The 55,243-nt window shown below is 63.8% G+C and carries 57 protein-coding genes and 2 tRNA genes (2 of these 59 only partly in view); 21 read left to right on the top strand and 38 right to left on the bottom strand.

Annotated features, from left to right (window positions below):
- The 11 genes from era to rpoE all read right to left on the bottom strand — a co-directional run.
- Positions 1-3, bottom strand: the 5' end (the start) of a protein-coding gene (gene era / locus JMJ54_RS06750) for a GTPase Era (RefSeq protein WP_203537180.1). The gene continues 933 nt to the left of window position 1, outside the view; only the first 3 of its 936 coding nucleotides appear in the window; its start codon is at positions 1-3; the stop codon falls past the left edge of the window.
- A gap of 34 nt (positions 4-37) precedes the next feature.
- Positions 38-739: a ribonuclease III gene (rnc, locus tag JMJ54_RS06745; protein WP_203537487.1), complete on the bottom strand. Its 702-nt coding sequence runs from the start codon at positions 737-739 to the stop codon at positions 38-40.
- A gap of 7 nt (positions 740-746) precedes the next feature.
- Positions 747-1,109, bottom strand: coding sequence for a DUF4845 domain-containing protein (locus JMJ54_RS06740; protein WP_203537179.1), 363 nt, complete (start codon positions 1,107-1,109; stop codon positions 747-749).
- Between the two features lie 35 nt (positions 1,110-1,144).
- Positions 1,145-2,098 (bottom strand): signal peptidase I, encoded by a 954-nt coding sequence (gene lepB, locus JMJ54_RS06735; RefSeq protein ID WP_203537178.1) that lies wholly within the window; start codon positions 2,096-2,098, stop codon positions 1,145-1,147.
- A 21-nt stretch (positions 2,099-2,119) separates the two neighbouring features.
- Positions 2,120-3,913 carry a translation elongation factor 4 gene (gene lepA / locus JMJ54_RS06730; protein WP_203537177.1) on the bottom strand — a complete coding sequence of 598 codons (1,794 nt, stop codon included), beginning with the start codon at positions 3,911-3,913 and terminating at the stop codon, positions 2,120-2,122.
- Positions 3,914-3,976: 63 nt separating this feature from the next.
- Positions 3,977-4,225, bottom strand: coding sequence for a glutaredoxin family protein (locus tag JMJ54_RS06725; RefSeq protein WP_203537176.1), 249 nt, complete (start codon positions 4,223-4,225; stop codon positions 3,977-3,979).
- Positions 4,222-5,649: a DegQ family serine endoprotease gene (locus JMJ54_RS06720; RefSeq protein ID WP_238999929.1), complete on the bottom strand. Its 1,428-nt coding sequence runs from the start codon at positions 5,647-5,649 to the stop codon at positions 4,222-4,224. The genes JMJ54_RS06725 and JMJ54_RS06720 overlap by 4 nt, the downstream gene beginning before the upstream one ends.
- Before the next feature lie 56 nt (positions 5,650-5,705).
- A complete protein-coding gene (locus tag JMJ54_RS06715) occupies positions 5,706-6,167 on the bottom strand; it encodes a SoxR reducing system RseC family protein (RefSeq protein WP_203537175.1) in 462 nt (153 codons plus the stop codon).
- An 11-nt stretch (positions 6,168-6,178) separates the two neighbouring features.
- Positions 6,179-7,168 carry a MucB/RseB C-terminal domain-containing protein gene (locus JMJ54_RS06710; RefSeq protein WP_203537174.1) on the bottom strand — a complete coding sequence of 330 codons (990 nt, stop codon included), beginning with the start codon at positions 7,166-7,168 and terminating at the stop codon, positions 6,179-6,181.
- A 6-nt stretch (positions 7,169-7,174) separates the two neighbouring features.
- Entirely contained in the window at positions 7,175-7,699 is a 525-nt protein-coding gene (locus JMJ54_RS06705; protein WP_203537173.1) for a sigma-E factor negative regulatory protein, read from the bottom strand.
- 20 nt (positions 7,700-7,719) lie between these two features.
- Complete coding sequence (gene rpoE / locus JMJ54_RS06700; RefSeq protein WP_229797425.1) at positions 7,720-8,331, bottom strand: RNA polymerase sigma factor RpoE; 612 nt, start codon at positions 8,329-8,331, stop codon at positions 7,720-7,722.
- A gap of 197 nt (positions 8,332-8,528) precedes the next feature.
- On the opposite strand from rpoE, the gene nadB reads away from it, so the two are divergent.
- Together nadB and JMJ54_RS06690 are read left to right on the top strand one after the other, a co-directional pair.
- Complete coding sequence (gene nadB / locus JMJ54_RS06695) at positions 8,529-10,115, top strand: L-aspartate oxidase (RefSeq protein ID WP_203537172.1); 1,587 nt, start codon at positions 8,529-8,531, stop codon at positions 10,113-10,115.
- Complete coding sequence (locus JMJ54_RS06690) at positions 10,115-11,278, top strand: AAA family ATPase (RefSeq protein WP_203537171.1); 1,164 nt, start codon at positions 10,115-10,117, stop codon at positions 11,276-11,278. The genes nadB and JMJ54_RS06690 overlap by 1 nt, the downstream gene beginning before the upstream one ends.
- 60 nt (positions 11,279-11,338) lie before the next feature.
- On the opposite strand, the gene JMJ54_RS06685 is transcribed toward JMJ54_RS06690, so the two are convergent.
- The 4 genes from JMJ54_RS06685 to hutW all read right to left on the bottom strand — a co-directional run bounded on the left by JMJ54_RS06685 (position 11,339) and on the right by hutW (position 14,424).
- Complete coding sequence (locus JMJ54_RS06685; protein WP_203537170.1) at positions 11,339-11,740, bottom strand: hypothetical protein; 402 nt, start codon at positions 11,738-11,740, stop codon at positions 11,339-11,341.
- A 168-nt stretch (positions 11,741-11,908) separates the two neighbouring features.
- Positions 11,909-12,541, bottom strand: coding sequence for an SDR family oxidoreductase (locus tag JMJ54_RS06680; RefSeq protein ID WP_203537169.1), 633 nt, complete (start codon positions 12,539-12,541; stop codon positions 11,909-11,911).
- On the bottom strand, positions 12,529-13,065 hold the full coding sequence (gene hutX, locus JMJ54_RS06675; RefSeq protein ID WP_203537168.1) for a heme utilization cystosolic carrier protein HutX: 537 nt from the start codon (positions 13,063-13,065) through the stop codon (positions 12,529-12,531). The genes JMJ54_RS06680 and hutX overlap by 13 nt, the downstream gene beginning before the upstream one ends.
- A gap of 18 nt (positions 13,066-13,083) precedes the next feature.
- A complete protein-coding gene (gene hutW, locus JMJ54_RS06670) occupies positions 13,084-14,424 on the bottom strand; it encodes a heme anaerobic degradation radical SAM methyltransferase ChuW/HutW (protein WP_203537167.1) in 1,341 nt (446 codons plus the stop codon).
- Positions 14,425-14,580: 156 nt separating this feature from the next.
- Between hutW and hemP the strand changes: the two genes are divergently transcribed.
- The 6 genes from hemP (at position 14,581) to JMJ54_RS06640 (ending at position 21,049) form a co-directional block, all read left to right on the top strand.
- Positions 14,581-14,742 carry a hemin uptake protein HemP gene (hemP, locus tag JMJ54_RS06665; protein WP_203537166.1) on the top strand — a complete coding sequence of 54 codons (162 nt, stop codon included), beginning with the start codon at positions 14,581-14,583 and terminating at the stop codon, positions 14,740-14,742.
- A 135-nt stretch (positions 14,743-14,877) separates the two neighbouring features.
- On the top strand, positions 14,878-17,097 hold the full coding sequence (locus JMJ54_RS06660; protein ID WP_203537165.1) for a TonB-dependent hemoglobin/transferrin/lactoferrin family receptor: 2,220 nt from the start codon (positions 14,878-14,880) through the stop codon (positions 17,095-17,097).
- Positions 17,098-17,202: 105 nt separating this feature from the next.
- Complete coding sequence (locus tag JMJ54_RS06655) at positions 17,203-18,243, top strand: hemin-degrading factor (protein WP_203537164.1); 1,041 nt, start codon at positions 17,203-17,205, stop codon at positions 18,241-18,243.
- 10 nt (positions 18,244-18,253) lie between these two features.
- Positions 18,254-19,090: a heme/hemin ABC transporter substrate-binding protein gene (locus tag JMJ54_RS06650; RefSeq protein ID WP_203537163.1), complete on the top strand. Its 837-nt coding sequence runs from the start codon at positions 18,254-18,256 to the stop codon at positions 19,088-19,090.
- 169 nt (positions 19,091-19,259) lie between these two features.
- A complete protein-coding gene (locus JMJ54_RS06645) occupies positions 19,260-20,264 on the top strand; it encodes a FecCD family ABC transporter permease (protein ID WP_238999928.1) in 1,005 nt (334 codons plus the stop codon).
- Positions 20,264-21,049, top strand: a complete 786-nt coding sequence (locus tag JMJ54_RS06640; protein WP_203537161.1) for a heme ABC transporter ATP-binding protein — start codon at positions 20,264-20,266, stop codon at positions 21,047-21,049. The genes JMJ54_RS06645 and JMJ54_RS06640 overlap by 1 nt, the downstream gene beginning before the upstream one ends.
- Here JMJ54_RS06640 and JMJ54_RS06635 read toward each other — a convergent pair.
- On the bottom strand, positions 21,046-21,456 hold the full coding sequence (locus JMJ54_RS06635) for a hypothetical protein (protein ID WP_203537160.1): 411 nt from the start codon (positions 21,454-21,456) through the stop codon (positions 21,046-21,048). The genes JMJ54_RS06640 and JMJ54_RS06635 overlap by 4 nt on opposite strands.
- 84 nt (positions 21,457-21,540) lie before the next feature.
- Here JMJ54_RS06635 and JMJ54_RS06630 point away from each other — a divergent pair, with 84 nt between their 5' ends.
- The gene (locus JMJ54_RS06630; RefSeq protein WP_203537159.1) at positions 21,541-21,894 is read left to right on the top strand and encodes a bleomycin resistance protein; all 354 of its coding nucleotides are present in this window, start codon (positions 21,541-21,543) and stop codon (positions 21,892-21,894) included.
- Here the strand turns inward: JMJ54_RS06630 and dmeF are convergent.
- Positions 21,891-22,820, bottom strand: a complete 930-nt coding sequence (dmeF, locus tag JMJ54_RS06625; RefSeq protein WP_203537158.1) for a CDF family Co(II)/Ni(II) efflux transporter DmeF — start codon at positions 22,818-22,820, stop codon at positions 21,891-21,893. The two genes, JMJ54_RS06630 and dmeF, sit on opposite strands and share 4 nt — an antisense overlap.
- Before the next feature lie 65 nt (positions 22,821-22,885).
- Here dmeF and JMJ54_RS06620 point away from each other — a divergent pair, with 65 nt between their 5' ends.
- The gene (locus JMJ54_RS06620; protein ID WP_203537157.1) at positions 22,886-23,161 is read left to right on the top strand and encodes a metal/formaldehyde-sensitive transcriptional repressor; all 276 of its coding nucleotides are present in this window, start codon (positions 22,886-22,888) and stop codon (positions 23,159-23,161) included.
- Between the two features lie 3 nt (positions 23,162-23,164).
- Here JMJ54_RS06620 and JMJ54_RS06615 read toward each other — a convergent pair whose 3' ends face one another.
- From JMJ54_RS06615 to JMJ54_RS06595, 5 genes are all read right to left on the bottom strand, one after another.
- Positions 23,165-23,458, bottom strand: a complete 294-nt coding sequence (locus tag JMJ54_RS06615) for a copper-binding protein (protein ID WP_203537156.1) — start codon at positions 23,456-23,458, stop codon at positions 23,165-23,167.
- Between the two features lie 221 nt (positions 23,459-23,679).
- On the bottom strand, positions 23,680-24,150 hold the full coding sequence (locus tag JMJ54_RS06610; protein WP_203537155.1) for a cupredoxin domain-containing protein: 471 nt from the start codon (positions 24,148-24,150) through the stop codon (positions 23,680-23,682).
- Positions 24,151-24,174: 24 nt separating this feature from the next.
- The gene (locus tag JMJ54_RS06605; RefSeq protein WP_203537154.1) at positions 24,175-25,581 is read right to left on the bottom strand and encodes a multicopper oxidase domain-containing protein; all 1,407 of its coding nucleotides are present in this window, start codon (positions 25,579-25,581) and stop codon (positions 24,175-24,177) included.
- Positions 25,582-25,601: 20 nt separating this feature from the next.
- Complete coding sequence (locus JMJ54_RS06600) at positions 25,602-27,020, bottom strand: TolC family protein (RefSeq protein WP_203537153.1); 1,419 nt, start codon at positions 27,018-27,020, stop codon at positions 25,602-25,604.
- The gene (locus JMJ54_RS06595) at positions 27,017-27,256 is read right to left on the bottom strand and encodes a hypothetical protein (RefSeq protein WP_203537152.1); all 240 of its coding nucleotides are present in this window, start codon (positions 27,254-27,256) and stop codon (positions 27,017-27,019) included. Before JMJ54_RS06595 ends, JMJ54_RS06600 begins: the two co-directional genes overlap by 4 nt.
- A 144-nt stretch (positions 27,257-27,400) precedes the next feature.
- On the opposite strand from JMJ54_RS06595, the gene JMJ54_RS06590 reads away from it, so the two are divergent.
- Positions 27,401-28,081, top strand: coding sequence for a heavy metal response regulator transcription factor (locus JMJ54_RS06590; RefSeq protein ID WP_189458948.1), 681 nt, complete (start codon positions 27,401-27,403; stop codon positions 28,079-28,081).
- Entirely contained in the window at positions 28,078-29,430 is a 1,353-nt protein-coding gene (locus tag JMJ54_RS06585) for a heavy metal sensor histidine kinase (RefSeq protein ID WP_203537151.1), read from the top strand. The genes JMJ54_RS06590 and JMJ54_RS06585 overlap by 4 nt, the downstream gene beginning before the upstream one ends.
- A gap of 13 nt (positions 29,431-29,443) precedes the next feature.
- On the opposite strand, the gene JMJ54_RS06580 is transcribed toward JMJ54_RS06585, so the two are convergent.
- On the bottom strand, positions 29,444-30,001 hold the full coding sequence (locus JMJ54_RS06580; RefSeq protein WP_203537150.1) for a hypothetical protein: 558 nt from the start codon (positions 29,999-30,001) through the stop codon (positions 29,444-29,446).
- A 516-nt stretch (positions 30,002-30,517) separates the two neighbouring features.
- On the opposite strand from JMJ54_RS06580, the gene JMJ54_RS19525 reads away from it, so the two are divergent.
- Together JMJ54_RS19525 and JMJ54_RS06570 are read left to right on the top strand one after the other, a co-directional pair.
- Positions 30,518-31,096, top strand: a complete 579-nt coding sequence (locus JMJ54_RS19525) for a serine acetyltransferase (protein WP_203537149.1) — start codon at positions 30,518-30,520, stop codon at positions 31,094-31,096.
- A 479-nt stretch (positions 31,097-31,575) separates the two neighbouring features.
- Entirely contained in the window at positions 31,576-31,944 is a 369-nt protein-coding gene (locus JMJ54_RS06570; RefSeq protein WP_203537148.1) for an SMI1/KNR4 family protein, read from the top strand.
- A gap of 131 nt (positions 31,945-32,075) precedes the next feature.
- Here JMJ54_RS06570 and JMJ54_RS06565 read toward each other — a convergent pair whose 3' ends face one another.
- From JMJ54_RS06565 to rnr, 8 genes are all read right to left on the bottom strand, one after another.
- Positions 32,076-35,222 carry an efflux RND transporter permease subunit gene (locus JMJ54_RS06565; protein WP_203537147.1) on the bottom strand — a complete coding sequence of 1,049 codons (3,147 nt, stop codon included), beginning with the start codon at positions 35,220-35,222 and terminating at the stop codon, positions 32,076-32,078.
- The gene (locus tag JMJ54_RS06560; RefSeq protein ID WP_203537146.1) at positions 35,219-36,706 is read right to left on the bottom strand and encodes an efflux RND transporter periplasmic adaptor subunit; all 1,488 of its coding nucleotides are present in this window, start codon (positions 36,704-36,706) and stop codon (positions 35,219-35,221) included. The genes JMJ54_RS06565 and JMJ54_RS06560 overlap by 4 nt, the downstream gene beginning before the upstream one ends.
- Positions 36,706-37,911 carry a TolC family protein gene (locus tag JMJ54_RS06555; RefSeq protein ID WP_203537145.1) on the bottom strand — a complete coding sequence of 402 codons (1,206 nt, stop codon included), beginning with the start codon at positions 37,909-37,911 and terminating at the stop codon, positions 36,706-36,708. The genes JMJ54_RS06560 and JMJ54_RS06555 overlap by 1 nt, the downstream gene beginning before the upstream one ends.
- A gap of 135 nt (positions 37,912-38,046) precedes the next feature.
- On the bottom strand, positions 38,047-38,424 hold the full coding sequence (locus tag JMJ54_RS06550; RefSeq protein WP_203537144.1) for a hypothetical protein: 378 nt from the start codon (positions 38,422-38,424) through the stop codon (positions 38,047-38,049).
- 72 nt (positions 38,425-38,496) lie between these two features.
- A complete protein-coding gene (locus tag JMJ54_RS06545) occupies positions 38,497-38,931 on the bottom strand; it encodes a protein YgfX (protein WP_203537143.1) in 435 nt (144 codons plus the stop codon).
- Complete coding sequence (locus JMJ54_RS06540) at positions 38,928-39,638, bottom strand: SIMPL domain-containing protein (RefSeq protein ID WP_203537142.1); 711 nt, start codon at positions 39,636-39,638, stop codon at positions 38,928-38,930. Before JMJ54_RS06540 ends, JMJ54_RS06545 begins: the two co-directional genes overlap by 4 nt.
- Positions 39,639-39,709: 71 nt before the next feature.
- The gene (locus JMJ54_RS06535) at positions 39,710-40,069 is read right to left on the bottom strand and encodes a hypothetical protein (protein ID WP_203537141.1); all 360 of its coding nucleotides are present in this window, start codon (positions 40,067-40,069) and stop codon (positions 39,710-39,712) included.
- A 107-nt stretch (positions 40,070-40,176) separates the two neighbouring features.
- On the bottom strand, positions 40,177-43,179 hold the full coding sequence (gene rnr / locus JMJ54_RS06530; RefSeq protein ID WP_203537140.1) for a ribonuclease R: 3,003 nt from the start codon (positions 43,177-43,179) through the stop codon (positions 40,177-40,179).
- Positions 43,180-43,242: 63 nt separating this feature from the next.
- On the opposite strand from rnr, the gene JMJ54_RS06525 reads away from it, so the two are divergent.
- Together JMJ54_RS06525 and JMJ54_RS06520 are read left to right on the top strand one after the other, a co-directional pair.
- Positions 43,243-43,329, top strand: a tRNA-Leu gene (locus tag JMJ54_RS06525).
- A gap of 39 nt (positions 43,330-43,368) precedes the next feature.
- Positions 43,369-43,455, top strand: a tRNA-Leu gene (locus JMJ54_RS06520).
- A 213-nt stretch (positions 43,456-43,668) separates the two neighbouring features.
- On the opposite strand, the gene JMJ54_RS06515 is transcribed toward JMJ54_RS06520, so the two are convergent.
- On the bottom strand, positions 43,669-44,874 hold the full coding sequence (locus JMJ54_RS06515) for an MFS transporter (protein WP_203537139.1): 1,206 nt from the start codon (positions 44,872-44,874) through the stop codon (positions 43,669-43,671).
- A gap of 100 nt (positions 44,875-44,974) precedes the next feature.
- On the opposite strand from JMJ54_RS06515, the gene JMJ54_RS06510 reads away from it, so the two are divergent.
- Complete coding sequence (locus JMJ54_RS06510) at positions 44,975-45,811, top strand: AraC family transcriptional regulator (protein ID WP_203537138.1); 837 nt, start codon at positions 44,975-44,977, stop codon at positions 45,809-45,811.
- Between the two features lie 39 nt (positions 45,812-45,850).
- Here the strand turns inward: JMJ54_RS06510 and JMJ54_RS06505 are convergent, their stop codons facing one another.
- Together JMJ54_RS06505 and ybaK are read right to left on the bottom strand one after the other, a co-directional pair.
- On the bottom strand, positions 45,851-46,402 hold the full coding sequence (locus tag JMJ54_RS06505; RefSeq protein ID WP_203537137.1) for a cob(I)yrinic acid a,c-diamide adenosyltransferase: 552 nt from the start codon (positions 46,400-46,402) through the stop codon (positions 45,851-45,853).
- Between the two features lie 47 nt (positions 46,403-46,449).
- On the bottom strand, positions 46,450-46,947 hold the full coding sequence (ybaK, locus tag JMJ54_RS06500) for a Cys-tRNA(Pro) deacylase (protein WP_203537136.1): 498 nt from the start codon (positions 46,945-46,947) through the stop codon (positions 46,450-46,452).
- A 91-nt stretch (positions 46,948-47,038) separates the two neighbouring features.
- Between ybaK and JMJ54_RS06495 the strand changes: the two genes are divergently transcribed.
- Both JMJ54_RS06495 and JMJ54_RS06490 read left to right on the top strand, forming a co-directional pair.
- Entirely contained in the window at positions 47,039-48,490 is a 1,452-nt protein-coding gene (locus tag JMJ54_RS06495; protein WP_203537135.1) for a protein adenylyltransferase SelO, read from the top strand.
- Between the two features lie 137 nt (positions 48,491-48,627).
- Entirely contained in the window at positions 48,628-50,106 is a 1,479-nt protein-coding gene (locus JMJ54_RS06490; RefSeq protein ID WP_203537134.1) for an inorganic phosphate transporter, read from the top strand.
- A gap of 50 nt (positions 50,107-50,156) precedes the next feature.
- Here JMJ54_RS06490 and JMJ54_RS06485 read toward each other — a convergent pair whose 3' ends face one another.
- The 4 genes from JMJ54_RS06485 to JMJ54_RS06470 form a co-directional block, all read right to left on the bottom strand.
- On the bottom strand, positions 50,157-50,840 hold the full coding sequence (locus JMJ54_RS06485) for an amino acid ABC transporter permease (RefSeq protein WP_203537480.1): 684 nt from the start codon (positions 50,838-50,840) through the stop codon (positions 50,157-50,159).
- Entirely contained in the window at positions 50,840-51,535 is a 696-nt protein-coding gene (locus tag JMJ54_RS06480) for an amino acid ABC transporter permease (RefSeq protein ID WP_203537133.1), read from the bottom strand. The genes JMJ54_RS06485 and JMJ54_RS06480 overlap by 1 nt, the downstream gene beginning before the upstream one ends.
- Positions 51,536-51,616: 81 nt before the next feature.
- On the bottom strand, positions 51,617-52,423 hold the full coding sequence (locus JMJ54_RS06475; protein ID WP_238999927.1) for an ABC transporter substrate-binding protein: 807 nt from the start codon (positions 52,421-52,423) through the stop codon (positions 51,617-51,619).
- A 240-nt stretch (positions 52,424-52,663) separates the two neighbouring features.
- Entirely contained in the window at positions 52,664-53,542 is an 879-nt protein-coding gene (locus JMJ54_RS06470) for a histone deacetylase family protein (protein WP_203537131.1), read from the bottom strand.
- Positions 53,543-53,724: 182 nt separating this feature from the next.
- On the opposite strand from JMJ54_RS06470, the gene JMJ54_RS06465 reads away from it, so the two are divergent.
- The gene (locus JMJ54_RS06465) at positions 53,725-54,615 is read left to right on the top strand and encodes a hypothetical protein (RefSeq protein ID WP_203537130.1); all 891 of its coding nucleotides are present in this window, start codon (positions 53,725-53,727) and stop codon (positions 54,613-54,615) included.
- A 13-nt stretch (positions 54,616-54,628) separates the two neighbouring features.
- A protein-coding gene (locus JMJ54_RS06460; RefSeq protein WP_203537129.1) for an AAA family ATPase crosses the window boundary here: on the top strand, positions 54,629-55,243 show its 5' portion. It continues 297 nt past the right edge of the window; the window shows 615 of its 912 coding nt (coding positions 1-615); it begins with the start codon at positions 54,629-54,631; the stop codon falls past the right edge of the window.

The raw sequence follows: 55,243 nt of genomic DNA, 5'->3' as shown, positions 1-55,243 counted from the left end.
CATGGAATTCTCCGTACAGGGCGCACGGCCCTGCAGCTTAGAGGCGCTTGCCCGGGTGACGTTCCCGCAGCAGCGCCAGTGCCGCCGCAGCGGCTTGTTGTTCGGCATTGCGCCGGCTCGGGCCTTCAGCGCGCGCTTCGACCTGCAAACCGCGAACGAGGCACACCACCTCGAACACCTGGTTTGGCGATTCGCCGTCCTGGCGGGCCAGTACATACTCGGGCAAAGGTTGGCGGCGCGCTTGCAGCCACTCCTGAAGCCCCGTTTTCGGATCTTTCAGCGCCTGGGCCGGATCAATTTTCGCGACCCGGGAGGCGAACAATGCGGTAATGACACGCTCGGCCTCGGCGAAACCGCCGTCGAACCAGATGGCGCCGAAAATGGCCTCGAGGGCATCGGCAAGGATGGACGGGCGGCGGTGACCGCCACTCTTGAGCTCACCCTCGCCGAGCGACAGGTAATCGCCCAACTGCAACTCGCTCGCCACCTCGGCCAATGCCTCCTGGCGCACGAGACTGGCTCGCAATCGCGACAGTTCACCCTCGGTGAGCTGCGGAAACGCCAGAAACAGCGTGCGGGCGATGACGGCATTCAGAATGCTGTCACCGACAAATTCCAGACGCTCGTTGTGCGTCGACGAATAGCTGCGGTGCGTCAGCGCCTGCTTGAGGCGTTGCGGCTCCTGAAATGAATAACCGAGCACCTTCATCAGGCGCTCGGCAGGCAAAACAACAGACATTGAAGGTTTACTCGGCGCCGGAACCGGCTGCATCCACGTTGAAATCGAACAACAAGCTGACGTTGGCAACGACAGGCACGACCTTTTCGTAACCGACGCTGATCGAGGTTTTCCCCCCCGCCTGGACGATCTGCAGGTCCTTGCCCGAGACCGCCTTGATGTCGCTGATGTTGGCATGCTTGTCGAAGGATTCACGGATCGTCGCCGCAGGCTGGGTCCCCTGCTCCTTGGCTACACTGCTGACGGCCTTCTTCACGTTGAAGTACTCGACATAAGCCGGCACAACCTTGAAAAAGACGATTGCCGCCGCGGCGATAAAGCCTGCAACGATGATGAAACCGAAAAACGACAAACCGCGTTGCTCGCGCATTGATGAATCTCCCCGTTCTCGTCCGGTGGTCCGGATCACTGGATTTTGGTGCCGATGCGATTCAGCTGCTTGAAGTTGAACCACACCAGGAACGCCTTGCCGACGATGTATTTGTCCGGTACGAAGCCCCAATAGCGACTGTCAGCGCTGTGGTCCCGGTTGTCACCCATCATGAAATAGTAACCATCTGGCACCTTGCAGCTGAAGCCCTCGTCATCATAGCGACAGTTTTCACGGAACGGAAAATCGCGTACTTCGGCGAGATTCACCTCCGGAACATCCATTTGCAGCGTGTTGTAGACATGCTCGCCGAGCTTTTCGGTGAACTGCTGATTGTCGATCAGATACACGCCTTCGGCGTACTGCAACTGCCCCGCCGAGTCCGTCGGCACCGGCTTGCCGTTGACGGTCAACTTCTTGCTCCGGTATTCGATCGTGTCACCCGGCGTGCCGATCACCCGCTTGATGTAGTCGATCGACGGCTTTTCCGGGTAGTTGAACACCATCACGTCGCCCGGCTGCGGTTTGCCGACCTGTACGACCACATTGTTCAGGATCGGCATGCGGATGCCGTAGGCAAATTTGTTCACTAGGATGAAGTCACCCACGACCAAGCCCGGTCGCATCGAACTCGATGGAATCTGATACGGCTCCACCAGAAACGACCGCAGCAGGAAAACGGCCAGAATGACCGGGAAAAAGCCGCGCGCATACTCGACCCAGTCCGACGGGCGCGCTTCACCGCGCTTTTTGGCCAGAACGAACTTGTCGAGGAGCCAGACGACGCCGGTGACCAGCACGAAGATCAGCAGTGCTGCGGCGATCGAAAACAGCTGCACCAGCAGGATGAAGGCACCGACGATGGCGGAAAGGAAACCGTACTGAACCAGTTGCGGCGGTTCGTTGTTCTTGCGTTCGTGCTTGGCGCCTAGCCCGATCAGAGCCGGACCGAGAATGAGCAGAATGACGCCGATCACATACCAGTTCATGCGGTTTCCCTTGTTGCGTTGTTATTTGTCGCTGACCTGCAGGATGGCGAGGAAGGCCTCCTGCGGGATTTCAACGTTGCCGACCTGCTTCATGCGCTTCTTGCCCGCCTTCTGCTTTTCGAGCAGTTTCTTCTTCCGGGTAATGTCGCCGCCGTAGCACTTGGCCAGCACGTCCTTGCGCATCGCCTTGACGTTTTCACGCGCGATGATGGTCCCGCCGATGGCCGCCTGGACTGCCACATCGTACATCTGGCGCGGAATCAGTTCGCGCATCTTGCTGACCAGTTCGCGACCACGATACACACTGGTGCTGCGGTGAACGATCAGGCTCAACGCGTCGACCTTTTCGCCGTTGACGAGCACATCCAACTTGACCAGATCCGCGGCCATGAACTCCTTGAACTCGTAGTCGAGCGAGGCATAGCCGCGCGATACCGACTTGAGCTTGTCGAAGAAGTCCATCACCACTTCAGCCATCGGCATATCGTAGGTCAGCATGACCTGCCGGCCCATGTACTGCATGTTCCGTTGCGAACCGCGCTTCTGGTTGCACAGCGTCATCACAGCACCGACGTAATCCTGCGGCACGAGGATGGTCGCGGTAATGATCGGCTCGCGAATCTCTTCGTACTTGGTCTGCTCCGGCAGCTTGGACGGGTTCTCGATATGCGTGACGGTACCGTCCTTCAGCACCAGCTCGTACACCACGGTCGGCGCCGTGGTGATCAGGTCCATGTCGAATTCGCGCTCGAGCCGCTCCTGGACGATTTCCAAGTGCAACAGGCCGAGGAAGCCGCAACGGAAGCCGAAACCCAGCGCCTGCGACACTTCGGGCTCGAAGGCCAGCGCGGCGTCGTTGAGCTTGAGCTTGGTCAGCGAATCGCGCAGCGACTCGTAATCGTGGGACTCGATCGGGTACAGGCCGGCAAACACCTGCGACTTCACTTCCTTGAAGCCTGGCAGCGGTTCAGCAGCGGGCGTCTTGGCCAGCGTGATCGTGTCACCGACCTTGGCCGAAGCCAGCTCCTTGATGCCCGCGATGACGAACCCCACTTCACCGGCGCGCAGCACGTCGCGCTGCAGCGATTTGGGGGTAAACACGCCAACCTGCTCGCACAGATGCTGCGCCTTGGTCGACATGAACAGAACCTTGTCTTTCGGACGAATTTCGCCATCGACGACGCGCACCAGCATCACCACACCGACGTAGTTGTCGAACCACGAGTCGATGATCAGCGCCTTGAGCGGCGCGCTGGGATCGCCCTTGGGCGGCGGGATCTTGCTGATGACTTCTTCGAGAATGTCCTCGATGCCGATGCCCGACTTGGCCGATGCACGCACGGCGTCGGTCGCTTCGATACCGATAATGTCTTCGATTTCCTGTGCCACGCGCTCGGGTTCGGCCGCCGGCAGGTCGATCTTGTTCAGCACCGGACGTACTTCCACGCCGAGTTCGATCGCGGTATAGCAGTTGGCAACCGTCTGCGCCTCGACGCCTTGCGAGGCGTCGACCACCAGCAACGCGCCTTCACATGCCGACAGCGAACGGCTGACTTCGTAGCTGAAGTCGACGTGCCCCGGGGTGTCGATCAGGTTCAGGTTGTAGACCTTGCCGTCGCGCGCCTTGTATTGCAGCGCCGCAGTCTGTGCCTTGATGGTGATGCCGCGCTCTTTCTCGATATCCATCGAGTCGAGCACCTGCGCACTCATCTCTCGCATTTCGAGGCCGCCGCAGAACTGGATGAACCGGTCTGCCAGCGTCGATTTGCCGTGGTCGATGTGGGCGATGATGGAGAAATTGCGGATGTGATCCATAGAACCTGTTGTTACGAAAAAAGGGCACGCAGCGCGTGCCCTGTATCAGCCAATCGCCTGATTTTACCGGATTTTCGCCCGCCAATCATCCAGCGCTTGCACATCGAGGTGATAGTGGCAGATTTCGACGCCATCCTCGTTGGTCAATACCGGCACCAGCTCGCCATACAAGGCTTCAAGCGCGTCGTTGTCGTCGATATCGATCCACTCGACGGCAAAGCCATGCTGTTCGGCCAAGGGCTGCAGCTGGTCACGCATGGTCAGGCAGAGGCCGCAATATTCGCGGCCGAACAGTTTGAGCACAGGTTTCACTTGGCCGGCGCCGTCATCGAAATGAAGATCGTTGCGCCGTCGCGCATCACGCGCAGGGCCACCGATTCGTTCGGTTTCACCGCACTGAGCATCTGGCGCAGCTGCTGCATCCCGGTGATGTCGGTTCCGCCAACACCGATGATCACGTCACCGCGCATCAGGCCGGCCTTGGCCGAAGCGCCGGTTGCCGACTGGATGGCCAGGCCGTACTTGATGCCGAGCGACTTCAGCTGCTGCGGCGCCAGTTCACGCAAGACCAGACCAAAACGCTGGCTGTCTTCCTGCTGCGCGTTGCCGCCCTTGTATTCGCGCACCTTGTTCGGACCTTCGACGCTATCGAGCAGGCCGATGGTCACCGACAGATCGCGCGCCGCGCGGTCACGCCAGATGCCGATCTTGACCGTGGTCCCGGGCTTGGTCGCCGTCACGAAGCGCGGCAGGTCGCCGGTGTTGTTGATCGGCTGACCGTTGTACTTGAGCACGACGTCGCCCGGCTTCAGGCCGCCCTTGGCCGCCGGGCCTTCCTTGTCGACCGACGACACCAGTGCGCCATTGGTATTCGGCAAGCCGAAGCTCTTGGCCAGATCCTCGTTCAAATCCTGAACCGCGACACCGATACGACCACGGGTCACCTTGCCGGTCGCCTTGAGCTCATCGGCCACTTTCATCGCCACATCGATCGGGATCGAGAACGACAACCCCATGTATCCGCCCGAGCGGCTGTAAATCTGAGAATTGATGCCGACAACCTCGCCCTTCATGTTGAAGAGCGGACCACCCGAATTGCCGGGGTTGATCGCTACGTCGGTCTGGATGAAGGGCACGAAGGTTTCATCCGGCAGATTGCGGCCCTTGGCCGAAACGATGCCGGCGGTCACGCTGTTTTCCAGCCCGAACGGCGCGCCGATGGCCACGACCCACTCACCGACCTTGAGCACCTCGCTGTTGCCGAGGTCGACCTTCGGCAAGCCGGTGGCTTCGACCTTGAGCAACGCGACGTCGGTCCGCGCATCGGAACCGATGACCTTGGCCTTGAACTCGCGCTTGTCGGTCAGCTTGACCTTGATCTCCTCGGCATCGGCGACGACGTGCGCGTTGGTCAGGATGTAACCGCCACCATCGATGATGAAGCCCGAACCCAACGATTGCACCTGACGCTCGCGCGGTGCGCCGGGCTGCTGCGGCAGCGCGCCCGGCGGCACAGGGAAGCCGAAGCGGCGGAACAGGTCCAGCACGTCGTCGTCACCACTCCATTGCTGCTGCTCTGGCTCGCGCACCTTGCCGGTCGTCGAGATATTCACGACGGCCTTGCCTTCCTTTTCGACGAGTTGCGTGAAATCAGGCAGGCCGGACACGGCAGCCGCATTGGCGGAACCGAAACCCAGCGTCAAAACTCCGGCTGCAAGCCAGCGAGTCATCTTCATGGTCAATCACCCATTGTTATGAGAATGAAACAGACACAACGTTGAAATGAAGCAATCTAGTCGGCGGAAGAACAGCCGCGCGGCGGCGGCGTACGGCCATGGCGGGATACGATGATCGGTCCCCGGTCGGCAATGCGGTGCCGCGTCACTCGCAACCACGCAAAAGCGCCGCAAAACCCGATCGCAGCACCGACGACCTCGGCAAGCGGCACACCGGGCGCCAAGAAGCGGCCGAGCAGCGCACCAAGAATGATCGCCACCAGCGGCAGACCATAGGCCCACAACGCCGACTGCAACAGCGTGCGTTCTGTAACGGCCACTTTGACATACTCCCCTTCCACGGCACCAAGGGGATTATTAACGCGATACTGCTGCTGCGCCTGGCCGAACATGCGGCTGATGGCCACCGAACGGCAGCCGGTCTGCGGATCACAATTGCCGCAAGGCGTGTGCGGCCGAATCACCACCCACGCATGCGATGCCTCGGTCCGGACCACCTGCGCTTCGGTATCGATCATTGAATCGGATGTTATTTGTCGTTGCCGCGCGGAGTGAAGGCCTGACTGAAGGCCTGCACCGTATCCGAGGGCACTTCGCCCAGCGCGGTGACCATATAGCCCCCGATCTGGCGCGAATAAAGACTGATGCCGTTCTGCTGCGTCAGCCCTTGCGGCATGCGCGGATCGATCGGCTCGATGAACACCGACACCGTCACCAGTCCGTCGCCGTACAGGTAATGCAGTACCGGCTTGTTCTTGCCAGGCAGATTTCGCTTGAGCTGGCGGAACAGCTTGAACCCAGGCGGCAAATCGTTGATCTGCCAATGCGAGTCGGCCACCACGTTTTGCGGCAGCTGTTCGAGCACCACAGGCCGTACCGGATTGACTGGCTTGAGCAGCCGCTTGTCGAGCGCGCCACCGATGTTGATCTGCGAGAACGAGAAGATTTCGGTGACTTCGCGACGTGCACCATACATCACCGTTTTGAGCATCAGGCCGCTGCCACTGTCTATCCAGTAGCGATGCGGAAAACGGTAACGGTCGCGCGGCTCGAAGTCGTAGATGTCGGCGTCCAGTCCGGCAACGCGCTCACGGCCGATCTTGCGGATCTGGTAATTGCCGAGCAACTCGTCGGCCTGATCCGGGAACTGCCTGGGAAACATCTTCGAAGTATGGCGCCGATCCAGCGTCACCGGCCGTGCATCGGGGGTGAATACGCTGATCAGGTCACCATGACGCAGATATTCGAGTTGCGGCCCATCCAGCGACTCCCGCCGCTCGACATCGGATCCACCACCACCCTGGTGGAAGACCCGATAACTCTGCATGAAATTGTGCCGCTGCTGGATGTAGATGCCCTGAAAGGTCAGGGTCTTGGGCGCTTCGGTAACACGGTGGACGAGTTGACTGGCCTGCGCTTGATCAAGCAGCTCGCCCGACGATGACGCTGCGATCGCGGAAAGCGAGGATCCTGCGAACAGCAGACTACCGGCAACGAGCCACCCCTTCAGTTTCATCATTGACGTTTATCGTTGTGGAACTTGATAGGAAATCGAGACCATGTCCTGGCCGGCGAAAGGGCTGCCCGCATCTTCACGATGGGCAACCAGATAATCATGGATGCGGTCGGCATCGACATTGACCGTTTCATTGCTGGCCACACGCTCGATCGCGGCAGGCGCACCGGGCACCGGCGAGGTCACGCTCATGCCACCGGTATAGGCCTGCCAGCTGGCAACCCCCACGAAAGCGATCGAGGCTGCGGCCGAAAACGGTACGAGGGCACGCTTGAGGAACGAACGCTTTCGCTTCAGCGCGTGCGGCGCAATGACGACCGGTTCTGCGGCCAGACGGGCCGAAAAACGGGTCATAAAATCGGGGGAAAGAATCGGATGATCGTGCATGGCGTCGCTGATCAGCTGCCAGTCTTGCAGGTCCTGCGTCAGTTCACCGTCGGCATCCAGTTGCCTCAGCACCGCGGCGCTGTTCGCAGTATCCAGCTCGCTGTCGATCAGCGCGGACAAATGCTCTTTCATGTCGATTTCCTTCATTCGCGTTATGTCCTGAGCCCTCACCATCGCCGGTCCTTGCCGACCGTTGCCAGAAGAGGCCGCAGTTTAGTCGCGATCGCTTCGCGCGCCCTGAAAATTCGTGAGCGAACCGTACCGATCGGACAATTCATCACGCTGGAGATCTCTTCGTACGACAGGCCTTCCATCTCGCGCAGCGTGATGGCGGTTCGCAACTCCTCCGGGAGCGCATCAACCGCCTCGTTCACCGTAGAGACAATCTGCCGATTCGATAGTTCAGACTCTGGCGTATGAAAGTCCGGTATTTGTGCCGCTGCGTCGAGGGTCTCGCCCTCCTCGTCCTCGTAATCCATTGCCAGCTGCGGTCGCCGGCCCATCGATGCGAGATAGTTCTTCGCAGTATTGATCGCAATCCGGTAAAGCCAAGTGTAAAACGCCGATTCGCCCCGGAAGGACGGCAAAGCGCGATACGCCTTGATGAATGCCTCCTGCGCGACATCCTCGATTTCGGCCGGATCGCGAATCAAACGCGACAGGAGACGGGCGATCCGGCGCTGGTACTTGATCACCAGTAGCTCGAACGCCCGCTTGTCGCCGGCTTGTGCCCGGGCGACGAGTTCCGAGTCGAGTTCCCGTTCCGTCCGTTGTTCCAATGCGTACTCCGTGTTCGGCCTGCGCGCTGTTTTCGCGCAGTTGAAAAAGCCAAATGGGGGCGAATCCATCCATTTCAAGCCACAAGCCGGCAGCGCGGCCGGATTGTGCCCGCCGCGTCCCGGCCGCGCAAGCTGCAGCGGCACCGGGCTCTGATGTAACATTTGCCGTTGATTCTGACTTTACGGCGTAAGTGACGATGCGGCAATTCGACGTACTGATTATCGGCAGCGGTCTGGGTGGCATGACCATCGCGCTGCACCTGGCCGACAAGCTCAAGGTCGGCCTCGTCACCAAGCGCGAACTGCGCGACGGCGGTAGCGGCTGGGCCCAAGGCGGCATTGCCGCGGTGCTCGACGATCAGGACAGCATCGAGCTGCACATCAAGGACACGCTGGTCGCCGGTGCCGGCCTGTGCGAGCCCGAGTCGACGCGCTTCATCGTCGAGCACTCGAAAGAAGCCATCGACTGGCTGATCACCATGGGCGTGCCGTTCACGCGCGACGACTCCGGCGAAACCAATTACCACGGCTACCACCTGACCCGCGAAGGCGGCCACAGCCACCGCCGCATCATCCACGCCGCCGACGCGACCGGCGCGGCCGTCATCGACACGCTGGCGACCAAGGTGGCTGCTCACCCGAACATCACCGTGCTCGAGCACCATATCGCACTCGACCTGATCACCGACACCAAGCTGGGCAAGACCGGTAACGCCAACCGCTGCCATGGCGCCTACATCTACGACATCGATGCCGACCGCGTCGATACCGTGCTCGCGCAACACACGGTGCTTGCCACCGGCGGTGCGGGCAAGGTGTATCTATATACGACCAACCCGGACGTCGCGACCGGCGACGGCATCGCCATGGGCTGGCGCGCCGGCTGCAAGGTGGCGAACATGGAGTTCATCCAGTTCCATCCGACCTGCCTCTACCACCCGCACGCGAAATCCTTTCTGATCACCGAAGCGGTGCGCGGCGAAGGCGGCATCCTGCGCCTGCCGGACGGTACGCGCTTCATGCCCAACCACGATGAACGTGCCGAGCTGGCGCCGCGCGACGTCGTCGCCCGCGCCATCGACTTCGAGATGAAGAAAGGCGGTTTCGACTGCGTCTACCTGGACATCAGTTACAAGCCCTCAAGCTTCGTCAAGGAGCACTTCCCGAACATCTATCAACGCTGCCTCGAACTCGGCATCGACATCACCAAACAGCCGATTCCGGTCGTCCCGGCCGCGCACTACACCTGCGGCGGTCTGGTCGTCGATCGCGCCGGGCGCACCGATGTCGACGGGCTCTATGGCGTCGGCGAAGTCAGTTACACCGGCCTGCACGGTGCCAACCGGCTGGCCAGCAACTCCTTGCTCGAATGCATGGTGATCGGCAAGGCCGCCGCCGAGGACATTCTGGGTGCCGGATTCCACCCCGTACCCGAGATTCCAGAGTGGGACGAAAGCCGCGTCACCGACCCGGACGAGGAAGTCGTGATCGCCCACAACTGGGACGAGCTGCGCCGCTTCATGTGGGACTACGTCGGGATCGTCCGCACCAACAAGCGGCTCGAGCGCGCCCAGCACCGGATCGAGCTGCTGCAGCACGAGATCGACGACTACTACAGCAATTTCCGTGTTTCGAACGACCTGATCGAGCTGCGCAATCTCGTCACCACGGCCGAGCTGATCGTCCGCTCCGCGCTGGCGCGCAAGGAAAGCCGCGGCCTGCACTACAGCCGCGATTACCCCGGCCTGCTCACCGAATCCAGACCGACCGTTCTCAACCCCTGATGCTGACGACGCTCGCGATCGCCAATTACCGTTCGCTACGCCAGCTGATCCTGCCGCTCGGGCGTCTGAACGTAATCACCGGCGCCAATGGCAGCGGCAAGTCGAACCTGTATCGCGCCCTGCGCCTGCTGGCCGAAACCGCGCAGGGCCGGGTGATTCCGTCGCTGGCGCGCGAAGGTGGCCTGCCGTCGACGTTGTGGGCCGGGCCGGAAACGATTTCGCGCGCGATGCGCAGCGGTGCGACCCCGGTCCAGGGGACGGTGCGCAACGAGCCGGTGCATCTGCGCCTGGGTTTCGCCAGCGACGATTTCGGCTATGCAATCGACATCGGCATGCCCGAGCCGGTGCCGAACTCGCTGTTCGGCCTCGATCCTGAAATCAAGCGCGAATGCCTGTGGGCCGGCCCGATCCTGCGCCCTGCCGCCCTGCTCGCCGATCGGCACGGTCCGCTCGTCAAGGTGCGCGATGCACGCGATTGGCGGGTACTGACCCGCAACATCGCCGGCTTCGACAGCATGATGCTGCAATGCGCCGATCCGCTCCTTGCGCCCGAGGTGCTGCGGCTGCGCGAACAGATGCGCTCGTGGCGCTTTTATGACCACTTCCGCACCGATGCCGACGCTCCGGCGCGGCAGGCGCAGATCGGCACCCGCACGCCGGTGCTGAATCACGACGGCAGCGACCTGGCCGCCGCCCTGCAGACCATCATCGAAATCGGAGACGAGGCCGCGTTGCACGCCGCGATCGACGATGCATTTCCGGGCTCGACGATCGAAATCACCTGCGAGCGCGGCCGCTTCGGCGTCGGCATGCGCCAGCACGGATTGCTGCGGCCGCTGTCGAGCGCCGAACTCTCCGACGGCACCCTGCGCTACCTGCTGCTCGTCGCCGCGCTGCTGACGCCGCGTCCGCCGACCCTGCTGGTGCTGAACGAACCCGAAACCAGCCTGCACCCGGACCTGCTGCCGGCACTGGCACGACTGATCCAGCATGCCGCGCACGATACCCAGGTGATCGTCGTCTCGCACGCCGCCCGGCTGATCGCCGCGCTGGAGCGTCACGGCGACTGCAACTCGCTGATGCTGGAGAAGGATTTCGGCGAAACGCAGATCACCGGCCTCGAGGACCTGGCACGCCCGCCCTGGCAGTGGGCGACACGATAACCGGGAGGCCCCGGGAATCGGAATGAAAAAACCGGCCAAGGGCCGGTTTTCTGTTCGAACCTACCAGCGGAACGTGGTTTGCTTTCCGCCTTTGGTGCCGAGCTGCAGCGACCGGGTCTGCGTTTGCCCATCGTTGCTGGCACTGACGCTGTACCGGCCAGCCGGCAGTTTGGCGTAGAAGTACGGCCCGGTGGACTCGGCGTCGAGCACCGCTTCGCTTTTGGCGTTCTTGACGACAACCCGGGTACCGCTGAGGTAGTGACCATTGCTGCCGACAAACAGCAGATGCAGGTTGTAACTGCCCTGCACGGCCCTGAGCGCCGCTACCTCCTCGTCACCGACGCCGCCACTGACATACGACACATTGCCCTGCGTTTGCACCGGCAATGCTTCGGCCCACACGGAACCGGCGAGCAATACCGCCAAAAACCCGATGCTGAAAGCACCTTGCACTCTGGTCATACGAACCTCCTTGCCGCATTGAAGCAGCCCGGGACGGCCGCGTACCTGCAGCCGGCCCATCTTGGGTAAGAGCCGGATACGCGCAAAAGGTTGCAAGCGGACACCTAAAGGCAGGCCGACCAGCCTGACGGTTGCGGCCTGCTCTGCAGACCAAGCGGTGTCAGCGACTCAAGCCGGGCAGGCCGGATCGACGACGCTGATCGCACGGCCGATGGTGGCCGGGTCGACCAGACAATCGAGTACCACGGCAGCCACGTCCGCACGGCGGACGAAACCATGGGCCTCGGCGTTCTCGATCCGCTGCGGACTGCCCAGCGCCGGGCCGTCGCGCAGGCCGCCGGGGCGGATGATCGTATGCTCGAGCCCGCTGGTCCGCAACCATGCCTCGGCCAGCGTCTTCTCGCGTACCGCACCACCGAAGCCCTTGCGCGAACGTTCGGACAGGTGTGGCCAGGTTTCGCTGCCACCGAGCGAGGTCACCAGTACCAGCCGCTTGAGGCCGGCACGCTCGGTTGCATCGATGACATTGCGGTTGCCGAGGTAGTCGACCGAAACACCGGGGCCGAAGCTGCCCAGCGTGGTGACGACGTCCGTGTCGGCGGGCAGTCCGGCCAATGCCGCGCCGACCGCATCCGCGTCGAGCGCATCACCGCGCACGACGTCGACGCCGATCGCCTCGAGCGCCGATGCATCACTGCTTTCGCGCAGCAGCGCACGCACCGCCCGACCCTGCGCACGCGCCTGTCCGGCCACTTCCAGCCCGACGCCGCGACTGGCGCCGAATACGATCAATCCCCGCACGATCCTTCTCCCTTGCAACCGCCGCAGCACGTTTTTGCCGCAGCCAAAGCGCGGAAGCGTACCAGTTGTTCGGCATCCAGGCTTTTGTCCTTGTTGCGCCGGACGAAGACCTTGTACATCGCCTCACCGTCCGGATTGAAGAAAATCACGCTGGCCGTGGCAAGGCCCATGAACGGGCGCTCGACCAGCGCAATCGTGCGGCAGCGGCTGGCGCGAATGTGGCCGCTGAGCGCGCCACCCCCGCGCAGGTTGAAAAAGCCGTGCGCCGAACGGCCGACCGGCACCCGGCCATGGAACTCGAGAATGGCATCGGCGCTGTGCGTCAGCAGCGTGACGTCGCCCCAGTCGCTGATTTCAGCCATCACGTCGGCAAAACGGTCGCCGGGCAGCAGCGTCCGCATGGGTTCGGGCAAGGCGGTCACGACGTCGAGCAGGCTGGCGTTGAACTCGGCAGCCAGGTTTTCAAGAATGCCGTCGGCATCATCGGCAAGGCGTTCGGCAAGCGACAGGTTCAGCGTATTCATGATGGGGACTCCGGATGGTCAGGCCGCGCGGGCGGCAGGAAGGGTTGCGGCGACGAGCTGCGGGATCAGGTCGTTCAACGCGGCGTGCAGGTTGTTGGCCCAGAAACGGCCGCGCGGCGTCAGCCGCAGTACCGGGCCAGCATCGGCCAGCAGGCCCGTCTCGTGCCAGTTGCCCAGCAGCGGCTGCAGCCGGGCGATCAGCGTGGCGGTGTCGTCGACAGGCAGGCGCGACAGATCCAGCCGGCCACGCTCGATACCGCCGGTGACGGCTTCGCGCGCCGGCTGCCAGGGGTCGCTGAGGGCCAAGTGCGACAGCGGCTTCAAGCCCGCATCGATCTTTTCCTCGTAGGCGGCCAGCGTGCCGTCGACGACGTAGCTGATGCCGTGTGCGCTGCCGCCGCCGCCGGAGCCGAACGCCAGACAATCGGCGCCGTCTTTGATCAGCTGGTTGTACAGATTGCGTTCGCGCGTCGTCCTCGCCCAATGGCTGTTGGACAGTTGCTGCCAGCCTGCTTCGGCCAGCCGCCCGAGGCCGGCGAGGTACATGCGCTGGCGTTCCTGCGGCGTCGACAGGCTGCGCCGTTGTAGCTCGACCGCTTTCGATAGCGGCGTCGTCGGCAGCAGGTTCAGCGCATACAGGTCGACGCCGTCGAGTGGCAGCGCGCAGACGGTCTCCAGATCGCGCGCCCACACGTCGTCGTCCTGATCGGGCAGCCCGAAGATCAGGTCGCAAACCACCGCTGCGCGGTCGCGCGCGGCCAGCGATTCGAGGAAGGCAATCGCCTGCTCGCGGCTCGCCTGCCGGCCCAGCCTTTGCCGAACCCGGGTGTCGAAGCTTTGCACGCCGATCGAAAAGCGGTTCGCGCCGGCATCCAGACAGGCGTCGATCCGCGCATCGTCGAAGTGGCGGATCCTGCCTTCGACGGTGATTTCGGCATCCGGCGCCAGCGGCAGATGCGTGCGCAACGTGGTGATCAGCCGGGCCAGATCGGATGCGGCCAGTGCCGATGGCGTGCCGCCGCCCAGATAGACCGCATGGATCGGCGCACTCCCCACCAGCGCCGTATCGGCCTCCCTTTCGATTTCGGCAATCAGCCGGTCGGTATACGGGCGGGAGGCTTCCTCCTGCCAGCGGTTCTGGTAGAAACCGCAAAACAGGCAGTGATTGGCGCAGAACGGCACATGCACGTAAGCCAGCCCCTTACGACCGTGCCGTGGCCTGCCCTGCAGCTGGCGCCATGTCGTGGCGTGCTCGGATGCGTCGATCGGCGTGCGGTGTCGCCACGGCATGACGAGTGCGCGCTTTGGAAAGGCCAGTTCGCCCGTTTCGGCAAACCAGGCGTTGAGTTCTGCGGACATGCCGGCTCCTGGGCTGTGGGATCAACATGCCGACCAATCTAATCAATAATCATTCTCGTCAACGAGGTTAAGCAAAGAAGTTTGATTTGGCGCAAATGCGCAACACCTAGTAAGAATTCTTGTGAATGAGAATAGTTCGCGTTAATATTCTCACCCATGAACAAGCAGACGCCCACGACCACCCTTCCCGCCCCGGCGCTGCCGGTGCTCAACAGCAACCAGTTGCTGCAAGGGCAGCGTGCTGTCGTGATCGACCATAACGGCGAGCGTTACACCCTGCGCGAAACCCGCCAGGGCAAGCTGATTCTGACGAAGTAAAACCAGGCGCGTTCGGCCTGACGAACGATGCCAACAACCCACGCATGCCAGCCAGTGGGCGGACCGGTCTCCCCGCCAGCAAGCCAGCCGCGTTCGGTGCAACCGCACCGCTATCGACTGCTCATAGGACTTGCAATGAACCGCTCCACGCACCCGCTCGTGCTCAGCCTGCTCGCCTGCGCCCTGCAAACCGCGTTTGCCGCCGTGCCGCAACAGGCCACCGCCAAACCTGCCAAGCAGGACGCCAGCGCCACCAGCCTCAACCCGATCGTCGTCACCGCGACCCGGACCGAAAAAACCCTCGACGAGCTGCCGCCGTCGGTGACCAGCACCGACCGCAAGGCGCTGGACGACAAGTTCATCCGCGACTTCAAGGACCTCGGCAACTACGAGCAACCGGGCGTCGACATGTCGCGCAGCGGCCGCTATGGCGGCACCAACATCAACATCCGCGGCCTCGAAGGCAACCGCGTACTGATGATGGTGGACGGCGTTCGCCTGCCGGAAGTGTTCTCGTTCCCGAACCGGGACACCTTCGTTGGCCAGGACATGGTCGACTTCAGCTCGCTCGCCGCGATCGACATCGTCCGTGGCCCGGGTTCGACGCTGTACGGTTCGTCGGCACTCGGTGGCGTCGTCGGCATGCGCACGCTTGATCCGACCGACCTGATCAAGGCTGGCAAGACCTTCGGCGGCCAGGTCAAGGCCGACTACGACAGCGCGGACAGCAGCTACGGCCTGTCCGGCGCCGTGGCCGGCGAAGTCAACCAGGACACCTACTGGTTGCTGCAGCTGGGCGGCCGCAAGGGCCACGAGCTCGACAACATGGGCACCAACGACAGCAAGAACAAGGCCACCCGCACGACGCCGGATCCGCAGGACTACACGACCAAGAACGCGCTCGCCAAGGTGCAGCACTACTTCGAAGGCGGCCACAAGCTGGGCCTGACCGGCGAATACCGCAAGACCGAAAGCGACACCGACCTGTACAGCGAACTGGGCGTGGTGATGCCGCCGGCACCGACCGCGATCACCTCGAGCACGGCCCACGACGAGCAGGAACGCAAGCGTGTCTCGCTCGAATACGACTACACCGCACCGCAAGCCGGCGGCCTGATCGACGCTGCATCGGCGCGGATGTACTACCAGAAGTTCGAAAGCGACCAGCGTCGCGACCAGACCCGCAATACCCGCGATCCGAAATACTGGCGCGAAGGCACCTACACCGAAACCGCCAAGGGCGTTTCGGGTCAGGTGGTCAAGAACATCGAAGGCAGCATCACCCAGCAGTGGGTGATCGGTGGCGAATGGTGGCAGACCGACACCAAGGAATTCGCAGCGGGCTACCCGGCTTCGACGTCGATCAACCTGCGCACCGTGCCGGATACCACCGTCACGCAATGGGCGTTGTTCGCACAGGACGAACTCGGCTTCGACGGCGGCCGCTACACCCTGACCCCGGGCATCCGCTACGACAATTACCGCAACAACCCGGATGTCGGCTCGCTGCAGAGCCAGATCAACCAGGGCATCGGCATGACGCCGAAGAGCCAGGAAGACGACAAGATCTCGCCGTCGCTCGCCGGCTCGTGGAAGTTCGCCGAGCAGGCCACGCTGTTCGCCAAGTACGCACAGGGCTTCCGTGCGCCGACGACGCTGGAAATCAACGGCCAGTTCACCAACTCGGCTCAGGGCTACACCCTGGTCCCGAACCCGGACCTGAAGCCGGAAACCAGCTCGGGCTACGAATTCGGCCTGCGTCTGGGTAACGACAATGCCGGCGGCACGATCACCGGCTTCGACACCCGCTACAAGGACTTCATCGACACGCTGCAGCCGATCAACAGCAGCAATCCGGGCTGGATTCCGGGCTACCCGATGGTTTACCAGAGCGTGAACATCGACAAGGCACGGATCTACGGCGTCGAGGCGACCGCGCACTACAGCTTCACCAGCGCATGGCGTACTTGGGGTTCGCTGGCCTGGTCGATCGGCCGCAACGAAACCGACGACACCTGGCTCGACTCGGTCGCCCCGCTCAAGCTGATCACCGGCCTGTCGTACAAGCAGGAAGTCTGGGGCGCCGATGCTCTGCTGACCGCCGCAGCCGCCAAGACCAAGCTGTCGAGCAGCAATCTGTACTCGGCACCGGGCTATGGCGTGGTCGATCTGACCGCGTGGTGGACGCCGGTCAAGGACGTCCGCATCTCGGGTGGCGTGTTCAACCTGTTTGACAAGGAATACTGGGACGGCGCCGATGCATCGACCCGTGCCCTGACGTCGAACAGCCTCGTGATCGACCGTTACTCGCAGCCGGGCCGCAGCTTCCGCGTCAACGCAAACTGGACCTTCTAAGCTGCACTCAGTCGTATTTGCCGACCCGTTCGCGGGTCGGCCTTTGCTTTTGTGGACCGGCATTCATGCCAAAAGCATCCACACCGTACCACCCAGGAGACCGAAATGAACAACTTCCAAGAAACCGCCAACGCGCTGCAAACCCGCTATCAGGCGCTGCTGGCCACCGAACCGAAGCTGCGCGCGCGCGAACGTGCCGCCCGCCTCGACGTATCCGAAGCACAGCTCGTTGCCGCCGACTGTGGTGTGGCCTCGGTCCAGCTCGACGGCCGGACTCAGGCCATTTTCTCCAGGCTCGGCACGCTCGGCCACGTCATGGCGCTGTCGCGCAACGACTGGTGCGTGCACGAGCGCAAGGGCACCTACGAAGACATCCAGGCCGAAGGCATGGTCGGTCTCGTGCTCGGCAAGGACATCGACCTGCGCATGTTCTTCTTCGCCTGGGCCCATTGCTACGCCGTGACCGAAGGCGAGCGCCGCAGCCTGCAGTTCTTCGACGCCGAAGGCATCGCCCTGCACAAGGTGTACATGCTCGAAGAAAGCGACTCCGCCGCCTATGACGCGCTGGTCGCCGAATTCGCCGCAGCCGAAAAAACCTGGCCCGAAGCCAAGCCGTATGCACCGGACACCACCCCGGACGTGCCGGAAGACGCTGCCGCGCTGCGCGACACCTGGCTCGGCCTGCAGGACACCCACGCCTTCTTCCCGATGCTGAAGAAGCACAAGGTCAGCCGCCTCGGCGCCCTGCGTTCGGTCGGCAACGATCTGGCACAGCAGATCGACAACGACGCGGTCGAAACCATGCTGCAGCGCGCGGCAGAAACCGATCTGGGCATCATGTGCTTCGTCGGCAACCGCGGCATGGTGCAGATCCACAGCGGCCCGGTGAAGAAGCTCGTCCGCACCGGCCCGTGGTACAACATCCTCGACCCGCTCTTCAACCTGCACCTGAACACCGAAGCCGTGAGCAGCACCTGGGTCGTCAACAAGCCGACCAGCGACGGCTGGGTGACTTCGCTCGAGCTGTACAACGAAGGCGGCGAACTGATCGTCCAGTTCTTCGGCGTGCGCAAGCCGGGCGTGCCGGAACTGGCCGCATGGCGCGAACTGCTGATCGGCCTGTGCGCCGAACCGCTCGCAGCCTGAGGTTGATGCGATGAAACAGCGCCTTGCCCTCCTCCTCGCCGCCGTGATGGCGTTCTTCACGCTGTCGGCGACGGCTGCACCGCAGCGGGTCGTCTCGCTGGGCGGCCCGCTGACCGAGATCGTCTACGCGCTGGGCGCCGGCAACCGGCTGATCGGCGTCGATCAGTCGAGCACGTATCCGGAGGCGGCCAAGGCGCTGCCCAAGGTCGGCTACTACCGTGCGTTCTCGCTCGAAGGCGTGGTCGCACTGAAGCCCGATCTGGTTCTTGCGTCGGATCAGGCCGGCCCGCCGCAAGCCCTCGAACAGCTGCGCCGGCTCGGCCTGCGCGTGATCGTGCTGCCGAGCGCGCCGACACTGGATGCGCTCGAACAGCGGATGCACGGCGTCGCTGCCGCACTCGGCCTGCGCAACGACGGCCGCGCGATGGTGACCGAGCTGCGCAAGCAGGTCGACGCGCTTGCCGCCAAGCAGGTCGGCCCGACCCGCGCGCTGCTGCTGATCAACCGCAGCGGCAACCCGGAAGGCGCCGGTATCGACACCAGCGCCGACGCGATGCTCAAGCTCGCCGGCTATCGCAACGTGCTGTCGGCGCAGAAGGGCTACAAGCCGCTGTCGCTCGAAGGCATCGCCGCGCTCAAGCCCGACCTGATCGTCACCTCGACCGCATCGCTGGCCGCATCGGGCGGACTTGACGCACTGCTGGCCCGGCCGGGCATTGCGGCCACGCCGGCGGCGAAGAACCGGCGGGTCATCGTGATGGACGATCTGCTGCTGCTCGGCTACGGCCCGCGCTTGCCGCAAGCCCTGCGCGAGCTGAAAGCCGCACCCGCGCTGGCCAGGCAGTAAACCTGCCGATCGCAGTTGCCCGCGTTGAATGCGCTGGCAACTGCGCGCAGGACTGCCTGTCCGCAGCCCCGCCCGCAGGCCGTTGCCTTGCCGATCGGCCTCGCGTTCATTGCGCTATACCCGGTGTACCATGACCTCCGTGACTTCCACCCTGACCTCCCCTGCCCCCATGGCTGCCAAGATCGCGCGCTGGCGCACTCCCGCCGGTGTACTGACCGCCCTTATCGCCGTTCTGGTCTTGCTGATGCTGCTGTCGGCCAGCAGCGGCGCCATGCACATTCCCCTGTCCGTATTGCCCGGTTTGCCGTTTTCTGCCGAAGGCCCCGATGAAGCGCTGTGGCGCAGCGTACTGATGGACGTGCGGCTGCCCCGCGTACTGTTTGCGGCGCTGGCCGGTGCCGCGCTGGCGCTGTCGGGCGCGGCGATGCAGGCGCTGTTCCGCAACCCGCTGGCCGAGCCCGGCCTGATCGGCATTTCCGCCGGCGGCGCGCTGGGCGCCGTCGGTGCCATCGTCCTCGGCGGTGGTGCCTTCATCGTTCTGGCGCCGGCAGCGTTTGTCGGCAGTCTGGTCGCCACCATCGCCGCCTATCACCTCGGCCGCCGTTACCCCGGCATGGCCGGCCTGCTGCTGGCCGGCGTCGCGATCAACGCGATCTGCGGCGCGCTGGTCGGCCTGTTCACCTATCTGGCGGACGACAACCAGCTGCGCAGCCTCACGTTCTGGAACATGGGCAGCCTCGCCGGCGCCAGCTGGCCGCTGCTGGCCGGCCTTGCCCCGTGGACCCTCATCGTCGGTGCGCTGATTGCCCGCGACTGGCGCGCCATGAATGCCCTGCTGCTGGGCGAGCGCGAAGCGCTGCATCTCGGCTTTCCGCTCAAGGCCGTTCGCCGCCGGCTGATCCTGCTGACCGCGCTGCTGGTCGGCCCGCTGGTCGCCGCCACCGGCGCAATCGGCTTTGTCGGTCTCGTCGTCCCGCATCTGGTGCGGCTGGCGCTCGGCGCCGATCACCGCTGGTTGCTACCCAATTCGGTGGTGGCCGGCGCGATCGCGCTGACCTTGGCCGACTGGCTCGCCCGCATTGCGGTGATCCCGGCCGAACTGCCGATCGGCATCGTCACCAGCCTCGTCGGTGGCCCCTTCTTCCTGTGGCTGCTCGCGCAGCGGAGACACTGATGCTGCTCGCAGAAAACCTGTTTATCGAACGCCAGGGCAAGGTCGTCCTCGACGACGTGTCGCTGTCGCTGTCGGCCGGCGAAGTCCTCGGCGTGCTCGGCGCCAACGGCGCCGGCAAATCGACGCTGCTGGCGATGCTCGCCGGCGAACTTGCACCGCAGCGCGGTGAAGTTTCGATCGACAGCACGCCACTGACCCGGCTCGACAATGCCCATCTCGCCCGCCAGCGCGCAGTGCTGCCGCAATCGCCGTCGCTGTCGTTCAATCTCGGTGTGCGCGAAGTCGTCGCCATGGGCGCCTATCCGTTTCCGGAATTGTCGACGGCCGACGTCCAGCAGCTGATCCAGCGGGCGCTGGCGCTGGCCGATGTCAGCCATCTGGCCAGCCGCCGCTATCCGCAGCTGTCGGGCGGCGAAGCACAACGCGTGCAATTCGCCCGCGTGCTGGTACAGACGCTGGCCGCCCGCGCGGCACACGGCGGCCGCTTTCTGCTGCTCGATGAACCGACCGCCAGCCTCGACCCGAAGCACCAGCAGGCGCTGCTGGCCTGCGGCCGGCAACTGGCGCGGGAGGAACGCATCGGCGTGCTGGTGATCCTGCACGACGTCAACCTCGCCGCCGCGTGGTGCGACCGTCTCGCCCTGCTGGCGCAGGGAAAACTGGTGGGCTGCGGCGATCCGGCCAGCGTACTGACCCCCGCGACGCTGGACGCCGTGTACGGCGTGGCCGCCGAGGTCGTGCCGCATCCGCGCCACCCCGAACGACCGCTGGTACTGTTCAACTAGGATTCACCTGCACCGAACAGGCTGTGCGCATCGAGGATTTCGTACGCGATCGCCGGCTTGTCGTTCAGGCAGCGACGCACCGCGGCCGGAATGGCCTGCTGGGTCTTGCGGCACAGCCCCGGATGCTGCTCGAACGCGATGTCGAAACCGAGCACCGTGCGCACTTCGTTCGGTCCCGGCGCAATCCGCAGCACCACGCCGAGCTGCGCCTGCATCCGGGCACAGACCTTTTGCAGATCGGCATAGTCGCTGGCCCGCTCGATACGCTCGACCAGCCGGCGCTCCTCGTCGCGCGTCAGCATCAGGATGCGGCAGTCGGCGAACGGGTCGACCTCAAGCGCATCGCGCCCGCACACGCAGGCACCGGGTGGACAGGGATTTCGGATCGCGGGCGTGGCTGCGGCCATGACGTCGTCGAACGGCTTTCTTGGTAGTCAGAACCTCAGTGTTACATAACTCGTGCGCATGCACGGCCTCTGTCGGAGAAGATGATGAATGGACGCATCACCGCCACCGTTCCGGTGCTCGCCTCGCTGGATATCGCCGAGTCGGCAGCGTATTACCAGACGCTGGGCTTTACGATCAATCTGCACCTGCCCGATTACCTGATCGTCGTGCGCGACGGCTGCGAACTGCACTTCTGGCCCTGCGATGAAAAACACATCGCCGAGAACACCTCGTGCTACATCCGCAGCGACGACGTCGATGCGCTGCACGCCGAGTTCACCGAACGCGGCGTGCGCCACCGCCCGCCGGTGTCGCAACCGTGGGGCATGAGGGAGCTGTACATCCTCGACCCGCACGGCAATCTGCTCAAGTTCGGCGAGATGCTCGCTCAGGACTAACGCCGGTTCACTTCGACAGTCACGTGCACCAGCTCTTCGTGCACGCTCAACTGCCGGCGGAAATCGTCCGGTGAGACCTCACCGTCGGTCACCAGACCGACGATGCAGGCGAACTTGCCTCTGCCGACCCGCCAGACATGCAGGTCGCAGATCGTTGCCGGCACCGGGCTTGCGGCGATCACCTCGCGGATTTCGTCGACAACCGGATGATCCATTTCGGCATCGAGCAGGATGCGTCCGCACTGGCGAAGCAGGCCGCGCGCCCAGACGGCCACGACGGCCGCACCGGCGATGCCCATCACCGGATCCAGCCAGCCCGCCTGCCAGTACTTCCCGCCCAGCAGTGCAATGATCGCCAGCACCGACGTCGCCGCGTCGGCAATCACGTGGATGTAGGCCGAGCGCAGGTTGAGGTCGTGATGGCCATGGTGATGATCGTGGTTGTCGTGCCCATGATGATGATGGCCGTGATCGTGGCCGCCCCGCAGCAGCCAAGCACAGGCCAGGTTCACCAGCAGGCCGAGCGCGGCAATGGCGATCGCCTGGTCGTAGTGGATCGGCGTCGGATTGAACAGCCGTTCGACCGACTCGTACAGCATCACGCCGGCGACCAGCACCAGCAGGATCGCGCTGGTGTAACCGCCGAGGATCTCGATCTTCCATGTCCCGAAGGCAAAGCGCTTGTCATCCGACCAGCGCCGCGCCAGCACGTAGGCCAGCACCGACAGCCCCAGCGCTAGCGCGTGAGAACTCATGTGCCAGCCGTCGGCCAGCAGCGCCATCGAGTTGTAGTACCAGCCGCCGGCAATTTCGGCGACCATCATCACCGCCGTCAGCAACACGGCGTGTTTGGTGTTCTTTTCCGCCAGCGGATCGCCGTCGTCAAACGCGTGCGAGTGCTGCCGGACAGTCATCGGGGAAGTCATGTGTGCATCCGGAAGTTTTCCGGATCATACTACCCCCCAGTATAAAATCACACAGAGGAATACCGATGAGCCATACGATCCGGGACCGGAAACAGCTGTTGACGCGCGTCCGGCGCATCCGGGGTCAGGCCGAAGCGATCGAGCGCGCGCTGGAACAAGGCGGTGAATGCGCGGCGATCCTGCAACAGATTGCTGCAATCCGTGGTGCCGTCAACGGGCTGATGACCCAGGTCCTCGAGGGCCATATGCGCGAGCACCTCGGCGATGTCGATGCCACACCTGCGCAGCGCGAACAGGACCTTGAGCAGGTACTCGGCGTGCTGCGCTCCTACCTCAAGTAAGCGTCAGGGCGCGGCACGCAGATCGGTGACGACGATCTTGCCGCCCTCGCTGGCCGCCTTGAATTTGACCTTGTCGCCGGGCTGGACCTGATCCAGCTGCGCCTTGTCGGCGACGGTAAACACCATCGTCATCCCCGGCATGTCGAGATTCCTGATGTCGCCGTGCTTCAGCGTGATTTTGCCGTTGGCCTTGTCGATCTTCCTGACTTCGCCGTCGGTGTAGTCGTCACTCTGGGCATGGGCAGCGCCGAGCCAGAGCGTGGTCACGAGCGCAACAAGTGCGAAACGTTTCTGCATGATGGATTCCTCATCGTATTCGGGCTGCCGCCCGGGAAGTAAAAAAAGCATCAACCTGATCCAGCATGCGGACGAGCCAAAGCAGTTCATTCACGCCCGAAGCAAGGGCGCCCCGCAGGCAGTCCCCTTGGGGGAGACCGGCATGGACATGCGGTCCATGAGGACCCCGAGCATCGGACGGGGGCGAAATGCGAAGGCGTAGCCGCTTGATGGAGCAGGTTTCAGCGTTTTTTTGCCACGTCGACATAGCCCTTCATCCCTGCGTCGTAGTGACCCGGCTGCAGGCAGGCGAAGTCCACCTTGCCGGCCTTGGTGAACTGCCAGATCACCTCGCCGCTCTTGCCCGGTGCGACTGATGCGGTCTGCGGGTCTTCGTGCTCCATCTCCGGGAATTTCTTCATCTGCTCGTAGTGGGCCTTCAACTCGGCCTCGGTGCCGATGACGAACTCGTGTTTGACCTTGCCGACGTTTTTGACGACGAAGCGGATAGTCTCGCCCTGTTTGACGTCGATGCTCGCCGGCGAATAGCGCATCGCATCGTTCATCTCCACCGTGATCGTCCGGCCGACCTTGCCGGCCTTGCCCGGCTGGCCGATCGTGCTGTCGTGGCCGCCGGCGTGGGTGCCGCTGGCAAAGGCCGTAGTGCCAAGGCCGAGGCCGGCGATCAGTACAACGAGGTGTAAAGCTTTCATGTCTGCTCCAGTGGGTGAACCGATTCAGTGGCCGGACTTGGCCGAGGGTTTGCGAACCTGCACTTCGACATCGCCGCCCCTGGCGCGCGGCATTGCCGCGCTGCCGGCCGCCTTGCTGCGGGTCGCGTCGAGCGCCGGGCCCTTGTATTCGTGCGCCACGGTGCCGGGCGGGTGCCTGAACCAGCCGGGGTTGCTGTAGTCACCGGGCTTCTGGTCGCGACGGACCTTGAGCATGCTGAACATCCCGCCCATCTCGACGCTGCCGAACGGCCCCTGCCCGGTCATCATCGGCACGGTGTTGTCGGGGATCGGCATTTCCATCTCGGTCATGTCGGCCATGCCGCGCTCGCCCATCACCATGTAGTCCGGGATCAACTTGTTGATCTTTTTCGCCATGCCGCGGTGGTCGACGCCGATCAGCGTCGGCACGTCGTGGCCCATCGCGTTCATCGTGTGATGGCTCTTGTGGCAGTGGAACGCCCAGTCGCCCTCCTCGTCGGCAAGGAACTCGATCTGCCGCATCTGGCCGACGGCGACGTCGGTCGTCACCTCGTACCAGCGCGTGCTTTTCGGCGTCGGTCCGCCATCGGTGCCGGTCACGAGAAACTCGTGGCCGTGCAGGTGGATCGGGTGGTTGGTCATCGTCAGGTTGCCGACGCGGATCCGCACCTTGTCGTTCAGCCGCACATTGAGCGAATCGATGCCGGGGAAGATCCGGCTGTTCCAGCTCCACAGGTTGAAATCGAGCATGGTCATGATCTTCGGCGTGTAGGCGCCGGGGTCGATGTCGTAGGCGTTGAGCAGGAAGCAGAAATCGCGGTTCACCTCGTCGATCAGCGGATGCTTCGTTTTCGGGTGCGTGACCCAGAAGCCCATCATCCCCATCGCCATCTGCACCATCTCGTCGGCATGCGGGTGGTACATGAAGGTGCCGGGGCGGCGCGCAACGAACTCGTAGACGAAGGTCTTGCCGGCCGGAATCGCCGGCTGGTTCAGCCCGGCGACGCCGTCCATGCCGTTGGGCAGGCGCTGGCCATGCCAGTGGATGCTGGTGTGCTCGGGCAGCCGGTTGGTGACGAAGATGCGCACTCGGTCACCCTCGACGACCTCGATCGTCGGCCCCGGACTCTGGCCGTTGTAACCCCACAGATGCGCCTTGAAGCCCGGCGCCATTTCGCGCACCACCGGCTCGGCGACGAGGTGGAACTCCTTCACGCCCTTGTTCATCCGCCACGGCAAGGTCCAGCCGTTCAGCGTCACCACCGGGTTGTACGGCCGGCCGGTACCCGGGAACAGCGGCGGCATCGTGTCCGGTGCGGTCTGGATCACCGGTTCGGGCAGGGCCGCCATCGCTACCTTGCTGACCGTGCCTGCAGCCACGGCACCACCAGCAATACTCACGGTGCGCAGAAAATCTCGTCTTGAAGTCATGTTCCTGTTTCCTTGAAGGCTCAATGCCCTGCCTCGCCACCGCCGCCGCCGGCACTGGCCGCGACCGCAACCGTCGCCGTACCCGGCCGGCCCAGTACCGCCGCCTGCAGCGCCGCGTCGGCCAGCCAGAACTGCTGCTCGGCGCCGATCGCACCGATCACCGCGCCAACCTGATCGCGGCTGTCGGCGAGCAGCTCGAACACGCCGATCAGCATGCCGTTGTAGCGGAGCGTGTTTTCCTCGGAGATCGTCTTGCGCAGCGGCACGACCTCGTCGCGGTAATGACGGGCAATGTCATAGCTGGTCCGGTACGCCGAATAGCTTTCGCGCAGGTTCGAACCGGCGGCGCGCAGCGTTGCCTCGTAGCGGTTGGCCGCCGCCAGCGTCTGCGCGTTCATCGCGTCGCGTTGCAGGTCGCCCCAGTCGAACAGTGGCAGCCGGACGTCGACCTCGAACCCGCGCTTGTGGTTCTTGGCGCCGTCGGCCGTATCGAAGACCGTGTCGTAACGCAGGCCGAGTTCGATGTCGGCAAAGCTGGTGATCCAGTTCAGCCCCTGCGCCTTGACCGCCGCATCGAGCGACATGCGCGCCTGGCGCACGTCCATCCGGGTGCTGCTGGCTGCCTTGCCGGTGTCGTCGGCCGAACGCGGCGACTTCGGCAGCGCCGGCAGGCGATCGGGCAGTTTCAGCTGCTGCGCCTGCGCGTCGTCGAGCCCGAGCTGACGGACCAGCGCCTCGCGCGCTGCGGTGGCGGCATGTTGTACACCGGCCAGTTGCGTGGCCGCGTCGGCGTAGAACACCTGCTGCCGCGCCCGGTCGAGTTTGGTGAAGTTGCCTACCGACTGCAGCCGCCGCGCCAGCTCGGCACTGGCCTCGGCCGCCTCGAACACTTGCCGCGTATAGACCAGCGTCTGCTGCGCGGCAACGGCGTTGACCCACGCCTGACGCACCTGCGTGACCTGATCGACGACATCGCCGGTCAATCGCAACCGGGCGGCGGCGATCTGCCGCTGTGCCGTGTTGTAGCGTTGCGGCAGGGTGATCAGGTCGAGCAGACCGAAGGCCAGCAAGCGGCCGAACTCCAGCTCGTTGGCGATCGTCATCCGCTCGAACGAGAACACCGGGTTCGGCAACCGCCCGCCCTGCGCGGCCGCCGCTGCATCGGCCCAGTTCTGCGCCAGCAGCGCCTGCAAGGCCGGGCTGTTGAGCAGTGCGACCTGTACCGCGCCGGTCTGGCCCAGTGGCTGATCCAGCAGTTTCGCCGCTTCGTCGCGCATCGCATCGCGCTGTGCATCGGTCGACGCCAGCGCCAGCTTGCCCTGGGTGAAGTCGGACGCGTCGCGGTTGGCCTGCGCCAGCGACTCGTCGAAATCGACGCTGGCGCAACCGCTCAGCACCAGTGCCGCGGCAATCACCGCCAGCCGTCCTCGGGGCGTCATTGCCTGCCTCCATGGCCGGCGTGCGCATCGTCGGGCTGCCTCGCCTCTTTCGCATAGACGCGCCAGCCGCCGACATGGTCGACCACCCGGTTGGCCTCACGCCAGTCGCCGATCGCCTCGTCCTTGTAGGCCTGATAGGTCGCGAACGCCGACTCGAACGGCAGCGCGATCGACGCCGCCTCGTCGGCATGCACCCACGGCGAGATCGCCATCGCCAGCAGCACCAGCTTTACCATGTCCTCATCCCGGTCCGACACTTGAATGCGCCGAGTATGGCCAGCGGCGCCGGGCGGCCGGATTACCCATGGATGACGAAATTGTCATCTTCGGTACGCGCCGTGGCGGCGGCTTAGAATGGCGCGGTGAGCAAGGAGAAGGCTGTGCGAATTCTGATCGTCGAGGACGAAGCCAAGACGGCGGGCTATCTGAAGCAGGGGCTGAGCGAAAGCGGCTACGCGGTCGACATTGCCGTCGACGGCATCGACGGGCTGCACAAGGCGCTCGAGGACGATTTCGATCTGGTGATCCTCGACGTGATGCTGCCGGTGCTCGACGGCTGGGGCGTGCTCGACGGACTGCGCCGGCGCAAGCAGACGCCGGTGCTGATGCTGACCGCGCGCAGCCGCGTCGACGACCGCGTGCGCGGGCTCGAGTCCGGCGCCGACGACTATCTGGTCAAGCCGTTCGCGTTTGCCGAACTGCTGGCCAGGATCCGGCTGCTGCTCAAGCGCAACCACAAGGGCAATCCGTCCGAAGTGCTGGGCATCGGCGGGCTCGAACTCGACCCGGTCAAGCACCGCGCCTACCGCGACGGCCGCAAGATCGAGCTGACCTCGCGCGAGTTTGCGCTGCTGCACCTGCTGATGCGCCGCAACGGCGAAGTGCTGACGCGGACGCTGATCGCGTCCAACGTCTGGGACGTCAATTTCGACACCGACACCAATATCGTCGACGTCGCGATCCGCCGGCTGCGCGCCAAGGTCGACGACGATTACCCGGCCAAGCTGATCCACACCGTCCGCGGCGTCGGTTACGTATTCGAAGTGCGGGAGGACGAATGAGCGGCCGATCGCTCGCATTGCGCGTCGGCGGACTGGTCGGCGCGTTTGCGACGGTGCTGGTGCTGGCGATCGGCATCGGCATGGATCACCTGCTGCAGCTGGCGCTGGACCGGCGGGCCGAAACCGAGCTTGGCGGCAAGATGGCGCTGGTCGAATCCGCGCTGCAACGCGGCGGCGGCGCCCAGCCGGAACAGGTGTCGCTGCTGCTGGTCGGCCACCCCTATCTGCACTGGGCCACGGTGACCCCGACAGCGGTAATCGACAGCTCCGACCTGGTCGCGGCAACAAGTGCCGGCCGGGTGATTCGCGAGCCGCTGCACGCCGGTGTTGCCCGCCTCGATCCGCGTCAGGACGCCGGTGCACTGGTCTGGTCCAAACCGCTTGGCGACGGCCGCTGGTTGCTCGGCTTCATCGAACGCGACAACGACGAAAAACTGCTCGCCGCTTTCCGCCGCTCGCTGGCGCTGCTGCTACCGGTGACAATGGTCTTCATCGCGCTCGGCTCGTGGTTCGTCGCCAAGCGTGCCTTGCGGCCGCTCCGCCAATTCAATACGCAGGTCGGCAGCATCACCGCCAGCTCGCTGCACTCGCGGCTGGCAACCGGCGAGCTGCCGGCCGAGCTGCGCGAGCTGGCCGACTCGTTCAACAGCATGCTGGTGCGGCTGGAGCGCAGCGTCTCGCGGCTGTCGCAGTTCTCGGCCGATCTGGCCCACGAGATGCGCACGCCGCTGACCAATCTGCTCGGCGAGGTGCAGGTGTGCCTCGGCAAAACCCGTGACGTTGCGACTTATCAGGCGGTACTGGCCTCGGCCGAAGAGGAAATGCAGCGGCTGAACCGGCTGATCACCGACCTGCTCTTCCTCGCCAGCACCGAACAGCCCGAGCAGGCGCTGAAGATCGAACCGGTCGCACTGCGGCCGCTGATCGAAAGCCTGTTCGACTTCTTCGACGCGCTGGCCGAAACCCGCGGCGTGGTGCTGCAACTGGACGGCGACGGCCGGGTCGACGCCGACAAGGGCATGCTGCAGCGCGCGCTGACCAATCTGCTGTCGAACGCGATACGCCACAGCGCACCCGATTCGCCGATCACCGTCACGATCCGGCGCGATGCGGACAGCACGCTGATCGAGGTCGCCAACCGCGGCGACCCGATCGCCGCTGCCCACCTGCCGCATCTGAGCGAACGCTTCTACCGCGTCAACCCGGCGCGCAGCCGCGATGATGGCGGCACCGGGCTGGGGCTGGCGATCGTCGCATCGATCATGCAGCTGCATGGCGGGCAGCTGCGCATCGCCAGCGACAACGCGCACACCACCTTCGGCCTGCAGTTCGTCGATCGACGGACCTAGGCCGGGCCGGCGATCAGCCCTGCCACAGGTATTCCTGATTGTTCTGGCCACGCGCCGAAATGCGGACTTCGGCCGGCGTACCGATCAGGCTGCCGTTCATGTCGACCACCGCCAGATAGACCTTGTTGCGCGCAAACACGCTGTACTTCCAGGCCATGTTCGCCGTACTACCGGCACTCACCCTGATCGCATGAAAGTCCTGACCCAGTGCCGTCAGTTGCTGCGGCGACAGCCTGCCCAGCTCATTCAGGAAATCCTGATCGCCGATGACGAAATAGACATCGCGCCCGGCACCGTTGCTGATCCTGTAGTTGACGGTGTAGCGGTCACCCACCGCAGAAACACGTGGCGAGGCAATCCCTTGATCACCGATCGCCACATCGAACGACGGTCGCCGGACGTTGTGTTCGTCGTACTGCGCCGGGTTGCCGAAACGGGTGTCCTGATTCGCCAGCGCTTGCGGCGAGGACAGGTGCGAATGCTGGTAACGGTTGGCCAGCATCTGTTCATCACCGGCGTTGGCGCCGGCCATCGTGGCAAAGATGGCAATGGCAACAATCAGTTTGTTCATGGTGTTCAGCTCCGGGTTCGTGGATGAATGCATCAGCGATGCATGCAGCGATTCTGGACCTGCGCCACCCACGGCCCGATTGCCGGTCAATGACCAAGCTGCCATCTTCAAACCGCCGCCGCGCATCGCACTTCACGGCTGAATGAGTCAGCAGACACGCCAGCATCTGCCGCCTCTTTTTTGCGGATGGCATAAGCCGTTAAACCTGATAAAGTGTCCCATTCAAAATATGTAAGTTTTCTCGGTTCCCAGCTTGGAACGTCGGTAGTGCTGGCGATTACCTGTGCAAGCCTGCGCGGTCACGGTGTGTTCGCGGTGTTATCCGACATACCCGAATACATGACAACCTCTCCACAGAGAGCCCCCCTGTAGGGAAGAACACAACATTCCCTCAGCAAGCACACCCGAAAGGTCAACTGTCGGCCGTGTTATCCGACAGTTGTCCCGATATTTTTTATGCACCATGGTGCACACACCACGTTGGGCGTCAGCAGATTTAGAGATCGAGGATGAAACATGAAATGGGATCAACTTAGAGCAGATACACATCGGCAATACGGTGAGTTCAGCTGGGGACACGTTATCAAAGGGGCAATTAGTCGCCGAACCTACCGAGTCGTTGTAACGTTGCGCCTATGTCAGGCTGCGGCCTCCTCCCGTGGTCCACTGCGACTTATGCTTTTGCCGTTGAAAGTACTTCATCGTGCGGCTACGCAATTGGCAGCCACGGATCTCTCGTGGCAAACAATGATTGGCGGAGGGATAGCTCTGACGCATGGATGGGGCCTCGTCGTGAATCAAGGCGCAGTCATTGGCAGAAACGTAACACTGTTTCACGGGGTGACGCTCGGGCGTCGCGATCGAATCGCATCAGATGGGTCTCGCCTTACGGAATATCCCGTAATTGAAGATGAAGTATGGATTGGCCCGCATGCAATAATCGTCGGAGGTGTAACTATTGGTCGTGGGAGCAGAATCGCTGGCGGAGCGTTCGTTACAGAAAGCGTCCCCCCATATTCTGTTGTTGTAGGAAACCCTGCATCAGTAGTGAAGGCCAACTGTATACCAGATGTTTCGAACCCTGCGCCGCTGTGACGAAAACACCCAACCCATCACTCCGGCGGCCGCTGAATTCAAACGTTAAGCCTCCACGAATTTTCGCGAAACTTTATACATAAAAAATCAGTAGAAACTCCATTTCAATTCGGTGCGTAGAAACCCAAAAACAAGCCACGGGCAGTGCTGAATTCAGTTCCAATCGATTACTCATTGGGAATTTTTCAAATGCCGACAAAACCATTAAAGACACTATTTCGCAGGTAACGCCAAGACCCTTCTACAAGACACTCATCGCAGTTATCCACCCTCTAGAAATGGTCGAAGGCGGCCTATCTCAAATAGAAGAACGTATTTTCAAGGAACTAGCGTTTGGTGCAGGCGTCCGAAAAATGCACATTTACCTGGGAGCCCAGCTCGACGACCAAGGCGTGTTGGTTGCAGCAACAGCCTGATACTTCAATCAATCCGGACCGGCTAACGCGGGTCCGTCAAGTCAAACGACAGCCATTTCAATCATGAATATCGATCCGTTCCGGACTCCTTCAGATGCCGAGATCGCAGAGGCCGAAAGGAAACTGAACTTCACGTTTCCTCCAGCATACGTTGCGTTTCTTAAAAATGGCAGCAACGTGGAGAATGCGCTCTTCGAGCCTGCCATAATCCTTCCCGGCTACCGTCATCTGGACATATTCGAAATTGCTGAAACCGCTTGGAGGAAAATGGGAGTATCACACAAATGGTTGCCGTTCATTGAAGACAACAGCGATTACTTCCTCATTTCTCAGACTGGAGAAGTAAGGTATTGGTCACACAACGGAACCACAAACGAAACGTGGCCGAATTTTTCCGCGTGGTTTCAACAAGTCTGCGTAGAACGTCGTTAGCAACTGGACTCCGCCTGGTTGTGTAAAAAACTCATGACCATCAGCAGCCAATAAAAAGCCCAGCACAGCTGGGCTTTTTATTGTGTTGAAGATCAAATCAATGCAGATCGGTCAGGAAAAATCGAGGACGTTCATGCATCGATCGAAGCCTGCACCTTCGTCGCAACGCCATTATGTCGCTGTCGCATCAACAGATACGCCGCCGGAATCACGAACATCGACAGCAGCGGCGCGGTGATCATGCCGCCAGCCATCGGTGCGGCGATCCGGCTCATCACTTCCGAGCCGGCACCGCTGCCCCACAGGATCGGGAACAGGCCGACCAGGATCGTCGCCACCGTCATTACCTTGGGCCGGACGCGCTGCACCGCGCCTTCGATGATCGCGGCCTTCACGGTGTCGGCGTCGTCACCATCCCGCTGTTCGAGCGCCTGCTTCAGGTAGAGCAGCATGATCACGCCGAATTCGGCCGACACACCGGCCAGCGCGATGAAGCCGACGCCGGTGGCGATCGACAGGTGATAACCGAGCACGTCGAGGAACCAAACGCCGCCGATCAGCGCGAACGGCAGCGTCGCCATGATCAGCAAGGCTTCGTCGATCCGCCTGAACGTCAGGTAGAGCAGCACGAAGATGATCAGCAAGGTCGCCGGGACAACCAGCTTCAGCCGTGCGTTGGCGCGTTCCATGTACTCGAACTGGCCCGAGTAGCCGATGCTGATGCCCGGCGGCGCCTTCAGCTGCTGCGCCACCGCCGCCTGCAGATCGTGGACGACGGCGCCAAGGTCGCGGTCGCGCACGTCGATGTACACCCACGACGCCAGCCTGCCGTTCTCGCTCTTGAGCATCGGCGGGCCGTCGACAACAGCGATCTTCGCCACGGTGCCGAGCGTGATCTGCGCCCCGTTCGGCGTCACCACCGGCAGTTCGCGCAGCTTCTGCACGCTGTCGCGGATCTCGCGCGGATAGCGGATGCTGATCGGGTAGCGCGCGGTGCCTTCGACGGTTTCGCCGATGTTCTCGCCGCCGATCAGCCGCGCCACCACCGACTGCACGTCGGCGATGTTCAGACCGTAGCGCCCGGCCGCTTCGCGGTCGATGTCGACGTCGATGTAGCGGCCGCCCGACAACCGCTCGGCCAGACTCGACGACACGCCCGGTACGGTTTTGGCGATTTTCTCCACCTCGATCGCCACCTGCTCGATCTGCGCCAGATTGCTGCCCGACACCTTGACGCCGATCGGGCTCTTGATCCCGGTTGCGAGCATGTCGATGCGGTTGCGGATCGGCGGCACCCAGATGTTCGCCAGCCCCGGCACCTTGACGGTACGGTCGAGTTCGGCGACGAGTTTTTCCGGCGTCATCCCCGGCCGCCACTGCTCGCGCGGCTTGAACCGGATCGTCGTCTCGAACATCTCCATCGGCGCGTTGTCGGTCGCGCTGTCGGCGCGGCCGGCCTTGCCGAACACCGTCGCGACTTCGGGTACGGTCTTGATCAGCCGGTCGGTCTGCTGCAGCAGTTCGGCCGCCTTGCCCGCCGACAAGCCGGGCAGCGCGCTCGGCATGTACAGCAGGTCGCCCTCGTCCATGTTCGGCAGGAACTCGCCACCGAGCCGCGTCGCCGGAATGATCGTCGTCAGCAGCACGGCCGCGGCGATCGCCAGCGTGGTTTTCGGCCAGGCCAGCACCTTGTCGATCAGCGGCTGGTAGGCACCGACCAGCCAGCGGTTGAGCGGGTTCTTGTCCTCGGACGGAATGTGGCCGCGTATCCAGTAGCCCATCAGTACCGGCACCAGAGTTACCGACAGCCCGGCGGCCGCGGCCATCGCGTAGCTCTTGGTGAACGCCAGCGGCCCGAACAGCCGGCCTTCCTGCGCTTCGAGCGTGAAGATCGGAATGAACGACAGCGTGATGATCAGCAGGCTGAAGAACAGCGCCGGCCCGACTTCGGCCGCGGCGTCGCCGATCACGCGCCAGCGCGCGTCGCCCACCAGCGTTTCGCCCGGATGTTCGTGCTGCCACGCCTCGAGCTTCTTGTGCGCGTTTTCGATCATCACCACCGCCGCGTCGACCATTGCGCCGATCGCGATCGCGATGCCGCCGAGCGACATGATATTGGCGTTGACGCCCTGATAACGCATCACGACGAAGGCCGCGAGGATGCCCAGCGGCAAGGTGATGATCGCCACCAGTGCCGAGCGCAAATGCCACAGGAACAGCGCGCACACCAGAGCCACGACGACGAACTCCTCGATCAGCTTGTGGCTGAGGTTCTCGACCGCGTGGTCGATCAGCTGGCTGCGGTCGTAGGTCGTGACGATCTCGACGCCCGGTGGCAGGCTGGACTTGAGCGTTTCCAGCTTCGCCTTGACCGCTGCGATCGTCTCGCGGGCGTTTTTGCCGCTGCGCAGGATTACCACGCCGCCGGCGACCTCGCCCTGCCCGTTCAGCTCGGCAATGCCGCGGCGCATTTCCGGGCCGATCTGTACCCGCGCCACGTCGCCGAGCGTCACGACGGTGCCGCCCGTGGTCTTGAGCGGAATGGCACGGAAATCGTCCAGCGTTTTCAGGTAACCGGTCGCGCGCACCATGTACTCGGCCTCGGCCAGTTCGAGCACCGAACCACCTTCCTCGCTGTTGGCCTTGTTCACCGCATCGACCAGCGCGTCGGCGCTGATGCCATAGCCGGCCAGCTTCACCGGGTCGGGCACGATCTGGTACTGCTTGACCATGCCACCGATGGCCGCGACCTCGGCGACGTTCGGCAGCGTTTTCAGCTCGTAGCGCAGAAACCAGTCCTGCAGGCTGCGCAGGTCGGCGAGGCTGCGCGTGCCGGTCTTGTCGACCAGCGCGTACTCATAGATCCAGCCGACACCGGTGGCATCCGGCCCAAGCGCCGGTCTCGCGCTGGCCGGCAGCTTGCCCTGCACCTGGTTCAGGTATTCGAGCACGCGCGATCGCGCCCAGTACAGGTCGGTGTGATCGTCGAACAGCACGTAGACGTAGGAGTCGCCGAAGAACGAGTAGCCGCGCACCGTCTTCACGCCCGGCACCGACAGCATCGTCGTCGTCAGCGGATAGGTGACCTGATCCTCGACGATGCGCGGCGCCTGGCCCGGATACGGCGTGCGGATGATCACCTGCACGTCCGACAGGTCCGGCAAGGCATCGATCGGTGTCGTGCGTACCGCCCAGATGCCCCAGGCGGCGAGCATCACCGTCACCAGCAGCACCATGAAACGGTTGCGGATCGACCAGTGGATGAGTGCGGCGATCATTGGCCACCCCCGTCGATCCGGATCATCGATTCGATCATCGCATCATCGCCATGCATCATCAGCGTGAAACGGACCTTGTCACCAACCTTGAGGCCCTTGGCCGCCACCGGGTTCATCAGCGTGAACGGCATCGTCATCGCCGGCCATTTCAGCGCGGCGATCGGTTCGTGTGCCAGCGTGACCGAACCGGCCTCGATCACCCTGACCACGCCGACACCTTCGGGGCTGGCCGTTGCTTCGACCCTGGCATCGGGCTGCGCCGCCGCCGGTGCGCTGGCCATGCGCGCCAGTACGCCGCGCAGGCTGGCTTCCGAATCGATCATGAACTGGCCGGACACGACGACCTGCCGGCCCTCGTCCAGCCCCGCGATGATCTCGCTCCTCCCACCGGCCTCCCTGCCGATCCGCACTTCGACCGGCGCATAGTGCCAGCCGGTCTTGGCGTCACCGTCAACCGCGATGACGACATGGCGCAGGCCGGTCGCGATCACCGCGTCACTCGGCACCCACAGCGCAGGCTTGGCCTCGCCGGCCAGCGTCACCCGGGCATACTGGCCCGGCAGCAGGCGCCCGTCACGGTTGGGCACCTCGATTCGCGCACGGATTGTCCGCGTCTCGGCCTTCAGCTCGGGCACCAGCGCGGTGACCTTGCCGTTGACCGGCTGGTCGGGCCAGGCGGCAAAGTGCGCCTGCACCGGTGCGCCGACGCGCAACGTCGCCGCCTGCGCCTCGGGCACGTCGGCCTCGATCCACACGCTGGACAGACCGTTGATCCGTGCCAGCGCCTGCCCGGCTGTCAGCGTCATGCCCTGACGCACGCCCAGCTCGGCAATCATCCCACCGCGTGGCGCGGTGATCGTCACCACCGGCCGCGCGACACCGCTGCGTTCGAGTTGCGCCACCGCCGCGGCACTCATGCCGAGCTGGATCAGCCGCGATTTCGCCGCCGCCGCCAGTTGCGCATCGCCGCGCAATGCCAGGTATTCGTTTTGCGCAGTCAGCCATTCGGGCACACGCACGTCAGCCAGCGGGCTGCCGGCGGCAATCACGTCGCCGACGGCATGCGGATACGCGCGCTCGACGATGCCGCCGGTGCGCGCCTGAACGATGGCCACGTCGCGGTCGTTGAACACGACGGTGCCGGACACCGACAGTCCGCCGGCCAGCTCGCCGCGTTCGACCTTGGCCAGCTTGACGCCCGTGTTCTGTGCCAGCGCCGAATCGATGCGCACACCCGCCGCTTCACCGCCTTCGTCGGCGTAGCGCGGCTGTAGCTGCATGTCCATGAAGGGTGACTTGCCCGGCTTGTCGAAATGCACGTCCGGCTTCATCGGGTCGTACCAGTACAGCACCGGTTTCTCGGCCTTTGCGGCAGACCCCGGCAGCGCACCGTGTTCCGCGCTCCGCTGTCCGGCCAGCCAGCCGCCGAAGGCCCCGATGCCCAGGGTCGCGATGGCGATCGCGATCGTTGTCTTGGTGTTCATCAGTGTGCTCCGGTCAGGAAGTAAAGCCGGGTATCGGCGGCGGCAAGCTGGGATTCGAGTTCGATGGCACGCATCTGCGCGGCCAGCCGCGCCTTGCGCGCGCCGAGCACGCCGTCGCTGCCTTTGCCGGACTTCATGCCGGCCAGCGCCAGTTCGACCTGCTGGTCGATCAGCGGCAGGGTGCGGGTTTTCAACCGGTCCACCTGTGCAAGGATCGCCGTCCGCTCGGCCCGCAGCTCGTCGATCTGCTGCCGGTAGGCGGCCATGCGCGCCTGCCGTTCGGCATCGCTTTTCTGCACATTGGCCAGCGCCGCGGCAATTTTCGGGTCCTGCCGCGACGCGGCGAACACCGGCAGGTCGAAGGTGAACTTCACCATCGCCATGCCCTGATCCATCGCGTCATAGCCCCAGCCGACCTCGACACCCCAGTCGGGCTTCTTCGCAGCCCGCGCCAGCGCCAGCTCGGCCTGCGCGGCGCTCACCTGCGTCGCCGCCGCGCGGATTTCGGGCTGCTCGGCGATGTCGTCGGCCTGCGCCCGGCCGGTGGTCAGCCACGCCGGCAATCCGCCGGTGGCCGGCTGCGCGGCCAGTGCAGGACCGATCCAGCGCGCCAGCTGGGCACGGGCCTTGGCACGATCGCGTTCGATGTCGTCGCGGCTGTCGTCAAGCTGGTCGCGCTCGAGCCGGGCCGCCAGCGCGGCATCGGCCGATGCACCGCCCTTGAGCGCGGCAACGCCCGCCTGCTGGCTATGCCGGTTGTCGGCGTCCTGTGCCGCCAGCACGTCCAGCTTGCGGTCGAGGTAGTGCAGCGCCAGCCACGCCAGCGTGGTTTCGCGCCGGACGCTGAGCTGCGTGTAGCGGGCTTGTGCCTCGCTGGTCTGCAGTTGTGCGCCGGCAACCTGCCGCTCGGCATCGCGGCGGTCGCCGTTGGGCACCTCCTGCATCAGGCTGACCATGCGTTTGGCGTCGCCGACGCGGTAAGCATCGGGGCCGGAGGTCTGCAGGTCGTCGACCCAGACCGAGAGTTTGGGATCGGGCAAGGCACCGGCCGATTTCGTCAGCGACTGCGCCGCCGTCGTCGCTGCGGTGCTCGCGACGAGATCGGGCGCACCGCCGGCGGCGGCAAGGGCTTCATCAAGGGTCAGCGCGTGCGCGCCGAGGCTGGCTGCACCGAAGGCGGCAGCCAGAAACAAGAAGGGGGACATGGGTCTCTCCACGCGGTTTCGGATGCGTGCGGCGGAGAGTGCGATGCGTCGGTCCCTTAACGTTCCGGAATCGGAGACGTGCGGGAACAGTGCGATGCAGTCAGGCCGAACGCTTAGACGGGCGAACGGCGCGGACTAATTGCGGAAGACCTGGTACCGGATCCGTAATGGCGGTGACGCGGCAATCAGCGTCGGTGGGATAGCCCTCGCCTGCACGACGGCGGCATCGGGCGTTTCGAGGTAGGGCGACGCAAAGAACAGCGCGACAAAAAACGGCGCCGTCAGCTGGGGCAGCTGCACGTCGGCCGATTGTGCTTCCTTCTGGCAATGCGCCTTGCAGATCACCGGTTGCGTCATCTGCTGCATGTCGCAGTCGGACATGTCGAGCATCGGGGCGCTGGGTTGTGGCGGCAAGGCTTCGGCACAGGCATAGGCAGCCGTCACCAGCTGGGCAAAGACCAGCAGGATGGCGACGAGCCAGGCCAGACCTGACGATTTGAAGCTTGCGAGCATGACGGGACTATAAACGGCGGTTGAAGGCGGTTCAATCCACGTAGGCGGCATTCCGCTTGATCCGGCGCAAGGTCAGCGCGGATCGACGGCCTGCAGCATCCGTCTCAGGATCGCCGGGCGTGTCCAGCGCAACCAGATGCGCCACTGGCGCAGGCTTTCTGCATCGGCGCTGTCGGGCCACAGCACGAGAAAGGTCGTGCCCTGCCCGTCTTTCAGACCGAGAGCGATCAGCCAGACGCCGACGCGCGAGCTCGCGGCCAGCGTCGCAGCGCTGCTACTCCCGTCCGGCCAGTACAGCGACACCGAACCGTCGTCACATGCGGCAAGGCCGACCGGATGGCGTCGGCGACGCAGCAGCAGCAGCACCGCAACGCACAGCCAGAGCAGTCCGGCCGCGCTCCACGGCCAGGGTGTCGCAATGGCTGCGGCAACCGCCCCGATCAGGGCGAACGCGTGCAGCCAGCGTTGTTGCCGCGAACGGACAAGCCGCAGCGGCAACGGCGTCATTGCTGGACCTGAATACTGCCCGAAACGATCACCGAAACGCGGCTGTCGCCGCCTTCGAGCATCGGCGGGGCCGCACCGACGGCATCGGCCGACATCGCCCGCGCGGCCTTGTACATCGGCATCGGCGGCGACGTATTGCCGGTATCGACATTGACGTTGATGACCTTGAAGCCGCTGCCGTCCATATTGCGGCGGACGAGATCGGCGCGCTGGCGGAAGGCCTTGAGGCTCTCCTCGATCAGCTCGTTCTCGACCTGATCCCGCTTCTGCTCCGAGACGCCGTAGCGCACATCGGCCAGCTGCATGCCGACGCCGTTGGCCAGTGGCTGCTGCAGTTCGCCCAGCAGTTTCGACAGCGCGGCAAAGTCCTTGCTGTTCAACCGCAATTCGCCACGACCACGCCAGCCTTCCTGCTTGCTGGTCTTGTTGTTGTAGACCGGGAAGGTGGTGTAACCGGTGCCGCCGGACTGCACGGTACCGATCGCTTTGACGCGTTTGACCGCTGCGGCCAGCGTCTGGTTGACCTTGTCGGCCAGGCGCGCCGGATCACTGTCGTTCAACTCGACATACAGCAAGGCATGCGCCGTATCGTTGCCGACTTCGCGGCTCGACTGGGCATTCAGGTTGACGACGTTGTAGTTCAGCGTTTCAGCCAGAACCGGGCCGGACAAACCGGCGAGCAGCAGGCAGGCGGCAATGCGACGCATACGTTTCCTTTTCATTCACAAGCCTCGATGCTTGAGGCAGGAACCGACGCGGGCGACGACCCGCACCGGAATCAGTGGTAGCTGTGATCCGACGGCGTGTTGTGGATTTCCTCGGAGACGCTGTCCATGACGCCGAGGTGGATTTCGACGTCGAACCATTCCCAGAACAGCTTCAGATTGCGCTTCTTCGGCCAGAGTTCCTCATCACCGACCCACGAGGACAACTCCATCTCGAAAATCTGCTCGGCAATCTCGTCGATATGCGCAATGCCGTCTTCGGGCTCGTTGGCCTCGGGGATCAGGATCACGGTGCAATCGGCACGGACGTCTTCCAGCGACAGCGGAATGTCGTTACCCGGCAAACCGAGCAGCCAGTCCAGAAAGGGCTGCTTCGGGCGGATCAGCGCGGCCGAACGGTCGACGATAAACATGATGGGTTCCTTTGATTTCAGACAGATGCACGCAGCATGCGCGCACCCAAAGTCACTGCATGGGCGGCCCTGCAAGCAGTGCCGGGCCGCCACGATACACGACTCGTTCAGGACTTAGCGCGACGCGTGCGCGGTTTGGCCTCGGCCGGTGCAGGGTCGGCGACGACCGGCGGCGCCAGCAGCGCGGCAACCGCCGGCTTGCGGCGCACGGGTGCCTTGGCGACCGGTGTCTCGGCCGGCGCAGGCGCCACCGGCGGCGTCACGGCCTTGGCCGACGGCGCAGGCGAGCGGCGCGGCGCGGCCGCCTTCGTTACTGGCTTGGTCGCCGATGCCGGAGCCGGTTTCGCTGCCGGTTTCGCTGCTGCTGCCGGCGCCGGTATTTTTACCGGTGTGGTCGCTGCAACAGCCCCTGCCTTCGCGCCACCTGAACGCTTTGCCGCCGGCGCGGGCGTTTTTGCAATACCGTCGTTGGCCTCGGCCACCGGCTTCACCGTCGCCCCCCTGTTCCGACGTCGGGAAGGCGCTGGGGTCGGAACCGGTGCCGCTGCCGACGCAGGAGCCGGCGTTGGCGTTGGCGTTGGCGTTGGCGTTGGCGTTGGCGTTGGCGTTGGCGTTGGCGTTGGCGTTGGCGTTGGCGTTGGCGTTGGCGTCACCGAGCGTACTTTGGCATTCCGGTTGCGACGCGCCGGTTTGGCCGGTGCGGTCTGTGCCTGCGCTGCCGGTGTTGCCGCAGTCACTTCGACTGCCGGGGCCGGCGTACGCGGTGCGCGGTCGCGATTGCCGCGGCGCTTGCGCGAATCACGCCGGCTTTCGCTTCGGCGCGACGGTTCACCCGCTGCCGCAGGCGGTGCGGCAACCGCTTCCGTTACGTCATCCGCCAGCACGAAATCGACCTTGCTGGTTTCCAGATTGACGCGCGCCACCTTGACCCTGATCCGGTCGGTCAGGCGATAGAGCGCACCGCTGCGCTCGCCTTTCAGTTCGTGACGGCGCTCGTCGAAATTGAAGTAGTCCTTGCCCAGCTCGGAAATGTGCAACAGACCTTCGACGTACAGGCCGTCGAGCATCACGAACAGGCCGAAACCGGTAACCGCCGAAATCGTGCCCTCGAAGGTCTCGCCGACCTTGTCGCGCATGAAGTAGCACTTGAGGAAGTTCAGCACGTCGCGGCTGGCTTCATCGGCACGGCGCTCGGTCATCGAGCACTGCAGGCCGAGGTCTTCCCACTTTCTGGCCGGTTTGTACTTCTTGCCGGCCAGCACGGCCTTGATCGCGCGGTGGACCAGCAGGTCCGGGTAACGGCGGATCGGCGAGGTGAAGTGCGCGTAGGCCTCATAGCCGAGGCCGAAGTGGCCCTTGTTCTCCGGGCTGTAGACGGCCTGACGCAGGCTGCGCAGCAGCAAGGTCTGCAGCAGGCCGGCGTCGGGTCGCTCCTTGATCTTCGCCAGCACGTCGGCGTAATCGGAGGCGCTCGGCTCGTCGCCGCCTTCAAGGAACAAGCCGCAGGTTTTCAGGTATTCGCGCAGGTACTCCAGCTTCTCCGGTGTCGGGCCTTCGTGAACGCGGAACAGCGTCGGATGCTTGGATTCGATCAGGAAATCGGCGGCGCAGACGTTGGCCGCAAGCATGCACTCCTCGATCAGTTTGTGTGCGTCGTTGCGCACGACCGGGACGATCTCGCGGATCTTGCCCTTGTCGTCGAAGCGGATCTCGGTTTCGGTGGTTTCGAAATCGATCGCACCACGCTGCTTGCGCGCAGTCGAGAACGCCTGGAACAGCGCGTACAGCGTCTGCAGGTGCGGCAACAGTTTCCTGTTGTCCTGCGCCAGCTCCCCCTCGGGTTGCGACAGCATTTCCCAGACCTTGTTGTACGTCAGCCGGGCTTTCGAATGCATCACCGCCGGATAGAAGCGGTACTTCTTGATCAAGCCCTTGGCGCTGACCTGCATGTCGCAAACCATCGTCAGCCGTTCGACCTCCGGGTTCAGCGAGCAGATGCCGTTCGACAGCGCCTCGGGCAGCATCGGGATCACCCGGCGCGGGAAGTACACCGAATTGCCGCGTTCGATCGACGTCAGGTCGAGCGCGTCATCCGGCGTCACGTAATGGCTGACGTCGGCAATCGCAACGACGAGGCGCCAACCCTTGCCCTTCTTCTCTGCAAACACCGCATCGTCGAAGTCCTTGGCGGTTTCGCCGTCGATGGTCACCAGCGGCAGATCGCGGATGTCCTCGCGTGCCACGCCCTTGACCGGCTGCCAGTCCTTTTTGCGGACTTTCTGCGGTGTGGCAGCGGCTTGCGCTTCGGCGGCATCGCTGAATACATGCGGCAGATTGTGCTTGCGCAGCGCGATCTCGATTTCCATGCCCGGATCGTCGTAGCGGCCAAGAATGGCGCTGATCCGCCCCAGTGGCTGCACATGCCGTTCGGGCTGCTGGACGATGTCGACGACGACGACCTGGCCCGGTTCGGCACCGTTGACGTCGCCCGGCGGAATCAGGATTTCCTGACTGATGCGTTTGTCTTCAGCGGTGACGATGTTGACGCCCCGCTCGGTACGCAGCCGCCCGACCAGCGAGGTGTTGACGCGCTCCAGCACCTCGACGATCTTGCCCTCGCGCCGGCCCCGGCGATCGAGGCCGATCTGCTGGCCGAGCACGCGGTCGTTGTGCAGCACCTTGGCCATTTCACGCGGACCAAGATAAAGGTCACCGCTGTCATCGTCCGGCACAAGGAAACCGAAACCGTCCGGATGGCCCTGAATGCGACCGGGGATCAGCGCCACTTTCTGCGGCAGAACCAGTGCGCCCTTGCGGTTGATCATCAGCTCGGCCTCGCGCGCCATCGCGGCAAGGCGACGCTGGAAGGCAATCTGTTCGTCTTCGGTGATATCGAGCATTCGGGCCAGTTCGTCCGCATCGAGCGGCGCACCGGCATCGGCCAGCAATTGCAGAATGAATTCGCGGCTGGGAAGCGGGGATTCGTAACGCTCGCGCTCGCGTGCGAGGTAGGGATCCTGGGCCCTCAGGCCTTTGGATTTGCTTTTGCGCACGGGGCGCGAAGCGGGTTTGGAAGTTTTTTCGGTTTTTTCAGCTTTAATTCTTGACATCGCTTCGACGCATCCTTATATTGGCGACCTCTCGAGCAGCAAGTAGTTTAGCGCAAGAGCAGTGCCCAGGTGGCGGAATTGGTAGACGCACTAGGTTCAGGTCCTAGCGGTGGCAACACCGTGGAAGTTCGAGTCTTCTCCTGGGCACCACTACTGTCGTTCAACTGCATGCTGTAATATCGAGAAATTGCCCAGGTGGCGGAATTGGTAGACGCACTAGGTTCAGGTCCTAGCGGTGGCAACACCGTGGAAGTTCGAGTCTTCTCTTGGGCACCAATTACGACAAAAACCCCGATCGTTCGCGATCGGGGTTTTTGTTTTTCCGGCCCCGCCACATCGCGCCCCGTCCCGGCACACACATTGCAATCAACCGCGATCACCCCGCGTCAGCTGCTGATCCCAGCATAAGCATTCACGCGCCATATGAAAACAGGGGCCGGCCCGCACCATACAGGCAAGCCCCCTTCATGACGGTCCCGCGCCTCAGCCTCAATGATGTTTCGGCTCTACATCCGGCAAGAAGAACATCAGCAGCCCCAGAAGCGGCAGGAACGAGCACAGGTGGTAGACATAGCCGATGCTCGTGTGGTCGGCGAGCTTGCCCAGTGCCGCCGCACCGATCCCGCCCATTCCGAACGCAAAGCCGAAAAACAGGCCCGCCACCATACCGACCTTGCCGGGGACCAATTCGGTTGCGTAGACGAGGATGGCCGAGAACGCCGACGCCAGAATCAGACCGATCACCACCGTCAACACGGCCGTCCAGAACAGGCTGGCGTACGGCAGCATCAGCGCGAATGGCACGACCCCCAGCATCGAGATGCCGATCACCCGCTTGCGGCCGATGCGGTCTCCGATCGGCCCGCCGAGCACCGTTCCCGCCGCGACGGCAAACAGGAACAGGAACAGGTACAACTGCGCGTCGCGGATGCCGATGCCAAAGCGGTCGATCAGGTAAAAGGTGTAATAGCTGTTCAGGCTGGCCAGATAGAAGTACTTCGCGAACACCAGCAAGGCCAGTACCGACATCGCCCGTAGCACCGTGCCGCGCGGCAGGGTCGAAGTACGCGGTTCGGACTTGCGTGCCGCAGCAGCCATGCGCTGTGCGCCGTACCAGACGCCGACGCGGTAAAGAATGGCCATGGCCAGTATCGCCGCAACCGAAAACCACGCAATGCTTCCCTGCCCCCTCGGCAGGATGATCAGCGCAGCCAGCAGCGGTCCTAGCGACGAGCCGAGGTTGCCGCCGACCTGAAACAGCGACTGCGCCAGCCCGTGCCGGCCGCCGGACGCCATCCGTGCCACGCGCGACGACTCGGGGTGAAACACCGACGAGCCGATGCCGACCAGTGCCGCCGCCAGCAGCAGCCAGTGGAATTGTGCCGCCTGCGACATCAGCACCAGCCCGGCCAGGGTAAAGCCCATGCCGATCGGCAACGAATGCGGCTGCGGACGTCGATCGGTAAAGTAACCGATCAGCGGTTGCAGGATCGACGCCGTCAATTGATAGACCAGCGTGATCAGGCCGATCTGCGCGAAGCTCAGTGCATAGTTGTCCTTGAGCATCGGGTAGATCGCCAGGATCAGCGACTGGATCATGTCGTTGAGCAGGTGCGAGACGCTGATCGCCGCCAGCACCATGAAGGCTGTGTTCTGCGCGGCACCGGCCGGCAGCGTGAGTGATTTGGCTTGCATGCCATGACTCCGGAATCTTGGAATGAGATGCATCGCGGTTTACCGCGGACACCCCGCCAGTCTATGCTGGCGACTCATCACGCATCAGCCATCATTTATCGTGAATCAGACATTGTCGGATCTCGACCCGGACCACTACGACAATCTGCCGCAAACCGTGGTCGCCATGAGCCGCAACTATGCGCGTGGTCACGACTCCGGCGTCCACCAGCACCGGCGCGCCCAGCTGGTCTATGCCTGCAGCGGCGTGATGCGGGTTGAAACCGCCGAGGGCAACTGGGTGCTGCCGCCGCAACGGGCATTGTGGGTGCCGCCGCAGACGCCGCACCGGGTGATGATCGCCAGCGACGCCGAAATGCGGACGATCTATGTCGAGCCGGCCGCCACGCCGGGGCTGCCGGTGTGCTGCACGGTGCTCGAGGTCAGTCCGCTGCTGCGCGAGCTGATACTGGCGCTGACCGCACTACCGGTCCGTCAGAACGAAGGCAGTCGCGCCAGCCTGATCTCGATATTGGTCATTGCCGAACTGCGGGAATTGCCGACGGCGCCACTGCACCTGCCGATGCCGCGCGATGCGCGGCTGATGCGACTGTGCAATTACGTACTGGCCCGGCTGGATGGCGAGGAAACGCTCGAACAGCTCGCCGATCTCGCCGGCGCCAGCAGCCGCACGCTGGCGCGGCGCTTTCGCAGCGAAACCGGCCTGTCGTTCCGCGAGTGGCGTCAGCAGGCGCGGCTGATTCGCGCGCTGGAAATCCTGGCACAGGGCGAGCCACTGAAAAAAGTTGCGGAACGGCTCGGCTATGCCAGCCAGAGTGCGTTCAGCGCGATGTTCCACCGCGCACTCGGTATCGAGCCAAGCCGCTATTTTGCGGCGTTGCCGGTGCATTCTCCTGGCGAAGCCGAGCGACACGCCGGACTGCAACGCGAGCCTTAGCGGCCGGATCACCCACCCGAGCCGCCTCGGCCACCGGACTCAGGCATTCAGCCCCGGCTGCCAGAGCACGTCGGGCTGGCCGGCAAAGCGGTTGGCGATCCGCGAACCGATGAACAGCAGATCGGACAGGCGGTTCAGGTACTTGATGCTGGTCGCCGGAATCACTTCGGCCTTGTCGAGCGCGACCACGGCACGCTCGGCGCGACGGCAGACGCAGCGCGCAACGTGCAGCGCCGCCGCTGCACGCGAGCCACCGGGCAGGATGAATTCGCGCAGCGGTTCGAGTTCGCCGTTGAATGCTTCGACGCACGCTTCGAGCCGCGCCAGTTGCGCTTCGGTCAGCGCCTCGCGCCCCGGAATGCACAGCTCGCCACCGAGGTCGAACAGGTCGTTCTGAACCCGCACCAGCGCATCTCGCAGCGCCGGCGGCAACGGTTCGGCCAGCGCCACACCGATACTGGAGTTGAGCTCGTCGACCTCGCCCAGCGCATGGATGCGGACGCTGTCCTTGCCGACCCGCGAACCATCGCCCAGACCGGTACTACCGTCGTCGCCGCCGCGCGTCGTGATTTGTGTCAGCCGATCGCTCATCGTGTTTGCTCCTTGTGTACTTATCTTGTTTGTTCGAACCGGGTGCTTCAGCCGTGCTCGCCGTGCGCCAGCGCGACCTCGACCAGCGTCGGCTTGAGGATGGCGACCGCATCGGCCGGCGCGAGGCCGACCAGAAAACCGCGCTTGCCGCCGTTCAGGTAGATCTTGTCGAGGTCGGCGATGCTGCGCTCCATGTAGACCGGCATTGCCTTGCGGGTACCGAATGGTGACGTGCCACCGACCATGTAGCCGGAGTGCTTGTTGGCAATCTCAGGCGTACACGGGTGGATGGACTTCTTGTGCAACAGGCGCGCCAGATTCTTCGTCGAGACCTCACAATCGCCGTGCATCAGCACCACCAGCGGCTGCTTTGCCTCGTCTTCCATCACCAGCGTCTTGATCACCGCGTGCTCGGGAACGCCAAGCTCGCGTGCCGACACCGTGGTGCCGCCTTTTTCCTCGTATTCGTACAGATGCTCGGTGTACACCACCTTGTGCTGGCGCAGTACGCGCACCGCAGCGGTCACCGGTGTTTTCTCGGCCATGCTTCGATCCAATCGTCTCGTCAATCCGATACGGGCCACGTAGACTGGTACCCGATCAATTTACTCAGGATTCGCGCCACGCGCGAAAGCCATGGAATATACGCTCGCTACTGCCCCGCTGACACCCCGCTTCTCGCTGCTTCCGGGCCGCTACTACAGCATCGTGACGCCGTCGCCGCTGCCTGAACCCCGGTTGCTGGCCTGGAATGCCGCACTGGCGGAGCAGCTGGGCCTCGCCGCCGATCCGGCCGCGCATCCCCGCCTGGCCGAATTGCTGGTCGGCAATCTGCTGCGGCACGAGCGGCCGCTGGCCAGCGTCTATTCCGGTCATCAGTTCGGTCAGTGGGCAGGGCAGCTCGGCGACGGTCGGGCGATCCTGGTCGCCGAACTGACCGGCGTCGACGGCGGCATTCAGGAAATCCAGCTCAAGGGCGCCGGGCTGACGCCGTACTCGCGCATGGGCGACGGTCGCGCGGTGCTGCGCTCGTCGATCCGCGAATACCTGTGCTCGGAAGCGATGGCCGGTCTCGGCATTCCAACGACGCGGGCACTGTCGCTGGTCGGCTCGCCGGAGCCGGTGTGGCGCGAGACGCGCGAAACGGCCGCCGTCGTCGCCCGCGTCGCACCGACCTTTTTACGCTTCGGCCATTTCGAGCACTTCTACCATCGCGGCGAACTTGAGGCCGTGAAGGAACTCGCCGACTGGACCATCGCCCATTTCTATCCGGATTGCGCCTCGGCCACGTCGCCATATCTGGCGCTGTTCGAAGCGGTACGCGACCGGACTGCGGCGATGATCGCCGACTGGATGGCGGTCGGCTTCTGCCACGGCGTGATGAACAGCGACAACATGTCGATACTCGGCCTGACGCTCGACTACGGCCCGTTCGGCTTCCTCGACGGCTTCGATGCCGGCCACATCTGCAACCACTCGGATCACCACGGCCGCTACGCCTTCAATCAGCAGCCGCAGATCGGCCTGTGGAACCTCGCCTGCCTCGCGCAGACATTGACCAAGCTGGTCGAACTCGACGCCCTGCGCGCGGCGCTCGATGGCTATCAGACCGTGTTCGAAGCCGCCTATGCCGACCGTTTGCGCCGCAAGTTCGGCCTTGCCGAATGGCTCGAGGCCGACTGGTCGCTGTTTACCCGCCTGCTCGACCTGATGCAGGCTGCCGGCACCGACTGGACGATCTTCTGGCGCACGCTGTCCACGCCGGCGAAGCACTCCACGTTGCGCGATCAGTTCGTCGATCGCGATGCTTTCGATGCCTGGCTGGCCGATTATCTGGCGCGGCTGGCATCCGATCCGCAAACACCGGCCGAACGCGAAGCTGCAATGCGGATGACCAATCCGCGCCTCGTATTGCGCAACCATCTGGCCGAAGTCGCCATCCGCAAGGCCGGCGACGGCGATGCCAGCGAGATCGAACGGCTGCAGCGCGCCCTGAGCCGGCCCTTCGACGACGACGAAGCCTTCGACGATCTGGCCGGCCCTGCGCCGGACTGGGCCGCCAGCCTCAGCGTGTCCTGCTCGTCATAAATCGTGCCTGGAACGACCGGCAGCAATACCATCGACTGCCGGTCCCGCACGGTCAATCCGGGCATGAGTTTGGTCAAGCGGTGCCGTCATCTTTCTGCCATAATCCGCGGCAATTTCCGCATTTTCCCGCCTTCCCCATGATCGAAATGTTCAGCGGCCTCAGCTTCACCGTCGGTGTGAGCTTGGCGCTAGCCCTGTTGTTCGTCCTTACCTTCGAGTTCATCAACGGCTTCCATGACACCGCCAACGCGGTGGCAACGGTGATCTACACCAAGGCCATGCCGGCCCAGCTTGCCGTCGTCGCTTCGGGCATTTTCAACTTCCTCGGCGTCATGCTCGGCGGTCTGAGCGTTGCCTACGCAATCGTCCACCTGCTGCCGGTCGATCTGCTGATCAACGTCAGCAGCGTTCAGGGGCTGTCCATGGTGTTTTCGCTGCTGGCTGCGGCGATCCTGTGGAACCTCGGCACCTGGTATTTCGGCCTGCCGGCGTCCAGCTCGCACACGCTGATCGGCTCGATCCTCGGCGTCGGCCTCGCCAGCGCCTTCATCAACGGCGGCGATGTCGCAACCGCGATCAACTGGAAGAAGGCCATCGATATCGGCCTGTCGCTGCTGGTCTCGCCCACCGTCGGCTTCCTGCTCGCATTCAGCCTCTTGCTGCTGTTCAAGCGCATCTGGGCCACGGGCAAGATGCACAAGACGCCGGAAGGCCGCCGCGCGATCGACGGCAAGAAGCATCCGCCTTTCTGGAACCGCGTCGTGCTGATCGCTTCGGCGATGGGCGTCAGCTTCGCCCACGGCTCGAACGATGGCCAGAAGGGCATCGGCCTGATCATGCTGGTGCTGATCGGCATCGTGCCGGCCAAGTTCGTGCTCGACCTGAACAGCACCACCTACCAGATCGACCGCACCCGCGACGCGGCGATCCACATGCAGCAGTTCTACGAGCGCAACGACGACAAGCTCGGCAAGTACATGCTGATGAAGCCGCGCGAAATCAACGGCAGCGAAATGCCCAAGCAGTTCCACTGCGATTTCCACGATACCGTCCCGGCCGTCCAAACGCTGGTCAGCCGGCTCGAAGGCGTCAAGGACTACAGCCAGATCAAGCCGGAAGAGCGTCCGCACATCCGCCGCCTGATCCTCTGTCTCGACGACACCGCACGCAAGGTCAGCAAACTGCCGGAACTCAGCTCGCGCGAAGTCGACGACCTGAACAAGCTGCGTGCCGACCTGACCGCAACGACCGAATACTCGCCGCAATGGGTCATCGTTGCGATCGCACTGGCACTCGGTCTTGGCACCATGGTCGGCTGGAAGCGCGTCGTGCTGACGGTTGGCGAGAAGATCGGCAAGCAGGGCATGACGTATGCGCAGGGCATGAGCGCACAGATCGTTGCGGCCAGCTCGATCGGCATCGCCAACATCTTCGGTCTGCCGGTTTCAACGACACACGTCCTGTCATCGGGCGTGGCCGGCACCATGGTCGCCAACAAGAGCGGCCTGCAAATGTCGACGATCCGCAGCATCCTGCTGGCGTGGGTGTTTACGCTGCCGGCGTCGATGGGACTGGCCGCAGGCCTGTTCTGGACATCGATGAAGATCTTCGGCTGATCCGGATTACCGGACCGACAAACAGGCGCCCACGGGCGCCTGTTTTCGTTTCACGTCAATTGCAGCCTGCGGCTATAGGCCGCTGCGGCCAGCTCCAGCGCGCCGCAGATCAGCAGGTACAGCAGCGCAACGAACAGGAACACCTCGGTCGGGTACACCATGGCCCGGTTGTTGACCTGCGTGGCGAGGAACGTCAGCTCGCCGACGCCGACGATGTAGGCCAGCGACGTGTCCTTGATCAGCGAAATCCACTGGTTGATGAACGACGGCACCATCATCCGCAAAGCCTGCGGCAGCACGACCAGCCGCAAGGTCTGCCACTCGGAGAGCCCCAGCGACAGGCCGGCCTGCCACTGGCCACGACCGATCGCAACGATGCCGGCGTGCAATGCATGCGAAAGATAAGCCCCACCGATCAGCGCCAGCGCGCAAACCACGGTGCCGATCGCCGGTACGTCGATGCCAAACACGATGGGCAGCAGGAAGTACATCCAGAAGATCAGCATCAGTACCGGCACTGCCCGCAGCGCATCGAGCACCAGCACCAGCAGCCGTGCCCGCCAACCCCGCGCCAGCGCCAGCGCGATACCGCCGGCGATGCCGAGCAGCGCCGATGCAAGACCGGCCGCCATGCTCAGCAACAGCGTCAGCGCGGCGCCGCCGAGCGGCCCGTCGGGATACGCGCCCCAGAGCAAGTAATCGATGTTGTCGCGAATCACCGAGAAGTCGAGCATCACACCGCCCTCCTTCTACCTGCGGTCTGCACCAGCACGACCGCGAACATGTACAGCAGCGTCGCCACGCCAAAGGCCTGAAAGGTCTTCAGCGTTTCGGTCTCGACCTGACGCGATGCATAGGACAGTTCGGCCAGGCCGATCGCCATCGCCAGCGACGAGTTTTTCACCACGTTCATGTACTGACCGAACAGCGGCCCGCGGGCAATGCGCAACGCCTGCGGCAGGATCACCCAGCGGAACGCCTGCCAGCCGGTCAGCCCGAGTGCCGCCGCGGCAGCACGCTGCCCCCGGCCGACGCCGCGAATGCCGGCACGGATTTCCTCGGCAATGAAGGCCGCCGAATACAGCGTCAGCCCGAACAGCGCCGCGAGCCACTCGAACGATGGCCACGGCACGCCGAGCAGCGATTTCGGCGTATTCAGCCAGACCATCCACGCTTCGGGCACCAGACTGGCGGCGCCGAAGTACCAGAAGAACAGCTGGACCAGCAGCGGCGTATTGCGCATCACCGACAGATAGACGACGCAGGGCGCCGCCAGCCAGCGCTGTTCGCGCGCGGCCGCAACCAGCAAACCGAGCAGCGTCGCCAGCACGATGGTGATCAGCGAGAGCTGCAGAGTCAGGCCGAAGCCTTTCAGCAGCCAGAACAGATAGCGGGCATCGAGCAGGCCCGGAAACAGCGAAGACATCATGGCAAGGCATCAAGAAGGCGCGTGCAACGCCGGAAAACGAACGGCCCCGCCTTGCGGCGGGGCCGACCCGAAACCGTTCGATCAGCGCTGGCCGATCTTGAACGCCCCGCGCGGCAACGGCGCTTCGCTCTTCGGACCGAACCACTTGTCATAGATCTTGCCGGCCTGCTGGGTCTGCTCGAGATCCACCAGCGTCTCGTTGACGAGGGCCACGAGGCGGGTCTCGCCCTTGCCGATGCCGATACCCTGGTACTCCTGCGTCAGCGCGAACGACGACACCTCGTACTTGGCCTTGTCCGGCACACGAGCCAGCAGGCCGATCAGCTTGGCGTCGTCCTGGGTGATCGCCTGGACGTTGCCGTTGCGCAGTGCGGCGAACGCCAGCGGCGTGTCGTCGTACGACACCACGGTCGCATTCGGGTATTTCTCGCGCAGCGTGATTTCCTGCACCGTGCCCTTGTCGGCACCGATGCGCAGCTTGGCAATGTCATCCGGCTGCTTCAGCAGGCCCTTCTTGGCGATGAACTTCTGCCCGGTGGCGAAGTACGGCACGCTGAAATCGACGGTCTTGGCACGCTCGTCGGTAATCGTGAAGTTGGCAGCGATCAGGTCGACCTTGTTCGACGTCAGCAGCGGAATCCGGTTGGCCGGATTGGTCGGGTGCAGTTCAACCTTGACGCCGAGCTTCTTGGCGATCGCGTTGGCGACATCGACGTCGTAACCGATGATGTTCTTGTTCTTGCCGTCGACAAAGCCGAACGGCGGGTTGGCATCGAACACCGCAACGCGCAGCACGCCGGCCTTCTTGATGTCGTCGAGCTTGTCGGCCTGGGCCACGCCGGCGGCCAGTGCCAGCAGTGCAAAAATCAGTCCACGAGATGTTTTCATTATGCGCATTCCCTGTCGCTGAGACTTGTATCCCCGCCGGCTTCTGGCCGGCGGGTCGCTTGCAACGCGGTCCGCGGATCGAGGCGCGGCGTTGTTGTGAAGCGATCTTAAGGCGCGCCAACAAATAACCATAAATTATATATTTCTATTTCTTCATTCCATTAAATTCCATTCGCCGTCAGCACGTAAAAAAAACCCCGTCTATGGAACGGGGTTTTCATGCAAGCCGCGGCGCACGACCTACAGCCCGGCAAGCACCTTGACGTGCGCGGCGACGCTGCGGCCAAGCGCGGACAAGTCGTAACCGCCTTCGAGCATCGACACGATCCGGCCATTGGCATGGCGCTTGGCCACCTTCATCAGCCGCTCGGTCACCCATGCATAATCGGCCTCGACCAGCCCCATCGACGCCATGTCGTCCTCGAGATGCGCGTCGAAGCCGGCCGAGATCAGGACCAGCTGCGGCGCGAAATCGTCGAGCAAGGGCAGCCACTGTGCCGCCACCATCTCGCGGAAGTCCTGACCGGTTGTCGCACGCGGCATCGCCACGTTGTGGATGTTGTCGCCCTTGGGTTCGTCGCCACAGTACGGAAAGAACGGGTGCTGGAACATCCCGACCATCAGGATGCGCGGCTCCTTGCAGACAAGGTCTTCGGTGCCGTTGCCGTGATGAACGTCGAAATCGACGATAGCGACGCGTTCGAGCCCGTAGGCGTCGATCGCATGCCGTGCGGCGATCGCGATGTTGTCGAACAGGCAAAATCCCATGCCGCGCTCGCGCTCGGCGTGATGGCCCGGGGGCCGCACCGCGCAGAAGGCGTTGGCGGCCCGGCCGGTCATGACCAGATCGACCGCGTCAATCCCGGCGCCGGCCGCGTGGTAGGCCGCATTGAGGCTGAAACGGTTGATCGCGGTGTCCGGGTCGAGATGCACGTAGCCGTGCGACGGTACCATCACCGTCAGCCGCTCGACGTAGTCGGGATCATGTACCGCTTCGATCTGCGCCCGGCTTGCCGGCTGTGCGTCGACGTGCAGCAGGTAGTCCCACAGTTGCGCTGCGATCAGCCGGTCGCGAATCGCCGCCAGCCGTTCCGGGCATTCGGGATGTCCCTTGCCCATGTCGTGCAGGCTACAGGCGGGATGTGAAAGGTAAGCCGTGGGTTTTTCCGCAGCTTCGTTGTCGTACACACTCGGCCTCTTGACGAAAGCTGTTATTGTTTTGCTTAGATATTTGCAGACCGAGTGTACGCCGCACACCCGTACTCGGCAAAATTCACACTCCGTTTCCGCTCGGGATCTCCATGCTGCAGCCGTTCCGCCTCGCCCTGCTCGCCTGCCTGATGTCCGCCGCGCTGGCGCACGCCGATGCGCCGCAGTACAGCGTTTCGCTGACACCGATCTGGCAGGGAAATGCCCAGCTCGACGACGGCGGCAAAGCCGGGCTGAACAGCATCCTGTTCAGCGCCAGTGCCGATCAGGCGATGAACCCCGGCTGGAGCTTCGGCCTTGGCGTGCGGCTGGCGCAGGATCACTGGGACTTCGAATCACCGACGCGCTTTGGCGGCAAGGCCCCGTGGGACACGGTCCGCCAGGGCAACCTGGGCTTCCACGTCAATTACGTGACCGCCGGTTACCAGAGCTTCTCGATCATGCCGACGATCGAATACGCCGGCGAGCGCGGTGCCGCCGGCAGCGATGCGATCGGCTACGGCGCCACCTTCATAGCCGTGCAGCAATTCAGCGAAACCTTGCAACTCGGCCTCGGTGTCGGGGTGTTCCGCGAGTTCGACAAGACCAGCGCGTTCCCTTTCCTGGTCGTCGACTGGCAGATCGACAAGCAGTGGCATCTCGGCAATCCATTCGATGCAGGCCCGTCGGGCCCCGGCGGCCTCGAGCTGAGCTATGCCGCGACCGAACGCTGGCAAATCGCTGCAGGCGGCGCGTACCGGTCCGAGCGTTTCCGGCTCGCCAGCGACAACACCGTTTCTCCGGGGGGCGTCGGCCAGCACGACCGCTTGCCCGTTTACCTGCGCATCGGTTACGCGGCGCAGCCCGGCTGGCGCATCGACGCCTACGCCGCGGCAGCCTTCGGCGGCAAGCTCAAGCTCGAAGACGATCGCGGCCACGAGATCGGCAGCGAAAACTACGACACCGCGCCGCTATTCGGCATCAGTTTTTCCGGCGCATTCTGAGTCCCACGCATCCATGTCCCATCCGCTTCAACCCGTTCTGACCCAGCTCAACCGCGTCATCCTCGGCAAGGAAAAACCGATCCGGCTAGCCGTCGCCGGCCTGCTTGCCCGGGGCCATTTGCTGCTCGAGGATCTGCCCGGCGTCGGCAAGACCACACTGGCGCACGCGATCGCCGCAACACTCGGCCTGCGTTTTTCCCGCGTCCAGTTCACCAGCGACCTGCTGCCCGCCGATCTGCTCGGCGTATCGGTCTACGAGCGCGACAGCGGGCGTTTCCGCTTCCACCACGGCCCCGTGTTCACACAGGTGCTGCTCGCAGACGAGATCAACCGGGCGCCGCCGAAAACCCAGTCGGCGCTGCTCGAGGCGATGGAAGAGCATCAGGTCAGCGTCGACGGCGAGACCTATGCGCTGCCCGAACCATTTTTCGTCATTGCCACGCAGAACCCGCAGCACCAGATCGGCACCTTCCCTCTGCCCGAATCACAGCTAGACCGCTTTCTGATGCGACTGGAACTCGGCTATCCGGGCCACGAGGCGGAACGGGCCATGCTCACGGGCGAAGGCCGGCGCGAGCTGGTCGCACAGCTCGCACCGATGTGCGATCAGGCGACACTTGCCAACGCG

The sequence above is a fragment of the Jeongeupia naejangsanensis genome (genome assembly GCF_016865585.1).
Taxonomy (GTDB): domain Bacteria; phylum Pseudomonadota; class Gammaproteobacteria; order Burkholderiales; family Chitinibacteraceae; genus Jeongeupia; species Jeongeupia naejangsanensis.
Note: the sequence above shows the minus strand (reverse complement) of the source record. Positions and strands in the feature narration are given on the sequence as shown.

What these genes read in the sequence shown, in the direction of transcription:
- rnc (WP_203537487.1), bottom strand. Translation starts at nt 739, where the DNA reads ATGTCTGTTGTTTTGCCTGCCGAGCGCCTGATGAAGGTGCTCGGTTAT.
- JMJ54_RS06740 (WP_203537179.1), bottom strand. Translation starts at nt 1,109, where the DNA reads ATGCGCGAGCAACGCGGTTTGTCGTTTTTCGGTTTCATCATCGTTGCA.
- lepB (WP_203537178.1), bottom strand. Translation starts at nt 2,098, where the DNA reads ATGAACTGGTATGTGATCGGCGTCATTCTGCTCATTCTCGGTCCGGCT.
- lepA (WP_203537177.1), bottom strand. Translation starts at nt 3,913, where the DNA reads ATGGATCACATCCGCAATTTCTCCATCATCGCCCACATCGACCACGGC.
- JMJ54_RS06720 (WP_238999929.1), bottom strand. Translation starts at nt 5,649, where the DNA reads ATGAAGATGACTCGCTGGCTTGCAGCCGGAGTTTTGACGCTGGGTTTC.
- JMJ54_RS06715 (WP_203537175.1), bottom strand. Translation starts at nt 6,167, where the DNA reads ATGATCGATACCGAAGCGCAGGTGGTCCGGACCGAGGCATCGCATGCG.
- JMJ54_RS06710 (WP_203537174.1), bottom strand. Translation starts at nt 7,168, where the DNA reads ATGATGAAACTGAAGGGGTGGCTCGTTGCCGGTAGTCTGCTGTTCGCA.
- JMJ54_RS06705 (WP_203537173.1), bottom strand. Translation starts at nt 7,699, where the DNA reads ATGAAGGAAATCGACATGAAAGAGCATTTGTCCGCGCTGATCGACAGC.
- nadB (WP_203537172.1), top strand. Translation starts at nt 8,529, where the DNA reads ATGCGGCAATTCGACGTACTGATTATCGGCAGCGGTCTGGGTGGCATG.
- JMJ54_RS06690 (WP_203537171.1), top strand. Translation starts at nt 10,115, where the DNA reads ATGCTGACGACGCTCGCGATCGCCAATTACCGTTCGCTACGCCAGCTG.
- JMJ54_RS06685 (WP_203537170.1), bottom strand. Translation starts at nt 11,740, where the DNA reads ATGACCAGAGTGCAAGGTGCTTTCAGCATCGGGTTTTTGGCGGTATTG.
- hutX (WP_203537168.1), bottom strand. Translation starts at nt 13,065, where the DNA reads ATGAATACGCTGAACCTGTCGCTTGCCGAACGCCTTGCCGATGATGCC.
- hutW (WP_203537167.1), bottom strand. Translation starts at nt 14,424, where the DNA reads ATGTCCGCAGAACTCAACGCCTGGTTTGCCGAAACGGGCGAACTGGCC.
- hemP (WP_203537166.1), top strand. Translation starts at nt 14,581, where the DNA reads ATGAACAAGCAGACGCCCACGACCACCCTTCCCGCCCCGGCGCTGCCG.
- JMJ54_RS06660 (WP_203537165.1), top strand. Translation starts at nt 14,878, where the DNA reads ATGAACCGCTCCACGCACCCGCTCGTGCTCAGCCTGCTCGCCTGCGCC.
- JMJ54_RS06655 (WP_203537164.1), top strand. Translation starts at nt 17,203, where the DNA reads ATGAACAACTTCCAAGAAACCGCCAACGCGCTGCAAACCCGCTATCAG.
- JMJ54_RS06650 (WP_203537163.1), top strand. Translation starts at nt 18,254, where the DNA reads ATGAAACAGCGCCTTGCCCTCCTCCTCGCCGCCGTGATGGCGTTCTTC.
- JMJ54_RS06645 (WP_238999928.1), top strand. Translation starts at nt 19,260, where the DNA reads ATGGCTGCCAAGATCGCGCGCTGGCGCACTCCCGCCGGTGTACTGACC.
- JMJ54_RS06640 (WP_203537161.1), top strand. Translation starts at nt 20,264, where the DNA reads ATGCTGCTCGCAGAAAACCTGTTTATCGAACGCCAGGGCAAGGTCGTC.
- JMJ54_RS06635 (WP_203537160.1), bottom strand. Translation starts at nt 21,456, where the DNA reads ATGGCCGCAGCCACGCCCGCGATCCGAAATCCCTGTCCACCCGGTGCC.
- JMJ54_RS06630 (WP_203537159.1), top strand. Translation starts at nt 21,541, where the DNA reads ATGAATGGACGCATCACCGCCACCGTTCCGGTGCTCGCCTCGCTGGAT.
- dmeF (WP_203537158.1), bottom strand. Translation starts at nt 22,820, where the DNA reads ATGACTTCCCCGATGACTGTCCGGCAGCACTCGCACGCGTTTGACGAC.
- JMJ54_RS06620 (WP_203537157.1), top strand. Translation starts at nt 22,886, where the DNA reads ATGAGCCATACGATCCGGGACCGGAAACAGCTGTTGACGCGCGTCCGG.
- JMJ54_RS06615 (WP_203537156.1), bottom strand. Translation starts at nt 23,458, where the DNA reads ATGCAGAAACGTTTCGCACTTGTTGCGCTCGTGACCACGCTCTGGCTC.
- JMJ54_RS06610 (WP_203537155.1), bottom strand. Translation starts at nt 24,150, where the DNA reads ATGAAAGCTTTACACCTCGTTGTACTGATCGCCGGCCTCGGCCTTGGC.
- JMJ54_RS06605 (WP_203537154.1), bottom strand. Translation starts at nt 25,581, where the DNA reads ATGACTTCAAGACGAGATTTTCTGCGCACCGTGAGTATTGCTGGTGGT.
- JMJ54_RS06600 (WP_203537153.1), bottom strand. Translation starts at nt 27,020, where the DNA reads ATGACGCCCCGAGGACGGCTGGCGGTGATTGCCGCGGCACTGGTGCTG.
- JMJ54_RS06595 (WP_203537152.1), bottom strand. Translation starts at nt 27,256, where the DNA reads ATGGTAAAGCTGGTGCTGCTGGCGATGGCGATCTCGCCGTGGGTGCAT.
- JMJ54_RS06585 (WP_203537151.1), top strand. Translation starts at nt 28,078, where the DNA reads ATGAGCGGCCGATCGCTCGCATTGCGCGTCGGCGGACTGGTCGGCGCG.
- JMJ54_RS06580 (WP_203537150.1), bottom strand. Translation starts at nt 30,001, where the DNA reads ATGAACAAACTGATTGTTGCCATTGCCATCTTTGCCACGATGGCCGGC.
- JMJ54_RS19525 (WP_203537149.1), top strand. Translation starts at nt 30,518, where the DNA reads ATGAAATGGGATCAACTTAGAGCAGATACACATCGGCAATACGGTGAG.
- JMJ54_RS06570 (WP_203537148.1), top strand. Translation starts at nt 31,576, where the DNA reads ATGAATATCGATCCGTTCCGGACTCCTTCAGATGCCGAGATCGCAGAG.
- JMJ54_RS06565 (WP_203537147.1), bottom strand. Translation starts at nt 35,222, where the DNA reads ATGATCGCCGCACTCATCCACTGGTCGATCCGCAACCGTTTCATGGTG.
- JMJ54_RS06560 (WP_203537146.1), bottom strand. Translation starts at nt 36,706, where the DNA reads ATGAACACCAAGACAACGATCGCGATCGCCATCGCGACCCTGGGCATC.
- JMJ54_RS06555 (WP_203537145.1), bottom strand. Translation starts at nt 37,911, where the DNA reads ATGTCCCCCTTCTTGTTTCTGGCTGCCGCCTTCGGTGCAGCCAGCCTC.
- JMJ54_RS06550 (WP_203537144.1), bottom strand. Translation starts at nt 38,424, where the DNA reads ATGCTCGCAAGCTTCAAATCGTCAGGTCTGGCCTGGCTCGTCGCCATC.
- JMJ54_RS06545 (WP_203537143.1), bottom strand. Translation starts at nt 38,931, where the DNA reads ATGACGCCGTTGCCGCTGCGGCTTGTCCGTTCGCGGCAACAACGCTGG.
- JMJ54_RS06540 (WP_203537142.1), bottom strand. Translation starts at nt 39,638, where the DNA reads ATGCGTCGCATTGCCGCCTGCCTGCTGCTCGCCGGTTTGTCCGGCCCG.
- JMJ54_RS06535 (WP_203537141.1), bottom strand. Translation starts at nt 40,069, where the DNA reads ATGTTTATCGTCGACCGTTCGGCCGCGCTGATCCGCCCGAAGCAGCCC.
- rnr (WP_203537140.1), bottom strand. Translation starts at nt 43,179, where the DNA reads ATGTCAAGAATTAAAGCTGAAAAAACCGAAAAAACTTCCAAACCCGCT.
- JMJ54_RS06515 (WP_203537139.1), bottom strand. Translation starts at nt 44,874, where the DNA reads ATGCAAGCCAAATCACTCACGCTGCCGGCCGGTGCCGCGCAGAACACA.
- JMJ54_RS06505 (WP_203537137.1), bottom strand. Translation starts at nt 46,402, where the DNA reads ATGAGCGATCGGCTGACACAAATCACGACGCGCGGCGGCGACGACGGT.
- ybaK (WP_203537136.1), bottom strand. Translation starts at nt 46,947, where the DNA reads ATGGCCGAGAAAACACCGGTGACCGCTGCGGTGCGCGTACTGCGCCAG.
- JMJ54_RS06495 (WP_203537135.1), top strand. Translation starts at nt 47,039, where the DNA reads ATGGAATATACGCTCGCTACTGCCCCGCTGACACCCCGCTTCTCGCTG.
- JMJ54_RS06490 (WP_203537134.1), top strand. Translation starts at nt 48,628, where the DNA reads ATGATCGAAATGTTCAGCGGCCTCAGCTTCACCGTCGGTGTGAGCTTG.
- JMJ54_RS06485 (WP_203537480.1), bottom strand. Translation starts at nt 50,840, where the DNA reads ATGCTCGACTTCTCGGTGATTCGCGACAACATCGATTACTTGCTCTGG.
- JMJ54_RS06480 (WP_203537133.1), bottom strand. Translation starts at nt 51,535, where the DNA reads ATGATGTCTTCGCTGTTTCCGGGCCTGCTCGATGCCCGCTATCTGTTC.
- JMJ54_RS06475 (WP_238999927.1), bottom strand. Translation starts at nt 52,423, where the DNA reads ATGAAAACATCTCGTGGACTGATTTTTGCACTGCTGGCACTGGCCGCC.
- JMJ54_RS06470 (WP_203537131.1), bottom strand. Translation starts at nt 53,542, where the DNA reads ATGGGCAAGGGACATCCCGAATGCCCGGAACGGCTGGCGGCGATTCGC.
- JMJ54_RS06465 (WP_203537130.1), top strand. Translation starts at nt 53,725, where the DNA reads ATGCTGCAGCCGTTCCGCCTCGCCCTGCTCGCCTGCCTGATGTCCGCC.